Annotated in this window: 46 protein-coding genes and 2 riboswitches (1 of these 48 running past the window's edge); of the genes, 14 read left to right on the top strand and 32 right to left on the bottom strand. The window is 71.2% G+C overall.

Features of this window, described 5'->3' with window-relative positions; all coding sequences use genetic code 11:
- Positions 1–182: the beginning of an amino-acid N-acetyltransferase gene (locus ACZ6QO_RS34570; protein WP_465857160.1), read on the bottom strand. It extends 364 nt beyond the left edge of the window; only the first 182 of its 546 coding nucleotides appear in the window; its start codon is at positions 180–182; the stop codon falls past the left edge of the window.
- 385 nt (positions 183–567) lie between these two features.
- Positions 568–765, top strand: a riboswitch (cyclic di-AMP (ydaO/yuaA leader).
- 146 nt (positions 766–911) lie between these two features.
- On the opposite strand from ACZ6QO_RS34570, the gene ACZ6QO_RS34565 reads away from it, so the two are divergent.
- Positions 912–1,850: a C40 family peptidase gene (locus ACZ6QO_RS34565; protein ID WP_465857158.1), complete on the top strand. Its 939-nt coding sequence runs from the start codon at positions 912–914 to the stop codon at positions 1,848–1,850.
- 70 nt (positions 1,851–1,920) lie between these two features.
- Here the strand turns inward: ACZ6QO_RS34565 and ACZ6QO_RS34560 are convergent, their stop codons facing one another.
- Positions 1,921–2,169 (bottom strand): helix-turn-helix domain-containing protein, encoded by a 249-nt coding sequence (locus ACZ6QO_RS34560; RefSeq protein WP_465857156.1) that lies wholly within the window; start codon positions 2,167–2,169, stop codon positions 1,921–1,923.
- A 420-nt stretch (positions 2,170–2,589) separates the two neighbouring features.
- Positions 2,590–2,988 carry a winged helix-turn-helix transcriptional regulator gene (locus tag ACZ6QO_RS34555; RefSeq protein ID WP_465857154.1) on the bottom strand — a complete coding sequence of 133 codons (399 nt, stop codon included), beginning with the start codon at positions 2,986–2,988 and terminating at the stop codon, positions 2,590–2,592.
- A 127-nt stretch (positions 2,989–3,115) separates the two neighbouring features.
- On the opposite strand from ACZ6QO_RS34555, the gene ACZ6QO_RS34550 reads away from it, so the two are divergent.
- A complete protein-coding gene (locus ACZ6QO_RS34550; protein ID WP_465857152.1) occupies positions 3,116–4,051 on the top strand; it encodes an NADP-dependent oxidoreductase in 936 nt (311 codons plus the stop codon).
- A gap of 47 nt (positions 4,052–4,098) precedes the next feature.
- On the opposite strand, the gene ACZ6QO_RS34545 is transcribed toward ACZ6QO_RS34550, so the two are convergent.
- From ACZ6QO_RS34545 to ACZ6QO_RS34530, 4 genes are all read right to left on the bottom strand, one after another.
- The gene (locus tag ACZ6QO_RS34545; RefSeq protein ID WP_465857150.1) at positions 4,099–4,881 is read right to left on the bottom strand and encodes a type III pantothenate kinase; all 783 of its coding nucleotides are present in this window, start codon (positions 4,879–4,881) and stop codon (positions 4,099–4,101) included.
- Complete coding sequence (locus tag ACZ6QO_RS34540) at positions 4,881–7,433, bottom strand: L-aspartate oxidase (protein WP_465857148.1); 2,553 nt, start codon at positions 7,431–7,433, stop codon at positions 4,881–4,883. The genes ACZ6QO_RS34545 and ACZ6QO_RS34540 overlap by 1 nt, the downstream gene beginning before the upstream one ends.
- Before the next feature lie 99 nt (positions 7,434–7,532).
- Positions 7,533–8,432 (bottom strand): pantoate--beta-alanine ligase, encoded by a 900-nt coding sequence (panC, locus tag ACZ6QO_RS34535; RefSeq protein ID WP_465857146.1) that lies wholly within the window; start codon positions 8,430–8,432, stop codon positions 7,533–7,535.
- Positions 8,423–9,313, bottom strand: coding sequence for a Rossmann-like and DUF2520 domain-containing protein (locus ACZ6QO_RS34530; protein ID WP_465857144.1), 891 nt, complete (start codon positions 9,311–9,313; stop codon positions 8,423–8,425). Before ACZ6QO_RS34530 ends, panC begins: the two co-directional genes overlap by 10 nt.
- Before the next feature lie 150 nt (positions 9,314–9,463).
- Between ACZ6QO_RS34530 and ACZ6QO_RS34525 the strand changes: the two genes are divergently transcribed.
- A complete protein-coding gene (locus tag ACZ6QO_RS34525) occupies positions 9,464–10,429 on the top strand; it encodes an SAM-dependent methyltransferase (protein ID WP_465857142.1) in 966 nt (321 codons plus the stop codon).
- A 126-nt stretch (positions 10,430–10,555) separates the two neighbouring features.
- On the opposite strand, the gene ACZ6QO_RS34520 is transcribed toward ACZ6QO_RS34525, so the two are convergent.
- Both ACZ6QO_RS34520 and ACZ6QO_RS34515 read right to left on the bottom strand, forming a co-directional pair.
- Complete coding sequence (locus ACZ6QO_RS34520; RefSeq protein ID WP_465857140.1) at positions 10,556–11,758, bottom strand: cytochrome P450; 1,203 nt, start codon at positions 11,756–11,758, stop codon at positions 10,556–10,558.
- Between the two features lie 175 nt (positions 11,759–11,933).
- Positions 11,934–12,746, bottom strand: coding sequence for a TerC family protein (locus ACZ6QO_RS34515; RefSeq protein WP_465857138.1), 813 nt, complete (start codon positions 12,744–12,746; stop codon positions 11,934–11,936).
- Positions 12,747–12,911: 165 nt separating this feature from the next.
- Positions 12,912–13,027: riboswitch (SAM riboswitch) on the top strand.
- A gap of 245 nt (positions 13,028–13,272) precedes the next feature.
- On the opposite strand from ACZ6QO_RS34515, the gene ACZ6QO_RS34510 reads away from it, so the two are divergent.
- Positions 13,273–14,523 (top strand): aminotransferase class V-fold PLP-dependent enzyme, encoded by a 1,251-nt coding sequence (locus tag ACZ6QO_RS34510; protein WP_465857244.1) that lies wholly within the window; start codon positions 13,273–13,275, stop codon positions 14,521–14,523.
- A gap of 147 nt (positions 14,524–14,670) precedes the next feature.
- Positions 14,671–15,759 carry an NADH-quinone oxidoreductase subunit D gene (locus tag ACZ6QO_RS34505; RefSeq protein ID WP_465857242.1) on the top strand — a complete coding sequence of 363 codons (1,089 nt, stop codon included), beginning with the start codon at positions 14,671–14,673 and terminating at the stop codon, positions 15,757–15,759.
- Between the two features lie 218 nt (positions 15,760–15,977).
- Here the strand turns inward: ACZ6QO_RS34505 and ACZ6QO_RS34500 are convergent, their stop codons facing one another.
- From ACZ6QO_RS34500 to dacB, 11 genes are all read right to left on the bottom strand, one after another.
- Entirely contained in the window at positions 15,978–16,433 is a 456-nt protein-coding gene (locus ACZ6QO_RS34500) for a DUF3180 domain-containing protein (RefSeq protein WP_465857136.1), read from the bottom strand.
- 615 nt (positions 16,434–17,048) lie between these two features.
- Positions 17,049–17,555 (bottom strand): 2-amino-4-hydroxy-6-hydroxymethyldihydropteridine diphosphokinase, encoded by a 507-nt coding sequence (gene folK, locus ACZ6QO_RS34495; protein ID WP_465857134.1) that lies wholly within the window; start codon positions 17,553–17,555, stop codon positions 17,049–17,051.
- Positions 17,552–17,920 (bottom strand): dihydroneopterin aldolase, encoded by a 369-nt coding sequence (gene folB / locus ACZ6QO_RS34490; RefSeq protein WP_465857132.1) that lies wholly within the window; start codon positions 17,918–17,920, stop codon positions 17,552–17,554. The genes folK and folB overlap by 4 nt, the downstream gene beginning before the upstream one ends.
- 42 nt (positions 17,921–17,962) lie before the next feature.
- Positions 17,963–18,400 carry a nuclear transport factor 2 family protein gene (locus ACZ6QO_RS34485; RefSeq protein ID WP_465857130.1) on the bottom strand — a complete coding sequence of 146 codons (438 nt, stop codon included), beginning with the start codon at positions 18,398–18,400 and terminating at the stop codon, positions 17,963–17,965.
- Positions 18,397–19,254 (bottom strand): dihydropteroate synthase, encoded by an 858-nt coding sequence (folP, locus tag ACZ6QO_RS34480; protein WP_465857128.1) that lies wholly within the window; start codon positions 19,252–19,254, stop codon positions 18,397–18,399. The genes ACZ6QO_RS34485 and folP overlap by 4 nt, the downstream gene beginning before the upstream one ends.
- Positions 19,255–19,891: 637 nt before the next feature.
- The gene (gene folE / locus ACZ6QO_RS34475; protein ID WP_465857127.1) at positions 19,892–20,479 is read right to left on the bottom strand and encodes a GTP cyclohydrolase I FolE; all 588 of its coding nucleotides are present in this window, start codon (positions 20,477–20,479) and stop codon (positions 19,892–19,894) included.
- Between the two features lie 3 nt (positions 20,480–20,482).
- Positions 20,483–22,501: an ATP-dependent zinc metalloprotease FtsH gene (ftsH, locus tag ACZ6QO_RS34470; RefSeq protein WP_465857125.1), complete on the bottom strand. Its 2,019-nt coding sequence runs from the start codon at positions 22,499–22,501 to the stop codon at positions 20,483–20,485.
- 282 nt (positions 22,502–22,783) lie between these two features.
- The gene (gene hpt / locus ACZ6QO_RS34465; protein WP_465857123.1) at positions 22,784–23,341 is read right to left on the bottom strand and encodes a hypoxanthine phosphoribosyltransferase; all 558 of its coding nucleotides are present in this window, start codon (positions 23,339–23,341) and stop codon (positions 22,784–22,786) included.
- Positions 23,342–23,354: 13 nt separating this feature from the next.
- Positions 23,355–24,338: a tRNA lysidine(34) synthetase TilS gene (tilS, locus tag ACZ6QO_RS34460; protein WP_465857121.1), complete on the bottom strand. Its 984-nt coding sequence runs from the start codon at positions 24,336–24,338 to the stop codon at positions 23,355–23,357.
- Positions 24,339–24,392: 54 nt separating this feature from the next.
- Positions 24,393–25,490 carry a zinc-dependent metalloprotease gene (locus ACZ6QO_RS34455; RefSeq protein ID WP_465857119.1) on the bottom strand — a complete coding sequence of 366 codons (1,098 nt, stop codon included), beginning with the start codon at positions 25,488–25,490 and terminating at the stop codon, positions 24,393–24,395.
- 28 nt (positions 25,491–25,518) lie between these two features.
- Positions 25,519–26,922: a D-alanyl-D-alanine carboxypeptidase/D-alanyl-D-alanine endopeptidase gene (gene dacB / locus ACZ6QO_RS34450; protein ID WP_465857117.1), complete on the bottom strand. Its 1,404-nt coding sequence runs from the start codon at positions 26,920–26,922 to the stop codon at positions 25,519–25,521.
- Between the two features lie 100 nt (positions 26,923–27,022).
- On the opposite strand from dacB, the gene ACZ6QO_RS34445 reads away from it, so the two are divergent.
- Complete coding sequence (locus ACZ6QO_RS34445; protein WP_465857115.1) at positions 27,023–27,565, top strand: inorganic diphosphatase; 543 nt, start codon at positions 27,023–27,025, stop codon at positions 27,563–27,565.
- A 301-nt stretch (positions 27,566–27,866) separates the two neighbouring features.
- On the opposite strand, the gene ACZ6QO_RS34440 is transcribed toward ACZ6QO_RS34445, so the two are convergent.
- From ACZ6QO_RS34440 to ACZ6QO_RS34415, 6 genes are all read right to left on the bottom strand, one after another.
- Entirely contained in the window at positions 27,867–28,529 is a 663-nt protein-coding gene (locus ACZ6QO_RS34440) for a hypothetical protein (RefSeq protein ID WP_465857113.1), read from the bottom strand.
- Positions 28,513–30,279, bottom strand: coding sequence for an RNA polymerase sigma factor (locus ACZ6QO_RS34435; protein ID WP_465857111.1), 1,767 nt, complete (start codon positions 30,277–30,279; stop codon positions 28,513–28,515). Before ACZ6QO_RS34435 ends, ACZ6QO_RS34440 begins: the two co-directional genes overlap by 17 nt.
- 287 nt (positions 30,280–30,566) lie before the next feature.
- A complete protein-coding gene (locus ACZ6QO_RS34430; RefSeq protein WP_465857109.1) occupies positions 30,567–31,667 on the bottom strand; it encodes a saccharopine dehydrogenase family protein in 1,101 nt (366 codons plus the stop codon).
- Between the two features lie 86 nt (positions 31,668–31,753).
- A complete protein-coding gene (locus ACZ6QO_RS34425) occupies positions 31,754–32,578 on the bottom strand; it encodes an FxLYD domain-containing protein (RefSeq protein ID WP_465857107.1) in 825 nt (274 codons plus the stop codon).
- Positions 32,579–32,660: 82 nt separating this feature from the next.
- Entirely contained in the window at positions 32,661–34,271 is a 1,611-nt protein-coding gene (locus ACZ6QO_RS34420) for an ABC-F family ATP-binding cassette domain-containing protein (protein WP_465857106.1), read from the bottom strand.
- A gap of 149 nt (positions 34,272–34,420) precedes the next feature.
- Positions 34,421–35,839: a multicopper oxidase family protein gene (locus ACZ6QO_RS34415; protein WP_465857104.1), complete on the bottom strand. Its 1,419-nt coding sequence runs from the start codon at positions 35,837–35,839 to the stop codon at positions 34,421–34,423.
- Between the two features lie 313 nt (positions 35,840–36,152).
- Here ACZ6QO_RS34415 and ACZ6QO_RS34410 point away from each other — a divergent pair, with 313 nt between their 5' ends.
- The 4 genes from ACZ6QO_RS34410 to ACZ6QO_RS34395 all read left to right on the top strand — a co-directional run bounded on the left by ACZ6QO_RS34410 (position 36,153) and on the right by ACZ6QO_RS34395 (position 41,579).
- Positions 36,153–36,638, top strand: a complete 486-nt coding sequence (locus tag ACZ6QO_RS34410; RefSeq protein WP_465857102.1) for an MSMEG_6728 family protein — start codon at positions 36,153–36,155, stop codon at positions 36,636–36,638.
- A 208-nt stretch (positions 36,639–36,846) separates the two neighbouring features.
- Positions 36,847–38,235: a glycoside hydrolase family 6 protein gene (locus tag ACZ6QO_RS34405; RefSeq protein WP_465857100.1), complete on the top strand. Its 1,389-nt coding sequence runs from the start codon at positions 36,847–36,849 to the stop codon at positions 38,233–38,235.
- Positions 38,236–38,660: 425 nt separating this feature from the next.
- Entirely contained in the window at positions 38,661–40,655 is a 1,995-nt protein-coding gene (locus tag ACZ6QO_RS34400; RefSeq protein ID WP_465857098.1) for an FHA domain-containing protein, read from the top strand.
- Positions 40,656–40,811: 156 nt separating this feature from the next.
- A complete protein-coding gene (locus ACZ6QO_RS34395) occupies positions 40,812–41,579 on the top strand; it encodes a hypothetical protein (protein WP_465857096.1) in 768 nt (255 codons plus the stop codon).
- A gap of 107 nt (positions 41,580–41,686) precedes the next feature.
- On the opposite strand, the gene ACZ6QO_RS34390 is transcribed toward ACZ6QO_RS34395, so the two are convergent.
- Both ACZ6QO_RS34390 and ACZ6QO_RS34385 read right to left on the bottom strand, forming a co-directional pair.
- Positions 41,687–43,012, bottom strand: a complete 1,326-nt coding sequence (locus tag ACZ6QO_RS34390; protein WP_465857094.1) for an aKG-HExxH-type peptide beta-hydroxylase — start codon at positions 43,010–43,012, stop codon at positions 41,687–41,689.
- A gap of 29 nt (positions 43,013–43,041) precedes the next feature.
- Positions 43,042–44,280, bottom strand: a complete 1,239-nt coding sequence (locus ACZ6QO_RS34385; RefSeq protein WP_465857093.1) for an FxsB family cyclophane-forming radical SAM/SPASM peptide maturase — start codon at positions 44,278–44,280, stop codon at positions 43,042–43,044.
- 205 nt (positions 44,281–44,485) lie between these two features.
- Here ACZ6QO_RS34385 and ACZ6QO_RS34380 point away from each other — a divergent pair, with 205 nt between their 5' ends.
- From ACZ6QO_RS34380 to ACZ6QO_RS34365, 4 genes are all read left to right on the top strand, one after another.
- The gene (locus ACZ6QO_RS34380) at positions 44,486–44,665 is read left to right on the top strand and encodes a hypothetical protein (RefSeq protein ID WP_465857091.1); all 180 of its coding nucleotides are present in this window, start codon (positions 44,486–44,488) and stop codon (positions 44,663–44,665) included.
- Positions 44,666–44,859: 194 nt separating this feature from the next.
- A complete protein-coding gene (gene fxsT, locus ACZ6QO_RS34375; RefSeq protein ID WP_465857089.1) occupies positions 44,860–48,492 on the top strand; it encodes an FxSxx-COOH system tetratricopeptide repeat protein in 3,633 nt (1,210 codons plus the stop codon).
- A gap of 23 nt (positions 48,493–48,515) precedes the next feature.
- Complete coding sequence (locus ACZ6QO_RS34370) at positions 48,516–49,550, top strand: hypothetical protein (protein WP_465857087.1); 1,035 nt, start codon at positions 48,516–48,518, stop codon at positions 49,548–49,550.
- A 179-nt stretch (positions 49,551–49,729) separates the two neighbouring features.
- Complete coding sequence (locus tag ACZ6QO_RS34365; protein WP_465857085.1) at positions 49,730–50,971, top strand: hypothetical protein; 1,242 nt, start codon at positions 49,730–49,732, stop codon at positions 50,969–50,971.
- A 40-nt stretch (positions 50,972–51,011) separates the two neighbouring features.
- Here ACZ6QO_RS34365 and ACZ6QO_RS34360 read toward each other — a convergent pair whose 3' ends face one another.
- From ACZ6QO_RS34360 to ACZ6QO_RS34345, 4 genes are all read right to left on the bottom strand, one after another.
- The gene (locus tag ACZ6QO_RS34360) at positions 51,012–53,255 is read right to left on the bottom strand and encodes a hypothetical protein (protein ID WP_465857083.1); all 2,244 of its coding nucleotides are present in this window, start codon (positions 53,253–53,255) and stop codon (positions 51,012–51,014) included.
- On the bottom strand, positions 53,255–54,265 hold the full coding sequence (locus ACZ6QO_RS34355; protein WP_465857081.1) for a hypothetical protein: 1,011 nt from the start codon (positions 54,263–54,265) through the stop codon (positions 53,255–53,257). Before ACZ6QO_RS34355 ends, ACZ6QO_RS34360 begins: the two co-directional genes overlap by 1 nt.
- Positions 54,262–55,269 (bottom strand): hypothetical protein, encoded by a 1,008-nt coding sequence (locus tag ACZ6QO_RS34350; protein WP_465857079.1) that lies wholly within the window; start codon positions 55,267–55,269, stop codon positions 54,262–54,264. The genes ACZ6QO_RS34355 and ACZ6QO_RS34350 overlap by 4 nt, the downstream gene beginning before the upstream one ends.
- A gap of 411 nt (positions 55,270–55,680) precedes the next feature.
- Positions 55,681–57,240, bottom strand: a complete 1,560-nt coding sequence (locus ACZ6QO_RS34345) for a M28 family peptidase (protein ID WP_465857077.1) — start codon at positions 57,238–57,240, stop codon at positions 55,681–55,683.
- Between the last annotated feature and the right edge of the window lie 431 nt (positions 57,241–57,671).

Genomic DNA, 57,671 nt, shown 5'->3' with positions numbered 1-57,671 from the left:
CGCTCGGCCACCCAGAATTCCTGGACGTCCTCGTAAAGGGTCACCGTCGCCTTGCGCAGCAGACGGGGCCCGTCGCCGGAGTAGGTGTCGACCAATCTCCTGATCGCCCGGACGTCGGAGGTGCGGGCCCGCCTGACGACGGGCGCGCCTGCGGCTGGTCCGGGCTGCGCGGCCTGCTCCATGAGGGGCCAGCGTATCCGCCCCGCCGGCGGGCGGCCTTCGCCGCCTTCGCCGCCGCCGGTCGCCTATAACGGGCCGTCCGAAACAACTGCCAACTGCCCACCGAGATCGCACAGCGTCACCTTCCGGGTGCAGCCGGTACGCGCGGCCCGGCGGCGGGGGACGGCGGGGGCCACATGGTGCCGGACCTGCGGATTTCCGCGACGCCGGCACTCGGAGAGAAGGTAACCGCAGCTCGGCACGGGTGCGCGGCGGTCAAAGGCGTGATCTCTCCGTGATGCGCCGGTTGTGCAACCTCAACAGAATTCGCAGTTCTGGTTGAGCAGGAACCTGGACTGCACTAGTGTCCAGCGTCAATGTCGGTCATCGCGACGCGGTGACCGCACCGCCTAATTCCCGCTTCGTCCGAACGGCGGGAAACCGGGGACCCAAAGGTGGGAGACGGGGGAAACCCCGGCGACCCCCACCGCCCCCTGGGGTGAATCCGAGAGGGAGGCATCGCGATCCTCCATGGTCATGTTCTCGGTAGGGCTGCTCCGGCCCGAACCCGTCAGCTAACCCGGTAAGCGGCCGAGGAGAGGAGCTTGTTGGTGCAGCCCAGGCGCACACCCGGAAAAAGCGCGGGCGGACATGCCCGTGGACGAGAGCACGGCGTCCGTGCCCGGTTCGGGGGCGCCTCGAAGACGTCCTGGCGTCTTCCCCGCCGCATAGCGCTGGTCACCGCGGCCCTGATGGCCGTGACGTTCGGCTCGCCGCTCGTCTCCGCGACCGCCGAGCCCAAGCCCAGCCTCAACGAGCTCAAGAAGCAGGTCGAGCACCTCTACAACGAGATCGAGTCGCTCACCGAGCAGTACAACGGCCAGAAGGAAAAGCTCAAGCAGGCGCAGCGCTCGGCGGAGCTGGCCAAGAAGACCCTCGCCAAGAGCGAGGCCGACCTGGAGGCCAAGCGCGCCAAGGCCGGCCTGTACGCCCAGGACGCCTACATGACGGGCGGCTTCGGCTCGCCGTTGAGCCTCGCCATGTCCGACAACCCGGACGCCTACCTCGACCGCGTGGCCACGACCTACGCCCTGCAGTTGCAGCAGGGCGAGGAGGTCGCCCAGATCGGCAAGGCGATGGCGATCGCCGAGCGCGCGAAGGCCGGCGCCAAGGCCCGCGAGGCCGAGGTGAAGAAGCTCGTCTCCAACCTGTCGTCGCAGCGCGACAAGATCCGCGGCCTGGTCGCCAAGACCGAGAGCCGCCTGTTCAAGCGGGCGCTGTCCCAGGCCGGCCAGTCGTTCGGCAGGGCCACCCGCATCGACATTCCGATCCCCGGCGACGGCAAGGCCGCCCAGGCCGCCAAGTGGGCGCTGACGCAGCAGCTCAAGCCGTACGTCTGGGGCGCGGCCGGGCCGAGCACCTACGACTGCTCCGGCCTGGTCATGTGGGCCTACCAGAAGGTCGGCATCAGCCTGCCGCACTACACCGGCGACCAGTGGACCGCGGGCACGCAGGTGTCCCGCGATGACCTGCGCCCGGGCGATCTGGTCTTCTTCTACAGCGACCTGCACCACGTCGGCATCTACATCGGCGGCGGCATGATGGTGCACGCGCCGCGCACCGGTGACGTCGTCCGGGTGGTCCCCCTCGGCAACCGCCCGTTCGCGGGCGGGGTTCGCATCGCCGACTAGCGCGTGCCACCGGAGGCCGCCCGCCGGCGGCCCCGCGTGTCAGGCCGACGGCGCCGCACCGCCCGAGCCGTCAGATGAGGCGGCGCCGCGCCGCCCAGGCCACGGCCTCGATGGCGGTGGCCACGCCTATGCGGTCGCAGATGCCGCGCAGGCGGCGCCGCACCGTGCGACCGCTCACGTCGAGCCGCCGCCCCACCCTGTCGACGGTCACGCCCTTGGCCAGTTCGGCGAGCAGCAGAAGATCGTCATCGCTCAGTCCTACACCGTCTGATCCCGAAGGAATGCCATTCCCTCGGGAAACCAGATCCGGATACGCCATCGGGTGTCCTCCCCCACGACGAACTCGGCAACATACTGAATGCTTCGGCCCGCCCGTCAGGAACGTTAAACGCCGCGTTGAAAGGTCGTCAAGCACTGACCTCGATACCCATGACGTTTGTGATTGACATACCAGTGCATATGTGAACTACTCATGACACGTCCCCGCACCCACCGGTTCGGGATGAGGACGGCGCTGATCATGGACGCCGGCCGCACCGACCGCGATGAGGCGCCACCGCGGCGCTGGTGGAGGCCGGGTACGGCGGGGCCGCCCACCGGGACACCTCGGCTCGGGGATATAAGAACGGCAGCCTATACGTCGAATTCGACCCGCGAAACCCTCGGGACTTTCTGACCATTTCTCGCCCGCCACGGCCGCGGGCGTAACACGGCCGGTACACGAGATTTGCCGCGTGGATCACCGCGCCGCGTCGTATTCGGCGCGCGCCGCCTCCACGTCCTCGATATGGATCTCCGCCCACTGCTTGATCGCCAGCATCACCGGCTGAAGGCTGCGGCCCAGCGGTGTGAGCTCGTAGTCGACGCGCACCGGCACGGAAGGCGTGACCGTCCGGCTGACGATGCCATCGCGCTCCAGGGTGCGCAGGGTCTGCGTGAGCATCTTCTGGCTGACCCCGGCGATGACCCGGGCCAGGTCGCGGTACCGCAGCGGGCCGTCGCCGAGCGCGGCGAGCACCAGGCCGATCCACTTGTCGCTGAGGGTGTCCAGCAGCTTCCGCGTCGGGCACTCCGCGATGAACGCGTTGTAGGCGATCTTGGCTTCTTCGCGCCGCTCCGCCGCCGTGCGGGTTCCCATGCGTTTCCTTCACGTTCCTTCTCGTCGGTTAGGCACTTGCGGGTGCCTACTTCCCATCGGAGAGTAACTCTTCTTGAGTATGTGCCAGGAATGTCGCCCACGATGGACCTTCACGAAGGGATCGATCATGCGCATGCTCGTAGTAGAGGAGTTCGGCGGCCCGGAGGCGCTCCGCGTCGCCGACGCGCCCGTCCCCGAGGCGGTCGGCGGGCAGATCCGCGTCAAGGTCGCCGCCGCGGCCGTCAATCCGGTGGACCTGGCGACCAGGTCGGGAGTGCTGGTGGCGGCCGGCCTGATGGAACCGCACGGGGTCAAGGGCCTCGGATGGGATGTGGCAGGAACGGTGGACCAGGTCGGCGAGGGGGTCACCGGCTTCCGGCCGGGCGACCCGGTGATCGGCATGTCCGCCGGGGTGGAGCCGTCGTCCGCCGCCCAGGCCGAGTACATCGTCCTGGACGCGGAGACGGTCGCGCCGGCGCCGCACGGCGTGCCGGCCATCGAGGCGGCCACGCTGCCCCTCAACGGCCTGACGGCCGCCCAGGCGCTGGACCTCCTCGGCCTGCGCGCCGGCGGCACGCTGCTCGTCACCGGCGCGGCCGGCGGGGTCGGCGGGTACGCCGTGCAGCTCGCCGCCTCCGCGGGCATCGACGTGGTGGCGGTCGCCGGCGAGAAGGACGAGGACCTGGTGCGCGGGCTCGGCGCCCGGTGGTTCGTCCCCAGGGACGCCGACCTGTCCTCGGCGGTGCGCGAACTGGTGCCCGGCGGCGTCGACGGCGCCCTGGACGCCGCCGTGGTGAAGCTCGGCGCCCTGGAGGCGGTGCGCGACGGCGGCGCCTTCGTCGCCGTGGTCGGCAACGGCGAGCCGCCCTCACTGCGCGACGTGCGCGTCACCACCGTATGGGTGCGCCCCGACGGCGCACGGCTGCGTCAGCTGGCTCAGCTCGCCGAGGAGGGCCGCCTCACCCTGCGGGTGGCCCAGACCTTCCCGCTGGAGGAGGCGGCGGAGGCGCACAGAAGGCTCGAAGCGGGCGGCGTCCGGGGCCGCCTCGTCCTCATCCCCTGACCATCCCCTGACCGTCCCGCGTCGGCCGCGCGGCGGCCGGGGCGGTCTCAGGCGGTGTTGCGGTCGTAGATCAGCCGGAGCCCGATGAGCGTCAGCCAGGGCTCGTGCACGTCGATGGAGCGGGCCTCGTTGACCACCAGAGGTGCCATCGACCCGGTGGCCACGACGGTCACGTCGTCCGGGTCGGCCGCGAGCTCGGGCGCCATGCGCTCGACGATGCCGTCCACCTGGCCGGCGAAGCCGTAGATGATGCCCGCCTGCAGCGCTTCGACGGTGTTCTTGGCGATCACCGAACGGGGACGCACCAGCTCGACCTTGTGGAGCTGGGCCCCGGCCGCCGCCAGGGCGTCCACCGAGATCTCGATGCCCGGGGCGGTGACCGCCCCGACGTACTCGCCCTTCGCCGACACCGCGTCGAACGACGTCGCGGTGCCGAAGTCGACGATGATGCACGGCCCCCCGTACAGCGTGAGGGCGGCGAGCGCGTTGACGATGCGGTCGCTGCCGACCTCCTTGGGGTTGTCCATGCGCACCGGCACCCCGGTGCGCACGCCCGGCTCCACGATGACGGCGGTCACGTCGCCGTAGTAGCGCCGGCACATCTCGCGCATCTCGTTCAGGACGGACGGGACGGTCGAGCAGATGGCGATGCCGCCGATGTCGGCGTCCTTCAGCAGCGGGCTCTGGCCGAGCAGCCCCTGGAGGACGACCGCGATCTCGTCGGCGGTGCGCCGCGCGTCGGTGGCGAGGCGCCAGTGCTCGATGACCTCCTCGCCCTCGAACAGGCCGAGCACCGTATGTGTGTTGCCGACGTCGATCGTGAGCAGCATCAAGCCCCCCGAAGGTCCAAAGCGATGTCTAGTGCGGGCGCCGAGTGGGTCAGCGACCCCACAGCAAGGTAGTCAACACCGGTTTCGGCCACCTCACGGGCCGATTCCAGGTGGAGCCCACCGCTGGACTCCAGGCGTGCCCTGCCGCCCACCAGGGCCACCGCGCGGGCCAGTTCCTCGACGGTGAAGTTGTCCAGCAGGATCTCCTCCGCCCCCTCCGCGAGCACCGGCTCGATCTGGTCGAGGCGGTCGACCTCCACCTCGATCGGCAACTGCGGGTAGGACTGTCGTACCGCCCGGAACGCCTCGGCGACCCCACCGGCCGCCACCACGTGATTGTCCTTGATCAGGGCCGCGTCCGACAGGGACATCCGATGGTTGACGCCCCCGCCGCACCGCACCGCGTACTTCTCCAGCGCCCGGAGGCCGGGGAGCGTCTTGCGGCTGTCGCGGACGCGCGCACCGGTGCCGCTCACCGCCTCGACCCAGCGGTGGGTCAGCGTGGCGATGCCGGACAGATGCGTGAGCAGGTTGAGCACGGTGCGCTCGGCGGTGAGCACCTCGCGCACAGGTCCGACGACCGTCATCAGCACGTCGCCACGGGAGACGCGCTCGCCGTCCTTGGCATGGCGCTCCACGGTCAGGCGACCGCCTGAGGAACCGTGGAACACCGCCTGGGCGACGGCCAGCCCGGCGACCACGCCGTCGGCCCGCGCCACCAGGTCGGCCACCGCCGTCTGGTCGGCGGGCACGGTGGCGATCGTCGTGACGTCGCCCTGCTCGTCGATGTCTTCGGCGAGGGCGGCGCCGACCAGCGTCATGACCGCCGCCGGGTCCAGGCCGGCCTCCGCCAGTTCGGTCTCCAGGTGGTGCGGCAGACCGGCCGCCCGGTCGTCGTCGTGCTGGGCGTAGGTCATGGTCAGTCCCTCCTCGGCCAGGGTCATGTCGATGTGCCCCAGCCACCAGGCGTCCTTGCGTTCCGGGAAGTCCTCGCGCCAGTGGGACCCGCGCGTCTCCTCACGGGCCCGCGCCGCCGTCACCAGGGCGCTCGCCACGGTGAGCAGGTTGGTGGCCTCCCACGCCTCCGTGCAGGGCGCGACGGCCACCGGGGTCCACCGGGCGTCCAGCAGGCCGTGGCTCACCTCGGCGAGGCTCCGGCCGCTGCGCAGCACGCCCGCGCCGGTGCTCATGCGAGCCTGGACGCGCGGCCGCACCCGGGGGTCCACCAGCCCGGCGGCGCGGTCGTCGCCGACCGGCTCACCCGGCGCGGTCCGGCGCGGGGAGGCCAGGTCGGCCGCGATGCGCTCGGCGAAGACCAGCCCTTCCAGCAGGGAGTTGGAGGCGAGCCGGTTGGCCCCGTGCACCCCCGTGCAGGCCGCCTCGCCGCAGGCGTACAGGCCCGGGACGCTCGTGCGCCCGTGCAGGTCGGTGCGGACGCCGCCGCTGGCATAGTGCGCGGCGGGCGCGACGGGGATGGGTTCGCGCACCGGGTCGATGCCGTGTTCCCGGCAGACCGCGTAGATCGTGGGGAAGCGGGCGCGCCACTTCTCCTCGCCGAAGTGGCGGGCGTCCAGCAACACGTGGCTCGCGCCGCTCTCCAGCATCCGGCGCATGATCGCCTTGGCGACCACGTCGCGGGGCGCCAGCTCGGCGAGCTCGTGCACGTTCACCATGAACCGCTCGCCGGCCTGGTCGAGCAGGACGGCGCCCTCGCCGCGCACCGCCTCCGAGATGAGCGGCTGCTGGCCGGTCGATCCCTCGCCGAGCCAAAGGACGGTCGGGTGGAACTGGACGAACTCCAGGTCGCGCACCACCGCTCCGGCGCGCAACGCCAGGGCCACCCCGTCGCCGGTGGAGACCAGCGGATTGGTCGTGGCGGCGTACACCTGGCCCATGCCTCCGGTCGCCAGCACGACGGCGCCCGCGCGCACCGCGCCCACGCCGTCCCTGGCCCCCTCGCCCATGACGTGCAGCGTGACCCCGCACGTGGCGCCGGAGGCGTCCTTGAGCAGGTCGAGCACCAGCGCGTGCTCGATGATCTCGATGCGGCCGCCCGCCGCCGCGCCGCCGCGGACCGCCTCGACCAGCGCGCGCTGGACCTCGGCTCCGGTGGCGTCCCCGCCGGCGTGGACGATGCGGTCGCGGCGGTGGCCGCCCTCTCTGGTGAGCTGGAGGCCGCCGTCGGGCTGCCGGTCGAAACGGGCCCCATGCGCCATCAGCCGCCGAAGCGCGGCCGGCCCCTCGGTCACCAGCGCCTGCACGGCCCGGACGTCGCACAGCCCCACGCCCGCGATGAGCGTGTCGCTGAGGTGCTCGGGCCAGGAGTCGGCCGGATCCAGGACCGCGGCGATGCCGCCCTGCGCCCACCGGGTCGACCCGGCCGACAGCACGTCCTTGGTGACGACGAGCACGCGGGCGTCGGGCGCCAGCTCGGCGTACCGAAGCGCCACGGTGAGGCCGGCGATGCCCGAGCCGACGACGACGACATCGGCGGTGACGGTCCAGCCGGGCTCGGGCGCGGCCAACCGGCGAGGTATAGGCGGATGGGTCATGGGGGCTCCCTTATTTCGTCAATATGACGATAAAGCATCCCCGCTTATTCCCGCCACGCGGGCCTCGCCCACCACCGTCCCGCCCGCCACCGCCCCGGCTCAGGGCGACAGGGTCAGGACGGTGTTGTCGATGAGCCGGGTGGTGCCGACCTTGGCGGCGACCGCGAGGACGGCCTCGCCGCGGTGGTCCTCGGCCACGGCGGTGAACGTGGCGGGGTCGACCAGGCTCAGGTAGTCCAGCAGCAGCGGCGGGTCGGCGCGGGCGGCCTCGTCCAGCACGGTGTGCGCGGCGTGCAGGATGTCCTTCGGCCGGGTGTGGCGGGCGCCCTCGCGAAGCGCCGCCGACAGCGCCAGGGCCGTGGCCCGGTCGGCCGGCGACAGGTAGCGGTTGCGGCTGGACAGCGCCAGCCCGTCCGGCTCGCGCACCGTGGGAGCCCCCACGACCGTGACCGGCACGTTGAGGTCGGCGACCATCCGGCGGATCAGCGCCAGTTGCTGGGCGTCCTTCTGCCCGAAGACGGCGACGTCCGGCCGGACCAGGTTGAAGAGCTTGAGCACGATGGTGAGCACGCCGTCGAAGTGGCCCGGCCTGAAGGCGCCCTCGACGATCGCGCCCATCTGCCCGGAGGAGACGCCGACCTGACGGTCGGGCAGGTACATCTCGCCGGGCGCCGGGGCGAACACCAGGCCGACCCCCTCGGCGGCGCAGACCGCGAGGTCGTCGTCGAACGTGCGCGGGTAACGCGAGAAGTCCTCGTTCGGGCCGAACTGCAGCGGGTTGACGAACACGCTGACCGCCACGTGGTCGGCGCGCTCGCGGGCCAGCCGGATCAGCGAGCGGTGCCCCTCGTGCAGCGCCCCCATGGTGGGGACCAGCGCCAGCGTGCCGCCGCCCTCGCCATCCTCGCCGTCCGCTCGCCGGCCGCCCGCCCCGCCCACGCCCAGCGCGGCGCGCGCCGCGATCAGCTCGGAGTGGTCCGCGGCGACGATCACGTCCATGTGTTGCCTCCCAGGGCGTCGAGCAGGCGTTCGGCCGTCTCGGGCTTGAGCAGTCCGGCGGCCAGCGCCCGGTCGGCGGTGAGCCGGGCGAGGGCCACGTACGCGTCGGCCGCCTCGGGCGCGGCCAGGATGAGCGCGTCCACGTGCTTGCGGACGGTGCCGGCGTCGCCGCGCACGACCGGCCCGGTCAGGCCGGTCAGCCCGAGGCGGAGCGCGTTGTCCAGGGCGGCGCCGAGCAGCGGGCCCAGCATGCGGCCCGGATGCTCGACGCCGATCTTCTTCAGCAGCTCCTGCGACTCGACGATCAGGGTGACCATGTGGTTGGCCGCTCCGGCCAGGGCGGCGTGGTAGAGCGCGCGGTCCTCCTCGGCGACCCAGACCGGCTCGCCGCCCATCTCGATCACCAGGGCCTCGGCCACCGGCCGGAGCTGGTCGGGGGCCGTGACGCCGAACGAGCAGCCGGCGAGGCGCCGCATGTCGTCGTCCCTGCCGGTGAAGGTCATCACCGGGTGCAGCGCGAACGGCAGCGCGCCGGCGGCGGTCGCGGCGTTGAGCACGCCGAGGCCGAACGCGCCGCTGGTGTGCACGAGCATCTTGCCGCGCAGGTCGGCCCCCGTGGCGGCCAGACCCGAGACCAGGCCGGGCAGGGCGTCGTCGGGCACGGTGAGCAGCACCAGGTCGGCGGCGCGGACGACCTCGTCCGGCTCGGAGATGTGCACGCCGAGGCGGTCGAGCGCCCTGCGGCGCGAGGCGTCGGAGACCCCGGCGGCCGCGACGATGTGGTGCCCCGCCTGCGCGAGCGCCGCGCCGAGGACCGAACCCACTCGCCCGGCGCCGAGCACGCCGACGGCGAGACGCCCGGGGCGGTCGCTTGTCTCCATCACTTTCCCGTTCAGCTTCGACGGATCAGGCCAGGTGCCAGCGTAACGGTCGCCTCGCGCCGGGGGCCCGACCGGCTCGACGGGCGGTCGTCCACAGGCTGTCAGCGTGATCGTCATGAACCGGGACCGGAATTGGTAACGTCCGATGTCGTGTGGGTCACGTGGCGGCAGGCCATGCAGCAGGCGCTCTACGGCGACGGCGGCTTCTACATCCGCGAGCGCCCGTCAGGTCATTTCCGCACGTCGGTCGCCGCCTCGCCCGCGTTCGCGCTGGCGGTGCTGCGCCTGCTGTGCACCGTCGACGAGTTCGTCGGCCGCCCCGCCGAGCTCGACCTGGTCGACGTCGGCTCCGGTGACGGCGCGCTGGTGGCCCAGGTGCTCGACGCCGCGGGGCCGGCCCTCGCCGAACGCCTGCGGGCCACGGCCGTCGACCTGTCCCCGCCGCCCGACGACCTCGACAAGCGCATCACCTGGACGCACACCCTTCCCGACCGGGTCACCGGCCTGGTCATCGCGAACGAATGGCTCGACAACATCCCGCTGGACGTCGCCGAGCAGACGCCCGAGGGGCCCCGCCTCGTGCTCGTCGACCCCGCGACCGGGCGAGAGCGGCTCGGAGGGCCGCCGTGCGAGGCCGACGGCCGGTGGCTGGAGCGCTGGTGGCCGCTGCCCCGCACCGGGCTGCGGGCCGAGATCGGCCGCCCCCGTGACGAGGCGTGGGCGTCGGTCGTCGGGCGGCTGGTCCGGGGGCTGGCGGTGGCAGTCGATTATGCACACCCTGTGGATAACCGGCCGCCCTACGGCACCCTGACCGGGTACCGAGATGGGGCGTGCGTGCCCGCCATACCCGATGGGTCCTGCGATATCACCGCACACGTGGCGTTGGACGCCTGTGCGGCCGCCGGCGAGCGGGCCGGTGCGATATCCACAGCCTTGACCACGCAACGACAGGCTTTACGCGACCTCGGGGTCAGCGGCGCCCGCCCTCCGCTGGCCCTGGCGACCACCGACCCGGGCGGCTACCTCCGCGCCCTCGCCCGCGCCTCACAGGAGGCCGAGCTGATCGCCCGCGACGGCCTCGGCGGCTTCGGCTGGCTGACCCAGCGCAAACCCTGATCTCCCACGCCGGCGCGAGTTGAACGTCCCGCCCGGTCGCCCGTCCACGAACCCACTCGCGTCACGCGGGCACCGCACACCCGTTCCGGGCACTGCCCCGTACCGGGGCGGGGTGGGCTGGGTGGGTCAGGCGGTGGAGATCTTCAGGGTTTCGAGGCCGCGGATGACGTAGTTGGGCTTCCAGACCGGTTCCTCGACGAGCTCGATCTTGGGAGCGGCCCTGAGCAGCGCCGAGAACGACTCCATCAGCTCCACGCGCGCCAGCGGAGCACCCAGGCAGAAGTGGATGCCCGCCCCGAACGAGATGTGCGGATTGTCCTTGCGGCCGACGTCCAGCCGGTCGGGGTCCTCGAACACCTCCTGGTCCCGGTTGGCCGAGCCGAACAGCAGGGCCACCTCGGCGCCCTTGGGGATGTCCACCCCGCCGATGGTGACGTCCTCCAGCACCCAGCGTTCGAACATCTGCAGCGGGGTGTCCCAGCGCAGCAGTTCCTCGACGGCGGTGGGCAGCAGCGACAGATCGCCGCGGAGCCGCTCCAGCTCACCGGGGTTGCGCAACAGCGACCACCAGCCGTTGCCGGTGACGTTGACGGTGGCCTCGTGGCCGGCGTTGAGCAACAGCACACACGTGCCGACCAGTTCGTCCTCGGTGAGCCGGTCGCCCTCGTCCACGACCTGCGCCAGAGCGCTGATCAGGTCGTTCCCCGGGCGGGCGCGCCGCTCGGCCGCCAGCGCGCGCAGGTAGTCGCCGAACTCCGCCGCGGCGCGCACCGCCGTGTGCTGCGCCTCGATCGACGGCGCGAGTTCGTACATGCCGCAGATGTCGGCCGACCAGGGGCGCAGCAGGTGCCGGTCCGCCTCGGGGACGCCGAGCATCTCCGCGATCACCGTCACCGGCAGCGGCTCGGCCACCTCGGCGAGCAGGTCGCCGCCGCCGCGCTCGACGAACCCGTCCACCAGCTCGCCGGCGATGCTCCGCACCCGCGGGCGCAGCTCCTCGACCATGCGCGGCGTGAACGCCCTGGAGACCAGCCGCCGCAGCCGGGTGTGCACGGGCGGCTCCACGTCGAGCATCCCGGCCCGGATCACCCGCCAGAACGGGTCCTGGAAGGCCGGCTCCGGTTCCCGGCCGAAGGCCTCGTGCGTGGCCACGTGGAGGTAGGAGCGGCCGAGCCTGCGGTCGCGCAGCGCCGCGTTGACGTCCCGGTGCCGGGCCACGAGCCACTGGCCGGTCGGCTCGAAGAAACCGACCGGCTCGTTGTCGCGGAGCCACCGGTAGACGTCGTAGGGCTGAGCGACGAAATCCGGATTCCAGGGGTCGAAGCGCACGAAGTCATGGTAGGCCGGGATCCCACCAGCTTTCACCTGGGCATCCGACGCGCCCCGGCGCCGGCGCCCCCGGCGGTGGGCCGTGGCGCCGCCGCTTCGGTGTGGGACGTGGCGACGACGCTTCGGCGCGGGGTCATGGCCGCGGGGTCATGGCCGCGGGGTCATGGCCGCGGGGTCATGGCCGCGGGGTGTCACCCGCTTCGGAGGAGGCCACGGACGACGGCGCCGGAGACGGCTCCTCCGCGGTCTCGTAGCGATCGCGCAGTTCGACCGGCCGCTGGGCGCCCGCCCTCCTGCGCGCCCGGATGTTGAGCAGCTCCACGACCAGCGAGAAGGCCATCGCGAAGTAGATGTAGCCCTTGGAGATGTGCTGCTCGAAGCCCTCGGCGATCAGCACGACGCCGATGAGCAGCAGGAACGACAGCGCCAGCATCTTGATGCTCGGGTGCTTGTCGACGAACGCGCTGATCGGCCCGGACGCGAACAGCATGATCACCACGGACACGACCACCGCGGCGATCATGACGCCGATCTCGTCGACCATGCCCACGGCCGTGATGACCGAGTCCAGCGAGAACACCACGTCCAGCAGCATGATCTGCACGATCACCGCCGTGAACGAGGCCGCCACCCGCCCGCCGGAGTGGCCGGAGGCGCCCTCCAGGCTGTCGCCGATCTCGAAGGCGCTCTTGCCCAGCAGGAACAACCCGCCCAGGATCAGGATCAAATCGCGTCCGGAGATCTCGTGCCCCCACACCGCGAACAGCGGCTCGGTCAGCCGCACCACCCACGACAGCGCGAGCAGCAACGCCAGGCGGCTGATCATCGCCAGCGCGAGCCCCAGCTTGCGCGCCATGTCACGGCGCTCCGGCGACAGCTTCCCCGCCAGGATCGAGATGAAGATGATGTTGTCGATGCCCAGGACGATCTCGAGCGCGACCAGGGTCAAGAACCCGATCCATATTTCTGGGTTGAGCAGCCAGTCCATCGCGCCTCCTCGGGCCGGGGGTCGGTCACCTCACGGCCCCTTCGCCGAGGAGTCCGTCCCAAGTCAACGCGCGAGGGCCCGGCAAAGTTCGCGATTCGTGGGACGCGTCACCCCGCGCGCCGCGAGGTTGCGGAGACGCGGGGGATTCGGGTTATAGTCCCGGTAGGTCATGAGTGCCAGCGTCAAGCCCCGGCTTGCTGGCCGGCAACCCTCGCGCTCGCGGCGGGGTGCCCCGGGTGAGGACCGGGTCCGGCACGAGGTGTGCCGGGCAAGCGCGGGCTCCGTCATTCCAACGCCGTGACCGGGGTCCCATGACCTTAGGAGGCCGGCGTTGTCTGCTCTCACCATCCTGAAGAGCTCCTCCACCACCGACGCGGACGCGTCCCCGCTGCTCACCGCCACGTCCCCCGCCCTCCCGGACGCGCCCCAAGCCGCCACCGGCCTCACGCACGCGACCCCCGGCGCCACCGGCCTTCCGCACGTCCCGCACGCGGTCGCCGGCCAGTCCTCGGCCGTCGATCCGGCCATCCCCGCGGTAATCGGGGCCGACCTCGAGGTTCCCGTCAAGGGCGGCCGGCTCCTTGGGTACGCGAACCTGGACTACGCCGCCAGCGCGCCGTGTCTGGCGCCGGTGAGCGCCGCCGTCGCCGCCGCGCTCCCGGCCTACTCCAGCGTGCACCGGGGCGCCGGGTACGCCTCCCAGCTCACCACGGCCCGCTACGAGCAGGCCCGGCACACCGTGCGCGCCTTCGTCGGCGCCCGTCCGGGGGACGCCGTCGTGTTCGCCAGAAACACCACCGACGCCGCCAACCTGCTGGCCCGCTGCCTGCCCGACGGCACCACCGTCGTGGTCTTCGAAAGCGAGCACCACGCCTCCCTGCTCCCCTGGCCCAAGGCCGTACGGCTCGCGCCGCCCGCGTTCCCCGGCGAGGCGGTGCGCGCGGCCGACGAGGCCCTCGCCGCCATCGACGGGCCCGCGCTCCTGGTCGTCACCGCGGCCTCCAACGTCACCGGCGAGCTGTGGCCGATCGCGGCCCTGGCGCACATCGCCCACCGGCACGGCGCGCGCATCCTTGTGGACGCCGCGCAGCTCGTCCCGCACCGCCGGCTCAACCTGACCGCCCTCGACCTGGACTACGTGGCCTTCTCCGGGCACAAGCTGTACGCGCCGTTCGGCGCCGGCGCCCTGGTGGGCCGGTCCGACTGGCTCGCCGACGCCGAGCCGTACCTGCGCGGCGGCGGCGCCTCCAAGGCCGTCACCGGAGGCGCCGGCCAGGACGAGCCGCTCTCGACCGAGTGGAGCGCCGACCCCGAGCAGCGTCACGAGGCCGGCACGCCGAACGTCCTCGGCGCCATCGCCCTCGCCGCCGCCTGCGACGCCCTGTCGGCCACCGGCTGGACGCCGCTGGTCAAGGAGGAGGAGCGCCTGCTCACACTGCTGCGCGACGGCCTGGCCGGCATCGAAGGCGTGCACGAGCTGTCGCTGTGGGGGCCGGGGCACCCGCGCGTCGGGATCGTCTCCTTCGTCGTCGACGGCTGGACGGCCCGGGAGGTCGCCGAGGCGCTGTCGTCGGAGTACGGCATCGGCGTGCGGGACGGCAAGTTCTGCGCCCACCCCTTCGTCCGGCACCTGCTTGAGGGCGTGGGCAGGTCCGCCGACGGCGACTGCGCGGACGGCACCACCGGCGCCGTCCGGGCCTCCATCGGCATCGGCACGACCGAAGAGCACGTGCGCCGCCTGGTCACCGCCCTCTCAGATCTTGTCTCCCGGCGCTGACGTGACAGCATGGGCCTTATGACCGAACCTCGCGAAGGTCACCGAGATCGCGAACCTCGCGGCGCCCGCGGCGCTCGCACCGGAGCCGCGGGCACCGAGCGGGTCGTCGCGATCGGGGCCGGCGCCAAGGAGCTCGCCACCGAGGACATGATCCTCAACATCGGGCCCCAGCACCCTTCGACCCACGGTGTCCTGCGCCTGCGGCTGACCGTGGACGGCGAACGCATCGCCACCGCCGAGCCGATCATCGGGTACATGCACCGGGGCGCCGAGAAGCTCTTCGAGGTCCGCGACTACCGGCAGATCATCGTGCTGGCCAACCGGCACGACTGGCTCTCGGCGTTCGCCAACGAGATCGGCGTGGTGCTCGCGGTCGAGCGCATGCTCGGCATGGAGGTCCCCGTGCGGGCGGTGTGGGCTCGCACGCTGCTCGCCGAGCTGAACCGCGTGCTGAGCCACCTGATGTTCCTCGGGTCCTATCCGCTGGAGCTCGGCGCGATCACGCCGGTGTTCTACGCCTTCCGCGAGCGCGAGACGCTGCAGGCCGTCATGGAGGAGATCTCCGGCGGGCGCATGCACTACATGTTCAACCGGGTGGGCGGGCTGAAGGAGGACCTGCCGTACGGCTGGCTCGACCGCGTGTCGCACGCGGTCGCCGACGTGCGCAAACGCCTGCCCGACATCGAAGGCCTCATCTACGGCAACGAGATCTTCCTCGCCCGCACGCGCGGCGTCGGGGTGCTCGACCGCGAGACGATCCTGCAGTACGGCGTCAGCGGCCCGATCGCCCGCGCCTCGGGCGTCGACCTCGACCTGCGCCGCGACGAGCCGTATCTGGCCTACGGCGAGCTGCCGGTCAAGGTCGTCACCCGCTCGGCCGGCGACTGCCACGCCCGGTTCGAGGTGCTGCTCGACCAGGTGAAGGTGTCGCTCGACCTGGCCGACGCGTGCGTCGAACGGCTGCGCTCGCTGCCGCCGGGACCGGTCAACCAGCGGCTGCCCAAGGTGCTCAAGGTCCCCGAGGGCCACACCTACGCCTGGACCGAGAACCCCCTCGGCCTCAACGGCTACTACCTGGTGTCCAAGGGCGAGAAGACCCCGTGGCGGCTCAAGCTGCGCAGCGCGTCGTACAACAACGTCCAGGTGCTCAGAGAGATGCTCCCCGGGCATCTGATCGCCGACATGGTGGCCATCCTCGGCTCGATGTTCTTCGTCGTCGGCGACGTCGACAAGTGATCACACCCTCTGACCTGCGATTTCGGCGGCAATTCCGGCGAAGCGGTTTAACCGCCCGCGTCTGGCGCAGAAGGGGAGTGCGATAAGGGACAGGGATTCAGGGTGGCTCCGCGCGCGGCGGGGCCCGGCGCCGGCCGGGCCCCGCCTCGTGCGTCCGGGGTGAGGCGCCGTCCGGGGTGAGACACAAGGAGCCGGCGGACGGGGACGGCGGCGGCCGGTCAGGGGCGGACGTCGTCGTCCGGCTTCCCCGGCACCCTGCAGCAGTGCTCCAGGTACAGGGCGGCGCAGACGAGGATCACGCAGGCGACCAGAGAGCCTCCGGCCAGGAAGAAGTCGCGCCGCGGTGTGTCCTGGTCCAGAAGCTGCACGACGTGGAAGACGAAGCCGGCGAAAACCCCGGCGAAGACCGCGCCGGCGTAGGCCGACGCCTTGGCCAGCGCCGCAAGCCTGGCCACCGCCAGCGGCTCCACCGGCTTGGTGTCCGGCCTGCGCTCGATGCGGGCGCGGGTCATCCACCCGCTGTACGCCTCACCGACCGCCAGCAGGAGCACGGTAGGGATGGCCGTCCAAGGGACGGTCGGCAGGTCGGAGTAGACCTTCTGCAACAAGCCCCACGTCACGACCGCGAAAGCGACCAGCAACAGGACGAGCACGCCGGGACGGCTCGGTTTCACGCGATCCTCCTCGTTCCCCATGGGCGGCCCGGCCTTCGTCCCGCCGGAGGGTCCACTATCATCGCGGGCCGGACGGTGATCAGGTCACGACCCCGCCCACGAACCAGGTCACGACCCTGCCCACAACAACCCCGCACCATGCGGAGAACGTCCCGCCCGCCCTTAGAGTGCCCCACCGCCCCGAAACGAACGGCCGACGCCTCCCCATCCCCCGGCGCGGCCGCTCGACGCCCCTCATACCGCACCGACTCCGGCAGCGCCGACCCGCCAGCCGGAACCCGGTCGAACACGGACAGAGCGGTCAGCCAGCCGGACGACGACCAGCCAGACGCAGACAGCCCGCCCAGCCAAGCCCGGACCCCGTCCAATTCGGCCAGACGCAGACGGTCCGGCAGGCCAAGCAAATATCGTCCAACCAACCAAGCCCAGACAGGGAGCCAGCCAAGCCCAGACGGTCCGACCGACCAAGCGCAAGCGGTCCGACCGACCAAGCGCAAGCGGTTCGACCGACCAAGCCCAGGCGGTTCGACCAGCCAGCCGCAGACGGTTCGGCCCGCTGAGCGCAGGCGGTTTTGCCCGCTGAGCGCAGGCGGGGGCTACCGAACGGCTGGCCGGTCAGCCCGGTGGCTGCAGCGCCAGGTCCGAACGGAGCCGCACGCCCTTCTGGTCGAGGTCGGCGAGCAGACCGGCCACCGACCCCCGTCCGGGGAGGACCGCCCCGGGATCGGCCTGCGACCAGGGGACCAGCACGAACGCGCGTTCGTGCGCCAGCGGATGCGGAAGCGTGAGCTCGGGATCGCTCGACAGCAGCTCACCCACCATGATCAGATCGACGTCGAGGGTGCGCGGCCCCCACGGCTCGGTGCGCACCCGCCCGAACGCGGTCTCGACGCCGAGTGCGCGTTCGAGAATGGCTCGCGGCCCGAGCGTCATGGTGTTCCCGATCACAACGGCGTTCAGATATGGACGCTGGTCGGGCGGGCCGCCGACAGGATCGGTCTCGTAGACCGGGGACACCGCCACGAATTCGAGCCCCGGCGCGTCGAACAGCGCGTCCACGGCACCTTGCAGCGTCTCGAAGCGGCGTCCCACGTTGCTGCCGAGCGCCAGAACGACCTTCATCCCCGCCTCCTCCTGACAGTCACCACCACGTCGTCGAACGGAAGCGGGATGGGCGCGGCGGGCTTGTGCACCTTCACCTCGGCCTCCTCGACCAGCTCACCGGCGAGGCAGGCGTCGGCCAGGCGCTGTGCCAGCGTCTCGATGAGGTTCACCGGCTCACCCTCGACGATCGCGGCCAGCCGGAGCGCCAGCGCGCCGTAGTCGACCGTCTTGGCGAGATCGTCGCCGGCGGCCGCCGGGGCCGTGTCGAGATGGAGGGTGACGTCCACCACGAACTCCTGGCCAAGCTCGCGTTCGGCCGGCAGGCACCCATGCCTGCCCCATGCTCGCAGGCCGACCAGGCTCACGCTGTCCACGGCGATCATCCCCCTAACTCGTCACCGGCCGTCGCGCCACCCGAGGGGTGGTCACTCGTCGTCCTCCTCGTCGTCGCTCTCACCTTGGAGGACGGGAGAGCCGTGGTGGAACCAGAGCCGCCACCCGTCGGCGGTGCGGACGAAGGTGTTGGTCGCGACCACCCGGCCCGCCGCGAAGGTGGCATCGTCGGTGTCGGCGGCGGTCAGGATGTTCTCTGCGCAGGTGAGCACCGCGACATCGCCGATCACGGTGGTGCGCACGTCGGTCAGCACGAACTGGATGTACGGGGTGTTGGCCATGATCAGCGCCCATGAGCGCAGCACTTCGGCACGCCCGGTCAACATGGGCCAGCCGGGGTGGACGCACATCGTGACCCGGCCCTCGTCGTCCTCCGCCCAGATATCGGTCATCCGGTCGAGGTCGCCGCCCTCGATGGCGGTGTAGAACGCCTCGTTGAGCTTCTCGATCTCAGCGTTGATCGTGCTCATCGAACCCCCTCCCCGGCCTGCCAGGCGGCCGCGACACGAACGGCGTCGGCGTTGGGCCGCACCTGGTGGACCCGCACGCACCAGGCGCCGGCGTGAGCCGCCAGCGCGGTGACGGCGAGCGTGGCGTCGTCCGACCGGGCGAACGACCTCGGCGTGCCGTCGGGGTCGGCCAGCAGGCGGCCGAGGAAACGCTTGCGCGACGCTCCGATGATCACTGGATAGCCCAGCTCGTTGAGCCTGCCGATGGCGGCGAGCAACGGCCAGTTGTGCTCGGCCCGCTTGGCGAAGCCCAGGCCGGGATCGATGATGATCTGCTGCTCTGCGACGCCCTCGGCAAGGACGGAGTCGACCCTCTTGCGGAGCTCTTCGACCACCTCGGTCACCACGTCGGAGTAGACGGCCCTGCCGTCCATCTCGTGACTGTGGCCGCGCCAGTGCATCACCACGTACGGCACGCCGGCCGCGGCCACCACCCGGCGCATCGCCGGATCGGCCAGACCGCCGCTGACGTCGTTGACCAGCGCGGCGCCGGCCTTGACGGCCGCCTCTGCCACCTCCGCCCGCATGGTGTCGACGCTGACGGTGACCCCCTGCTGGGCGAGGGCGCGGATGACCGGCTCGACCCGGCGCAGCTCCTCGTCGAGGGGCACCCGTGCGGCGCCCGGACGGGTGGACTCGCCGCCCACGTCGACGATGTCGGCCCCCTGCTCGACGAGGTGGAGCCCATGGCGCACCGCGACGTCGGGGTCGAACCACTCGCCGCCGTCGGAGAAGGAGTCAGGGGTGACGTTGACCACGCCCATGACCAGACAGCGCCCCGCGTGGGGCAACCCCGGCACCCTCCATGTGGTCATGGCGTCAAGCCTAGGTGCTCCCCGGTAACGATCTGTGCCATGGGTCCGGCTTGTGGATAACGAATCGACCCGACACAGACACGCCCGCGATATCCCTCACTCCCTCAACCATCCCCAACCCCACCCCTCACCCCACCGCCGGCCGCACCCCACAAAAACCCCACAACCCCAGCAGCACACCCGTCACACCAGCCACAACCCCGCACCCCACCGAACCCCACACCAGACCGACCCCAACAACCGGGGTCCAGGCCCAACAACCGGGGTCCCCGTCGGTGATCACGTGCCTTCACCGGGCGCCACTCTCCACCCGGTCTGTGCTGGATGCACTCGGCGCCGGGTCGGCGAGCCGTGGTACGGCGATACCGGCGCCGCCGTACGGCGCCCAACCCGCCGAACGCTTTGGAGAGCACACCGGACAAACCATCAGACAGACCCCGAAAATGGCACGGTGAAGCCCAGCGCGATGACCGGAACGGCTCGCCGGGTCCCCGCCGTAGGAACGGCGCCGACATTCACCGCCCACCGTCCCGCCGGCCCGGGGCCGATGGGGAGAGCCCCATCGGGCGGACGGGAGGAAGCGAAGCCGGAGAGGGTAGACGGGAGGAAGGGCAGCCGACGGAAGCCTGGGGATGGGTCAGTGGTGGCCGAGGATCAGGGCCATGGCTTCGGCTCGGGTTTTGTCGCTGTCGCGGAAGTCGCCGCGCACCGCCGAGGTGATGGTCTTGGCGCCCGGCTTGCGTACGCCCCGCATCGTCATGCACAGGTGCTCGGCCTCGATCACCACGATGACGCCGCGCGGCGCGAGCACGGCCATCAGCGCGTCGGCGATCTGCGACGTCATGCGCTCTTGGACCTGGGGGCGCCGGGCGTAGACGTCGACGAGCCTGGCGAGCTTGGACAGGCCGGTGATCTGGCCCTTCTCGTTCGGTATGTAGCCCACGTGGGCGACGCCGTGGAAGGGGACCAGGTGGTGCTCGCAGGTGGAGAACACCTCGATGTCCTTGACCAGCACCATCTCGTCGTGGTCGGCGTCGAAGACGGTGGTGAGGACCTCTTCGGGGCTCTGCCCCAGCCCGGCGAACTGCTCGGCGTAGGCGCGGGCGACCCGGGCGGGGGTGTCGAGCAGGCCGTCTCGGTCCGGATCTTCACCGATCGCGAGCAGGATCTCGCGAACGGCCTTCTCGATCCGGGCCGAGTCGACCTTGAGCGGTTTTACGGACACCCGTCAGGCCTCGTCCTGGGGTGCCGGATGGTGGTCGTTGGTCAGCGAGGACCCCTGGGATGCCTGGGTGCCCGCCGGGAGCGCCGCTCCGTTGCCGTTGCCGGCGATCTCCTTGGGGGTCAGGATGGGCGGGCGGTCGGAGGGGAGCCGCTTGCCGTACCCGGAGTAGGAAGGCCGCTTCTCGCGCACGACCACCGGCGCGAAGATCTGCAGGACCTGCTCGCGGGACAGGGTCTCCTTCTCCATGAGCTCCAGCACGAGGTTGTCGAGCACGTCGCGGTACTGGACGAGGATCTCCCAGGCCTGGTCGTGCCCGGCCTCGATGAGGCGGCGGACCTCCTCGTCGATCGTGGAGGCGATCTTCTCGGAGTAGTCGCGCTCGTGGCCCATGTCGCGGCCGAGGAAGACCTCGCTGTTGCCGGTGCCGAACTTGCGGGCGCCGAGGTGCTCGCTCATGCCGTACTCGGTGACCATGCGGCGGGCGATCGAGGTGGCCTTCTCGATGTCGTTGGCCGCGCCCGTGGTGGGCTCGTGGAACACGAGCTCTTCGGCGGTGCGCCCGCCGAGCAGCATGGCCAGCTGGTCGAGCATCTCGGATCGCGTGGCGAGGAACTTGTCCTCCATGGGGAGGGTCATCGTGTAGCCCAGCGCCCGGCCGCGGGACAAGATGGTGATCTTGTGCACCGGGTCGGAGTTCGGCAGGGCGTGCGCCACCAGGGCGTGGCCGCCCTCGTGGTAGGCGATGATCTTCTTCTCCTGGTCGGACATGACCCGGCTCTTGCGCTCAGGGCCCGCCATCACGCGGTCGATGGACTCCTCGAGGGTGCCCATCGTGATGAGCTTCTGGTCCTGGCGGGCGGTCAGCAGCGCCGCCTCGTTGATCACGTTGGCCAGGTCGGCGCCGGTGAACCCGGGGGTGCGCCGCGCGATGACGTCGAGGTCGACGTCCTGCGCGAACGGCTTGCCGCGCCCGTGGACGCGCAGGATGCCCTTGCGGCCCTCAAGGTCGGGACGGTCGATGACGACCTGGCGGTCGAAGCGGCCGGGACGCAGCAGGGCGGGGTCGAGGATGTCGGGCCGGTTGGTGGCCGCGATCAGGATCACGCCGCCCTTGACGTCGAAGCCGTCCATCTCGACGAGCAGCTGGTTCAGCGTCTGCTCACGCTCGTCGTGGCCGCCGCCGAGGCCCGCGCCGCGGTGCCGGCCGACGGCGTCGATCTCGTCGATGAAGATGATCGCCGGGGCGTTGGCCTTGGCCTGCTCGAACAGGTCGCGGACCCGGGAGGCGCCGACGCCGACGAACATCTCGACGAAGTCGGACCCGGAGATCGAGTAGAACGGCACGCCGGCCTCACCGGCGACCGCGCGGGCGAGCAGGGTCTTGCCGGTGCCGGGCGGGCCGTAGAGCAGGACGCCCTTGGGGATCTTGGCGCCGATCGCCTGGAACTTGGCCGGGGCCTGAAGGAACTCCTTGATCTCCTGGAGCTCCTCGATGGCCTCGTCGGCGCCCGCGACGTCGGCGAAGGTGGTCTTGGGAGTGTCCTTGGTGATCAGCTTGGCCCGGGACTTCCCGAAGTTCATCACCCGGGAGCCGCCGCCCTGCATCTGGTTCATGATGAACAGGAAGATCAGGACGATGATGACGATCGGCAGGAAGCTCACCAGCAGGCCGACGAGGAAGTTCTCGGTCGGCACGGTGACCTTGTAGCCGTGCGGCAGCTTCTTGGCGTCGACCTGGGCCTGGAGCTGCTTCTGCAACTCGACGCCCTGCCCCTGGACCCAGTACGCGTAGAAGCGGTCCTCTCCGTCGACCTTCTGGAGAGTCTTGATCTCTATGCGCTGGTCCTTGTCGACGATCACCGCGTTGTCGACGTTGCCAGACTGGATCTGGCTGATGACGAACGAGGTGTCCTTCTGGGCATAGTTGCTGTTGCCGCTCCAGAAAGTGGAGGCGAGCAGGAGCAGCACGACGATGCCCAGGATCCACAGCAGTGGCCCACGTGTAAATCGCTTGAGATCCATCCGATGCGGAACCCCTGCGGGCCCGTCCCTTCCTGAACACGGCCTGACGCCCCGGGCGAACCCGGGGTTAGCGGCATCCCGAACCGCTCCTGCAAATGACCACCCGAAGGCGATCACACCTTCGGAGACCTCCGAAGGTACACCGGGCCGCCGCGCAGGGTCACTGCTCCGGCGACACCGGCTTTGTCCTACCAACGTACGTCAGGCGGCGCCGTGTTCCCCACGGCGAGACCGATTGACGGTGTATTACGGCACTTGGCGAGTTGGAACTTCGCTCAGGGCTTACTCGGCACCGTAGACGTGGCGCGCCAGGGTGCCGATGAAGGGCAGATTGCGGAAGCGCTCGGCGTAGTCGAGCCCGTACCCGATCACGAATTCGTTGGGGATGTCGAAACCGACATATTTCACATCGATCGGCACCTTCACCGCCTCAGGCTTGCGAAGCAGGGTGCAGATCTCCACGGAGGCGGGGTTGCGCGACTGGAGGTTGTGCACCAGCCACGACAGGGTCAGCCCCGAGTCGATGATGTCCTCCACCACCAGCACGTGCCGGCCGGCGATGTCGGTGTCGAGGTCCTTGAGGGTCCTGACCACGCCCGACGACTTGGTGCCCGCCCCGTACGACGAGACGGCCATCCAGTCCATCTGCACCTCTACGTGCAGCGCGCGCGCCAGATCGGCCATGATCATGACCGCACCCTTGAGCACCCCCACGATCAGGAGGCTCTTGCCCGCGTAGTCGGCGTCGATCTGCCCGGCGAGCTCCTTGATCTTCGCCTGAAGTTCTTCCTCGGGAATGAGGACCTTTTCCAGGTCCTTGCCCATGTCGGCTGCGTCCACCTGGGGTTTTCCTTCATGTGAGGGTGCTGGCGAATATCAGGGTGCCATACCGCCGGACCACCCCCACCCCCCCGGGTAGCTCCACCATCCGCTGTCCCCGCCACGCCGTGACCAGGCGGTCCACCTGCTCGATGTGCACGGCCGCCAGCGCGGAGCCCGCCGCGCCGGCCGCCAGCGCCGCCCGCTGGATCACCCGGCGCCGCACGGCGGCCGGCAGCGCGGCCAGTTCCGCGACCGCCAGCCCGGCGCCGTCGCCGGCGTCCCGCAGCCGCGAGTGGACCTCGTCCGCCCACTCGTCAAGCGCGTCGGCGTCGTCCCTGCACATCCCGGCGGTGCGGGCCAGCGCCTCGGTGACGCCGGGCCCCAGCGCCCGTTCGAGCACGGGTAGCACGTCGTGGCGGACCCGGACCCGGGTGTAGGCGGGATCGACGTTGTGCGGGTCCTCCCAGGGGACCAGGCCGAGCGCCTCGCACGCGGCCCGGGTGGTCCGCCGGGCGACGCCGAGCAGGGGGCGCCGGTAGAGGCCCGTGCTCGCCGGCATCCCTGCCAGGGACCGGGTGCCGCTGCCCCGCGCGAGCCGCAGCAGCACGGTCTCGGCCTGGTCTTCGCGCGTGTGCCCCAGCAGGACGGCCGCAGCGCCGAGCCGCCCGGCCGCCGCCGTGAGCGCCTGGTACCTCGCCTCCCGCGCCGCGGCCTCGGGTCCGCCCGCCGTGCCGACCGTGACCGTGAGAGCCTCGGCCGGCTCCAGCCCGAGCCCGTCCGCCAGGCGGACGACCTCCTCGGCGCGCTCGCGCGAACCCTGTTGGAGCCCGTGGTCGACGGTCAGCAGCCCGGCGCGCAGCCCCAGGCGGGGCGCGGCGAAGCCCAGGCAGGCCGCCAGCGCCAGCGAGTCGCCGCCGCCGCTGCACGCGACCAGCGCCAGAGCGCCCTGCGGCAGCTCGGCCAGCGACAGGCGCACGGCGCGCCGGATCTCGGCGACGGCGGGATGCGGTCCCATGCCCCTAGTGTGGTGGCCCCGGCCGGGGCCGCCGACCACCGGCCGGGGTTCGCGTCAGGACGAGGCGTGCCCGTTGGCCGAGGGCAGCTCGGGGGCGCGCACCACGCGGGCGATCCACGCCTCGGGGTTGCGGATCTCGCTGTGGTCGGGCAGCGTCGTGGGCGAGCCCCAGACGCGGTTGAACCCGTCGACGCCGACCTCGTCGACGACCTTGCGCACGAAGGCCGACCCCTCGGCGTACTGCTTGAGCTTGAGATCGACGCCGAGCAGGCGCCTGACCGTCTTGTCGAACCGCGAGCCGCCGTGCCTGCGGTGCTGGAACTTGGACCGGATGTCGGCCACCGAAGGCACCACCGACGGCCCGACGGCGTCCATCACGTAGTCGCCGTGGCCCTCGACCAGGGTCATCACGGCCGTCAGGCGGTCGAGGATCTCTTTCTGCTCGGGGGTCTGGATGGCGTCGATGAGGTTGCCCTCGCCGCCCTTGATCGCGTCGGCGACGGCGTCGGAGGCCGCGCGCAGGCGTTCGAGCATGGTGCCGAGGTCGATGTCGGAGGCGAGCAGGAACTGGGTCATCTGGCCGCGCACGTACTCGCGGAGCCAGGACACGCCGGTGAACTGCACGCGGTGGGTCTCTTCGTGCAGGCAGACCCACAGCCTGAAGTCACGGGGGTTCACGCCGAGCTCGCGCTCGGTGTGCACGATGTTGGGCGCGACCAGGGTGAGCCGGCCCGTCGGCGCCCGCCCGCTGGGGTCGGGCGGCAGGAACAGCTCGTACTGCCCGAGCACGCGCGTGGCCAGGAACGCCAGCACCGCGCCCACCTCGACGCCGGTGACCCGCGACCCGACCGCGCCCACGAGGGCGGGGATCTGCGTGCGCCGGGCGTTCATGCGCTCGGTCAGCGGTTCGAGGACGACCCGGAACCCTTCGACGTTCGCGCGGATCCAGCCCGGCCGGTCGACGACCGTGGCCTCCTCGGGTTCGGCCGCGCCGTTGATGCGGGCGAACTCCTGAACGTGGCCCTCGGCCTCGCGCGAGAGCCGCCTGAGCTCGGTGACGGCATGCCGGGCCTCCTCTCGGCTCACTTGCGGCCCGGGCCGTACAAGGCGCACACCGGTCGAAACGGCCAGATCCCAGTCGATCACCTGCATGTTCACCACCGTACGTCGTGCGACGCGGTTATGGGCAACCGCATCCGCTGACGAGCGCGGCCAGCCGGTCGAGCGCCGCCACGGCCCCGTCGGGATCCGTCACCTTGTCGGCCATGAACGCGAAGGCCAGCAGCCGGCCATCGGCGGTCCTGGAGAGTCCGGTCAGGGTGTTCACCCCGTTCAACGTGCCCGTTTTGGCCCGTACCACTCCCGCTGCAGACCTACTGTCCTTTTTGTCGTATCGGTGGCCGAGCGTGCCGGTGAACCCGGCGACGGGCAGCCCGCTGATCACGGCGTGCAGACGCGGGTTCGCCGGGGAGGCCGCCAGGGCGATCAGGCGGGCGAGCGCGGCCGGGGTGATGCGGTTGCGGATGGACAGCCCGCTGCCGTCGTACACCGTCACGCCCTGGGCGACGCCGAGCCGCTTCAGCGTCCCCTGGACGGCCTGCGCGACGCCGGAGAACGTGCCCGGCCTGCCCTCCTTGACCGCCACCAGGTGGGCGAGCGCCTCGGCCAGGTCGTTGTCGCTCTCGGTCAGCATGTGCTCGACCAGCTCGTACACCGGCGGCGACTCGACCCTGGCGACCTCGCGGGCGGTGGCCGCGGCATCGGCCCGCCTGATCGACTTGCCGACCTTGACGCCGTCGCGGCGCAGCAGGGACGCGAACGCCTCGGCCGCGGAGCGCGGCGGATCGGCGTACCGCGCCGAGCGCCGTGGATCCTCGCGGCCCTCGTCGATCGTCAGCGCGGTCACCGGCGCCACGCTGCCCTCCGGCACGTACCCCGGCTTCCAGCCGGGCGCGGTGCGCGACCCGCCGAACAGCGAGTCGTCGTAGGACAGGGCGACGGAGGAGACGCCCGCGGCCTTCAGCGCCCGGGCGGTGCGGGAGGCGAGGGCGGCCAGCGAGGCGAAACGCGGGGAGGACGCCGACGCGGACGCCTTGGGCCCGGCGAGCGTCGGGTCGCCGCCGCCGACGAGCGTGATCGCGCCGGCCCGCGGCTGGACGACGCGGGTGGCCAGGCGGGTGTCCGGCCCGAGGGAGGTCAGCACCGCCACGGCGGTCGCCACCTTGGTGGTCGAGGCGGGGGTGAGGCCGGTGTCGGCCTTGCTGCCGTACAGCGTGGCGCCCCCGGCGACGTCGACGACGACCGCGCCGACGCTGCCCCCGAGCGCGGAGTCGCCGATGGCGCGGGAGAGCCGGGCGGCCAAAGTACCCTTTGCGGGAAGAGGTCCGTCCGGGGCGGGCCGCAGCACCGGGCCCGCCGTCACGATGGCGACGGAGGGGCGCGCCGGCGTGGGGCTCGCGTCCGGGCCCTGCGCCCCAGGAGCGCCCTGCCCGCCGCGCGCGAGGTAGTACGCGCCGACGGCGCAGACGAAGAGCTGGAGCAGGGCGAGGGTCGTCACCGCGACCAAGCGCTCGCGACGCACCACCTCACCGACCTCTTTCCCGAATGCGTCATCCTGGATATACGCCTACGAGACATTAACGCCCGCCCCGGAGTGCCCGGGAGGCTTGAGCGGAGGAACCGCAGTGGAGTTCGACGTTGTCGTTGAGATCCCCAAGGGACAACGCAACAAGTACGAGGTCGATCACAAGACGGGCCGCATCCGGCTGGACCGCCTTCTTTTCACCTCCACGCAGTACCCCGCCGACTACGGCTTCATCGAGAACACCCTCGGCGAGGACGGCGACCCGCTCGACGCGCTCGTCCTGCTGCAGGAGCCGACGTTCCCCGGCTGCCTGATCAGCTGCCGCGCCGTCGGCATGTTCCGGATGACCGACGAGAAGGGCGGCGACGACAAGGTGCTGTGCGTGCCCGCCACCGACCCCCGCATGGAGCACATCCGCGACATTCACCACGTGCCGGAGTTCGACCGGCTGGAGATCCAGCACTTCTTCGAGGTCTACAAGGACCTGGAGCCCGGCAAGTCCGTCGAGGGCGCCAACTGGGTCGGCCGCACGGAGGCCGAGATCGAGATCCACCGGTCGATCAAGCGCCATCTCGACCACGAGGAGACCGCCGAGGCCGAGCATCCGGCCGCCGACGAGCACCCGGACATCGCCGAGCACTGACCTCTCTCGCATCCGCCGAGGCCGTCGCGCCGGACCCACGCGTCCGCGCGGCGGCCTTCGCGCGTCCGCGCGGCGCCCCGGCGTTCCCGGCCGGTCGCGGCGGCCCGCCCGGAGCCCCGCCGGCCGTCCGCACGGCCCGTCCGCACGGCATCGCACATCGTGTGGCATGCCCACCCCCTTGAAACGCCACGCGGAGAACGACCCCGGGCACCGGCGGCCGCCGCGCCCGCGAACGAGCCGGGAGCGGTCGCCCCCACAACCGACAGGCTTCCCTGCGGCGATGCCGCGCACACGCCTTCGGCTACTCTGAGTGATCGTCCAGGCGCAGCAGGCGGGAGATCCACGGGCGCACCCCGGCCGCCGGGGGGAGCGGGCCGCGCGGGTAGGTGAACACCGGGGCCTCGCGCCCGTACGCGGCCCCCAGCTCGGCGGCCTTGCACCAGTCGGCGACCGTGCGGCACACGGCCCAGGCGGCGCCCAGCGCCGGCCTGGCCTCGGCGTGCCGCTCCCAGATGCGCATCAGCGTCACGGTGGCCTGGGCGGCGGTGTACCCGTCGTCGGGATAGGCGGTGCCGGCGAGGTACGGCGCGGTGACCTGGCCGGCGAACCGGGTGTCGAGCACCCACGTCCAGTTGGCGACCACCAGGCCGAGCACGGGGCCGGGGACCCCGGAGGCGGCGCCGTACATGAGCTGCTGGCGGGGACCGGTGAGCCTGCGCCCCGGCCACAGCCAGCTCACGTCGGCGGGAGACTCGCCGTCCGCCAGCCAGCAGAGCACCGCGAGACCCCGGGCGGTCTGCAACCGGCACAGTTCGAGCACGTCGCGCAGCATGCGCGGCCCCGGGTCGAGCCAGACCGGCCAGTCGACGCGGTGGACCCGGGGCACCAGGACTGCCAGCTCGGGAGCGACCGGACGCGGGAAGACACGGCAGCCCAGAGCAGAATCGTCACCTACGGTGAACACGGCCCGCGGCCTGGGGCGCGGCCACCGGGGCGGCCGGGGCGTCGGCCGAGCCCGTGGGCGCCGCGGACGACGCGCCACCCGTGCCGCTGGGCGCGGGTGAGGGGGTGGCGGTCGGCGCCGGCGTCGTCCTGCGCGGGCAGGGGGTGCGCCGGGGATGACGCTGGTGGGTGACGGTCGGCGCCGGAACGGGAGGCCGCTCGCGTGGCGGGCGGGGAGGGGTCGGAGGCGGCGGGGGCGGAGGCGTGACGACGGGCGGCGGGCCGGAGGGCTGCCCGCCGGTCGGCCTGGGGGTCGGCGCGGGCGAGGACGGCCGGGACGGCGTGGGAACGCGCGTGGACGGGGACGGCACGGGCGCGCGCGGCAGGGCGTGGGCCGCGGCGGTGGGACCGACGGCCGCGACGGGCGCGATCGTCCGGCCCGTGGAGGGGTCGCGCACGGCGGGCGTGCCGCCGACCACCGGTGTGAGCGACTCGGGAGACCCGGTGGGCGGACGGGGGCTCGAAGGCGCCGGAGCGGCGGAGGGCGGCGAAGCGGGCAGGGCGGCGTATCGGCCGCTCGCGGCGGGGTCTTCGGCGTCGCGGACCGCGCCGACCAGCACGATCGCGGCTAGGACGATCGCCAGCGCCGCCACAGCGCCCGCGATGATCGTAGGCGCCCGACGAGCGCTTTTGGTCTCGCGGAGGGGAAACCCGTCGGGGTCGAGCAGGCCGGTGCGGCGGGCGACGAAGCGGCGGTAGGGCACGAGCTCGGGGTCGATGAAGCAGCTCATCACGCGCACGCGCAGCGTCTCGGGCAGCTTGGCGACCGGCAGCAGGTTGAAGACCTTGGCGGCCGAGACCTGGCGCTCACGGTGGGGGGCGCAGACGACGCAGTGCTCGACGTGCTCCAGCAGCCGCTCGCGCGTCTCGGCGTCGAGCGGGCGTGCGGGCGTCCCCGCGCCGGCCCCGCCGGGCAGATCTTCGCCGCCGGCTCCGGCGAAGCGCCCGGCGCCGGGCACGCCGATGAACGTGTCAGTGTCGGAGGTGTCGGAGGTGTCGGAGAAGGGCTCATGGCGCGCGCCCGAGAAGGGCTCATGGCGCGCGCCCGAGAAGGGCTCATGGCGCGCGCCCGAGAAGGGCTCGGACGCCTCGGAGGACGGCTCGTCAGGCGTGCCCGGAAAGGGATCGGTCTCGGGTTCGTCGGACAGACCGGCCAGGACGCGCGCCCGGACCGGGCACTCGGGAGAGGCGTTGCGCGCGAGGATCTCGGCGGTGACGAGATCTTGCAGGCGGTCGCAGGCGGCATGGTGGAGCCGCTCGGCCTGCGCGGGGGTGGCGCCGAGCACGGCGGCGAGTTCGTGCTCGGGAATGGCGTGCCGGGTGAGCAGGTCGAGAACCTCCCGCTCGTCCTCGTGCAGTGCCGCGACGGCGTTCACGGCCACCTGCCGGAGGTCTCCGTCAGGGGCGTCGCCGGCCACCGCGCCGTCCTCGGCGTCTCCGGGGCTCGTCGGCTGGAGGGCCGAGCGCCTGCGCACGCACTCGCCTCGCGCCAGCGCGTAGAGCCAGACGCGCAGCCTGTCGGGGTCGGCCAGGGCGTGGACGTGGGCCTCTGCCGCGATCAGCGTGTCGCGGAGCGCGACCTGGGCGCTGTCGGGGCTTTCGAGCAGTGTCCGGGCGTATCTGTAGATGCTCTCGGCGTAGGTGTCGTAGAGGGCAGCGAGGGCCCCCGGATCGCGGGCGCGGAGTGCCTCGACCAGGACGCTGTCATTCATGTCACCGACAGTAAAGGCTCGGTAACTCCTCGCTCCACCGTTTCCCAGACAATGACCGGCCTTGTATTAATACCGTAATGAACACCGGCAAGATTGTTCGGCGCAACCCGCTGGCGATATGTCCATCAAATTCGACAAATCACCATTCAGTAGGCAGCAAGGCGAGGAGCTGGGACAAGACGCCGAGCGAGACGTGCCACCGCGCCCACGCCTCCGCCTTTTCGTTCCCTTATGGCGGAAATTCTCACTGTCCGAAAAGGTGTGCGGACAACCTTTGGCGCGGCCGTTCAGGCCACCGCGCGCAGCCCCGCCTGCTCGCATCCGCGCACGAGGGCGTCCAGGCCGAAGGCCTCCACCGGTCCCACCGCGCCACAAGCGCTCACGCCCTCGGTGGCGGCGGTGACGGCCGCCCACGCCAGCACGCGCGCGGTGAAGTCGTAGGGGTCGCCGCCGTGCAACTCGACCGAGGAGATCTTCTCGCCGCGCCGGTCGTACGCCTCGGCGACGATCTGCGAGGTGATCTCGGCGCCGTCTGAGAGCGCTCCCTGGCCGCCCGACTTGATGACCCGGTCGGCGACGGCCTCGGTGACCCGCTTGGCCCCCGGGATCGCCGCGATGAACGGCGTCGCCTTGGCCAGCACGCCCGCGGCCCTGGTGAGAGCGCCGAGCCACCCGAGATAGACGTTCACCTCTCGCAGCCCTGAATGCGTGCGCGGCAGGGCGAAGTGCTCGGAGGCGCCCACGGACAGCCCGTGCCTGCCCCGGCCCTCCACGGTGAAGACGCGCGTGCGACCCTGTTCGCGCAGAATGCGGCCGTCACGGAAGCCGTACATCGGCTCCAGCGCCATGCCCAGGGCCGAGGCCCGCGTTCCCCCGCTCGCCCGCCGCGCCACGTTGCCCCGGACGAAATACCCGATGTCCACGCGTACCGCTTCTGCTCCCGCCTTGCTCAGGGCGAGCGACGCCGCCAGGTTTCCCGGCACGTAGTCGTATCCGAAAGCGGTGAGCAACGTGGCGCCCGACGCGGCCGCGGCCGGCCCGTACCGCTGGAAGATCCGCCTGATGAACGTCGGCTCCCCCGTGGAGTCCAGGTACACGCCCCCGGCCTCGATCGCGGCCTCGACGGCGGGCTCCCCCCACCGGGCGAACGGGCCCACGGTGGAGATCAGCACGGTCCCCGGCTCGATGATCCGCCGCAGGGTGGCGGGCCTGTTCACGTCGGCGACGGCGGTCGGCAGCTCGACCGGCAACGAGGAGACCAGCGCCTCCAGCCGCCGCGGGTCGCGTCCGGCCAGCACCGGGTGAGCCCCGCAGGCCAGAAGCGCGTCGACGGTGAGCCTGCCGGTGAACCCGGTCGCTCCGAACAGGACTATCCGGGGGGATGTCATGTAAGTACCGTAACCCGCCGGTGATTTCAAGATCCATAGTGAGGTCGGCCGGCCGCCGCCGGAGAAGGGAATCGTCAGTCCGGCGCTCACGGCCGTCGGTCGACCGGCATCGCCTGATCTCCGCGATCCCTGGCGAACGGCACGGTGCGCGGCCGGGCGGTGTCCGCGGGAAGCGCGCCGCTGATGGCGAGCTCCTCGTACGGCCTGCCGCTCGACCCCCACGTGCGGGCGGTGATGTCGGTGCGCGCGACCGGGCCCGCGCCGTTGAGGCTGTCCACGGTGAGGACGAACCTGCGGGGCACGCCGGCGTGCACGTCGTCCACGTACGTGCTCGCGCCGCCCACGAGCCTGCCGGCCTTGTCCCGCAGCAGCGCCGTGACCACCAGGCTGGTCGCCGCCTTCTGATAGGGATTGCCGACCGCGCCGGTCACCAGGTAGGAGCCGTTGCCGAGCTTCTCGGTGTTGGCCGAGGAGATCGGGAACGGCACGTACGCCGACGGGATGCGCGACGCCCGCCGCCAGACGGCCGGCTTGTAGGTGAGCTTCACGTCGACCGGCCTGGCCGACGCCGTCGCCTGGCCGGTGAACTTCAGCGCGCCCGACGGCGGAACGGCGTCCAGAGGCTGCTCCATGCGCACGACCTCCTTGCCGGCGGCGTCCTTGCCCACCACCGTCGCGGCGACGTTCTCGCCGAAGTACCAGCGGTTCGGGTTGCTGATGACGCCCGCCCACGTCACCACGTAGCCACCCGTCCCCTGGGTGACCGACGACGTCTGCTCCTTGATGACGAGCGGCTTGAGCCGCGGCCGCTTCGGCCCCTCCTCGCCGCCGCCGCACCCGCCGAGCGGCGCCGCCGCCGCCAGAGCGAGTGCCAGTGCGAGTGCTGTCGTGTGTCGACTACGCTGGGTCACAAGGCCGTCATAGCCCGGCCAGTCGGGCGTGATTCCTCCGACACGCGCAAGCCGCACCAAATCTTTACGGCTCGGCCACCGATCAGCGGTCGCGGATCACCCGCGCCTCGTCCCACACCGGCTCCGGCGCCTCGTACACCCGGCCGTCGGAGCCGAACACCAGAAAACGGTCGAAGTCGGCGGCGAACCACCGGTCGTGCGTGACCGCCATCACCGTGCCGTCGAACTGCTCCAGCCCTTCCTGCAGCGCCTCGGCGCTCGCCAGGTCGAGGTTGTCGGTCGGCTCGTCCAGCAGCAGCAGCGTCGCGCCCGACAGCTCGAGCAGCAGGATCTGCAGCCTCGCCTGCTGGCCGCCCGACAGCGTCTCGAAGCGCTGCTCGGCGATGCTCCCCGCCAGCTCGTAGCGGGCCAGCGCCTTCATCGCCTCGTTCTTCAGCCTGGCGTGCTCGGTCATGACGATCTCGCAGGGGGTGCGCCCCCGCAGCTCGGGACGGGCGTGGGTCTGCGCGAAGTGCCCCGGGACGACCCGCGCGCCGAGCCGGGCGACGCCGGTGTGCCCGACCTCCTCGCCGCCGAGCAGGCGCAGGAAGTGCGACTTGCCCGACCCGTTGGAGCCGAGCACCGCCACCCGCTCGCCGTACCAGACCTCCAGGTCGAACGGCCGCATCAGGCCGGTCAGCTCAAGGCTCTCGCAGATCACGGCGCGCTTGCCGGTGCGACCGCCGCGCAGGCGCATGCTGATGAGCTGGTCCTTGGGCGCGACCTCCGGCGGCCCGGCCTCCTCGAACCGCCGCAGCCTCGTCTGGGCGGCGTGGTAGGCCGGTGCCATGCCGTCGTTGTACGTGGCCTTCTGCTTCAGCATCGTGACCAGGCGCTTGATCTTGGCGTGCTCCTCGTCCCAGCGGCGGCGCAGCTCGTCCAGGCGCTCGTTGCGCTCTTTGCGGGCGGCGGCGTAGGTGGCGAAGCCGCCGCCGTGGATCCACACGCCGCCCGACTCGACGGTGACGATGCGGTCGGCCGCGTTGGCCAGGAGCTGGCGGTCGTGCGAGACGAGCAGTACGGTCTTGGGCGTCTCGCCGAGCGCCTGTTCGAGCCACAGCTTCCCCGGCACGTCGAGGTAGTTGTCCGGCTCGTCCAGCAGCAGCACCTGGTCGGGGCCCCGCAGCAGGGCCTCCAGCACGAGGCGTTTCTGCTCACCGCCGGACAGCGTGTTGACCTCGCGGTACTTGACGTTGTCGTACGATGCGCCGAGCGCCGCCATCGTGCAGGTGTCCCACAGGACCTCGATGTCGTAGCCGCCGGCGTCGGTGAAGTCGGTGATGGCCTGGGCGTAGCGCATCTGCGTCTTCTCGTCGTCGCGCTCCATCATGGCCAGCTCGGTCTCGTTGAGCCGTTCGGCCGCCTCGCGCACCCGTTCGGGCGCCACCGACAGCAGCAGGTCCTGCACCGTGCGGCCGTCGCGGATGCCGCCGATGAACTGGCGCATGACGCCGAGGCCGCCGGAGGAGGCGACGCTGCCCTCGACCGGCCGCACATCTCCGGCAATGAGCCGCATCAGCGTCGTCTTGCCCGCCCCGTTGGGCCCGACCAGGGCCGCCTTGACGCCTTCCCCGACGCGGAAGGAGACCTCGTTCAGCAACGGTCGTCCATCCGGCAGTACGTACGTCAGACGGCCGACCTCTACATGCGCCACGACGACCTCCCCAGCCTTCCCGCGGAGGGTATCCAGCGCGGGCCCCCGCGCGCACCCCGATTTCACCGCCCGGAGATCGTCGCACGCCGCGTCCGCCCTGGGGATCACGCCGCGTCCGCCCTGGGGATGTGGCGGGGCGGCCCGCGCCGCTAGGGGACGATCTCCATCTGGGCCATCATCCCGATCGAGGAGTGCTCCAGGTAGTGGCAGTGGTACACGTACCGCCCGACGTAGTCGGTGAAGGTGGCCTGGACGCGCACCGACCCGTTCGCCGGGAGGTGCACCGTGTCCTTCAGCCCCGCGTCCTGTGGCAGCGGCGGCGCCCCGTTGCGGTCGAGCACCCGGAACTGCACCAGGTGCATGTGGAAGGTGTGGTCGACGCCGATGGTGTCGGCGTTGGTGACCCGCCAGATCTCGGTGGCGCCGCGCTTGACCTGGAAGTCGACCCGGTTCGGGTCGAAAGGCCGGTTGTTGACCATGCCGATGGGCTCGGTCCCGGTCAGGTCGAAGCTCATCGCCACGTCCCGCACGACCGTCGCCGCCGGCAGGGCGGGCAGCGGGCGCAGCGCGTCGGGCAGCCGGCTGTCGTCGGACGCCGTGCGGGTGACGTCGAAGCGCAGCACCGGGGTGCCGCCGTTGGACAGCACCAGCTGCGAGCCGACCGGGTAGCGCGCGAAGTCCACCACGATCTCGGCGCGCTCGGCCGAGGCGAGCACCAGTTCGGTCACCGGCACCGGCGCGGGCAGCAGGCCGCCGTCCGAGGCGATCTTCATCATCTCGCGGCCGCCCAGGTTGAGCTGGAAGACGTGCTCGTTGGAGGCGTTGAGCAGCCGGAACCGGTACTTGCGGGCGGCGACGGGGAAGTACGGCTGGATCGCGCCGTTGGCGATGATCGTGGTGCGGTTGGCCGGGTCGTCGAAGAAGATCAGCTCGCCGTTCTGGTCGAACTCGATGTCGCGCAGCATGATCGGCACGTCGTACGCGCCGGAGGGCAGGCGCAGCGAACGCTCGGCCTCGTCCTCGATCAGGTAGAACCCGTGCAGGCCGCGGTAGACGTGCTCGGCCTCCATGTGGTGGCTGTGGTCGTGGTACCACAGGGTCGCGCCCTGCTGGGTGTTCGGGTAGTCGTACAGCCGCGCCTCGCCGGGCTGGATGACGTCCATCGGGTGCCCGTCGCTGGACGGGGGCACGTGCCCGCCGTGCAGGTGCACGTTCGACGGCATGTCCAGCCGGTTGCCGTACACGATCTTCACCGGGCGTCCCGCCTTGGCGCGGATGGTGGGGCCGACGAACTGGCCGCCGTAGGTGAGCACGGGGGTGCGCACGCCGGGGATGATCTCGGCCTCCGCGGGCTTGATGACCATCTTGTAGATGTCGGCGGCGCTGGTCTTCTGCGACGGCTGCAGCACCTGCGGCACCGGCATCCGCACCGAGAAGGGGCTGACGGCCGGCCGCACGCCGGTGGCGCCGCCCCGTGCGCCGAAGCGGCGCGGCTTCTGGGCGGGCGGCTTGACGTCCTTGACGTCCTTGGCGCCCACCGGGGTCAGGCCGGTGAACGGGAGCAGCATCACGCCACCCACGCCGGCACCGGCCGCGAGTAAGCGTCGTCGGTTGAGCATCGGATCCCCAATCGCCGCGCGTCAGGGGCGCGGCCCCCGTGGGCCGCCGCTTCACTCCCCCAGGCGAGACTTTCGCCACCTTGAACGTCCCATCAGCGCGTCCTGCGGTGCTTCCTCCAAATTGCTCGTCCCTGCGGTCGGACAGAAGGTCAACCCCGGCAGTGAAGCCCACCGGCACCGGCATGGCCCGCGACCTGGGCATTCATAGGATGGAGAGCCGGCGTGGAGAGCCGGCTTCGGCGAGGCGCCTCGGAGAGCGGCGATGCAGACCTTCCTTCCCTACGCGGACTTCACCGCCACGGCGCGGGTGCTGGACCCGCGCAGGCTCGGCAAGCAGCGGGTCGAGGCCCTCCAGGTGCTGCGCGCGCTCACCGTGCGGGGGTACGGCTGGCGCCACCACCCCGTCGTGCGCATGTGGGCCGGGTACGAGGAGGCCCTGGTCGCCTACGGCCTCGCGGTGTGCCGCGAGTGGTGCTCCCTCGGCCGGGCCGACACCTGCTCGGCGACGATGACCCGCGAGCTGGCCGAGCACTGCGCCGTCGCCGCGCCCCGTTCGCAGGCGCTGCTGGACGGGGCCGACGAGCTGCCGCCGTGGCTCGGCGACCACGCCCTGCATCTGAGCCACCGGTCGGCCCTGCTGCGCAAGGCCCCCGAGTTCTACCGGCCGATCTTCGGCGACGAACCGGACGACCTCCCCTACGTCTGGCCCGTCTCCGACCGGCCGCCCTCCTGCCTGCCCCGCGAGTGAGGCGCGCGGCGTCGCCGCTCACAGCGAGAAAAGGGCATTTGTGCTGAAAGTTTCAGGTAAGGCACCGGTCGTGGAAGCGCTCTTCCTGCGGCTATGGGGACGCGGGGCCGCACCCGCCGGACCGGGCCTTATGGGAGCGGCGCGCGGAAACCTACCATCCGTAAACAGCGGTGGGAGCGCTCCCACCTAATCGGACGGGAGTTATCGCATGGCTCGCAAAAGGCCCCTGTGGGGAGCCGTCATCGCCACGGCCACCACGGCCTTGGCCGGGGCGGTCGTCTTCGCCTCACCCCCCGCCCAGGCCGCGGACTCGGCGTTCTACGTCGATCCGACCACCAATGCCGCCAAGTGGGTGGCCGCCAACCCGAACGACAGCAAGACAGCGGTGATCAGAGACCGCATCGCGGCCGTGCCGCAGGGCCGCTGGTACGCCAGCTACAACCCTTCGGCCGTGCGCAGCCAGGTCGACTCCTACGTCGGCGCCGCCGCGTCCGCGGGCAAGATCCCGATCGTGGTCGTGTACGAGATGCCGAACCGCGACTGCGGCGGCGCCAGCGCGGGCGGCGCGCCCGACCACTCCTCCTACCGGGCCTGGATCGACCAGGTCGCGGCCGGCCTCGGCGGCCGCCCGGCGACGATCATCCTGGAGCCCGACGCCCTGGCGATCATGCCGAACTGCATGAACTCCTCGCAGCAGGCCGAGGTCCAGGCCTCCATGGCCTACGCCGGCAAGAAGTTCCGGGCCACCTCCTCGCAGGTCAAGGTGTACTTCGACATCGGCCACGACGCGTGGCTGTCGCCTTCAGAGGCCGCGAACCGGCTGAGAGGCGCCGACATCGCCAACAGCGCGAACGGCATCGCCGTCAACACCTCCAACTACCGGTCCACCTCCGGTCTGGTGTCGTACGCCAAGAACATCCTGTCCGCGGTCGGCGTCTCTGGGCTGAAGGCCGTCATCGACACCAGCCGCAACGGCAACGGCCCGGCGGGCAGCGAGTGGTGCGATCCGGGCGGGCGCGCCACCGGCAACTGGAGCACCACGAACACCGGTGACTCCGCGATCGACGCGTTCCTTTGGGTGAAGCCGCCGGGCGAGTCGGACGGCTGCATCGCCCCCGCGGGGCAGTTCGTGCCGCAGCGGGCCTACGACCTGGCCATCGCCGCGCCGCCGCCCACCCGCGACCCGACCCCGACCCCGACGCCCACCCCCACGCCGACCCCGACGCCGACGCCGACTCCCACGCCGACTCCCACTCCCACGCCTACGCCGACTCCCACACCCACCCCGCAGCCGGGTGGATGCTCGGCCAGCTACAAGCTGATCAACCCGTGGGGCGGCGGCTTCCAGGCCGAGGTCACGGTGCGGGCCGGCAACTCCGCCATCAGGGGCTGGCGGGTCCAGTGGAGCTTCCCCGGCGGCCAGTCGATCTCACAGCTGTGGAACGGCAACCTCTCTGCCAGCGGCGCGAACATCTCGGTGACGAACGTGGACTGGAACGGCAACCTCTCCGCGAACGGGACCACCGCCTTCGGCTTCGTGGCCAACGGCGACGGCAACAGCAGCACGCCGTCGAGCGTGACCTGCACCGCGTCCTGAACCCTGGCTTTCCGCGAGCCACCTCCTGAACCGGAGCCCGCCACGACCGCCTCCTGAAGGCGTTCGGACGGCCACGAGAGCCGGTCTCCGCGGCCGGCGCCATCAGGAGCCGAGCCGTCGAAGGCCCACACCGCCGAGCCTCTGCGCACCGCCCGCCGCGCAGAGGCTCGGTCACGTCCTGGGCCGGGCGCGAACTTCGGGGAGCGGGCCCACGTGGGGGTTCTAGCCGAGTTCGGACAGGTATAGACCGTTTCCTACAGGGGCCGAGCGTGGCACGATAGGGGATCGCCCGACGTTTCCGGCAGGCGGACGAAACCTCGTGGTGTATCCGGTCGACCGGCACACGGAATAGTGCACAGCGCTTCTGCGACCGATGAGCGCATCGATCGCATCAGTTCTCTGAGCTATGGAAAGTGGTGCGGCCAATGCCAGCTGCGATCGTCGGTCATGAAGGCCCTTTGGCCGGTCAGCGGTTTCCGCTCGATGAGGCCCCGATCACCTTCGGGCGCAGGGGCGACAACAACGTGGTGATCGCCAGTGGCCGGGCCTCGCGCTATCACGCCCAGGTGCTCAGGGAGAACGGCGAATACGTCCTGCACGACCGGGGAAGCCGCAACGGCACCCTGGTCAACGGGGACCGCGTCACCTCCCACGTGCTCCGGCCGGGCGACGTGATCACCATCGGCGACGAGACCTTCCATTTCGAGGCGTCCGGAGACATGGAAACGGTCATGGACGCCCCGCTATTGCAGTCGTTCATCAAATCGGCGGCGGCCGACCCCGGGCCGGTGCTGAAGGTCACGGTCTCGGGCGGCGGCCCGGTGGGGCTGAGTTTCGCCCTGCTGCTGGAACACCTCATGGGCCGGCGCGTGTCCGTGACCATTTATGACGGCCGCTGGACACAGGACGGCCCGCGCGTCGTGTGGAAGAACGAGAAACAGGGCAACATCCGGCGGCAGCAGGTCGTGACGATCCAGAGCCGCCAATATCTGAACCTCCCGGAGGAGGTCCAGAACCGGCTGTTCACCGAGGGCTCGTACACCGAGATGTGGCCGACCGGCCCGGACTCCATCCGCGGCTACGGGCCGCGCAACATCCGCATCGCCTACATCGAGGACACCCTGCTCGACATGGCGAACGACAAACCCGACCGCATCCGGCTGGTCCCCGCCGGCTTCTACCCGACGGAGCACCACGAGACCGTGGTCCAGGACCATGTGCTCGCCATCTGCGAGGGAGGACGCTCGGGAACGCGGGACTACTTCACCCACAAGTTCGGCAACGCCGACAAGTCCATCTACTCGCTGGACGGCCGGCACATCCAGGACGTCGTACTGGGCTTACGGGTGAAGTCCGAACTGTCGGACCCGATGACCGTCCTGCTGACCGTGGCGCAGAACCGTTTCCTGCTGAACGCCCTGCGCGGCGAGGGCTTCCTCAACATGCGCCTCACCGACGAGGAGGCCAAGGAGGTCGTCGGCATCGACCCGATCCGGCAGGTGTTCACCGAGTGCATCGCCTCCCGCCCCTGCGTGATGGGCCGGACCGACCAGGGCGAGTTCCTCTGCTCGACGCACAGCACGCTGTTCCTGCCCGCCCTGATCAGAAGCTCGGCGCTGTGGAAGCGGGTGCTGGAAGGGCTGGTGCTCTTCGGCGTCAGGGAGGAGAACCTCAGCGCCGTCACCGCCTTCCGCCTGGACATGGTGCAGCGGCCCCGGTTCACCGCCCAGTTGTACTCCCCGACGGCGACCACCCCGGGAACCTATGGCTTCCTGCTCGGGGACGCCGCGAACGCCATCCACTTCTGGCCGGGACGCGGACTCAACAGCGGCCTGGCGTCGGCCATATCGCTGGCCAGGTCGCTCAACCGCGCCTGGCGCGGGCGCCCCTTCCGCGACGCCGACTTCCTGCGCCACGAGGCGGCGATGTCGATGCTGCAGTACCGGCACAAGAGCCGCGCGTGGAAGGCCATGGTGAGCACCGACGAGGACGGGGTCACCTCCGCGATCAAGGACAAGATCGTGCAGAGCATCGACGAGGACGTCCCGGACTCCGGCAAGGAAGCCGACATCGAGGCGCTCATGGAACGGCTGCGCCAGATCAGGAGCCGCCTCGCGCCGCGCATCCCCGGCATGCCCGACGACGACACCCTGCGCGAGCACCTGCACAAACTCAAGGGCGAGACGCTGCACACCCTGCTGGTGAGCGGAGCCTGGGAGACGCTGATCGTCGGAGGCGAAGAGGTCGACATCGACATCTTCGACCGGGACCCGCCCACCACCCCGCAACCCGATCCGGCCCCGGTCACGGCGCCGGCATCGACCCCGGCTTCGGCATCGGCATCGGCGCGCGCCGACGAGCATCACGAGCACACGAAGCTGATCTCCCGGGGATCGACCGGCTCGATCTCTGCGGGCTGACGCCGCCGCCGGGCCGGGCATCCCGTCGTCCAGGGTGTCCGGCCTGCGGCCCGGTGCGCGCACGGCGGATGCGACGGTCTCGGCGCCAACATAATCCGCTTTCTTGGCATCTAACCCAACATGGAGAAGACCACCCCCCTACGGACTCTCATCTCGATGAGCGCGGTCGTAGCCGCCGCGATGGTCCTGGCCTCGCCGTCCTCGTCCGCCGCCGCCGCGCCGCTCGCGGCGTCCGGCGACGCGCCCACCGCCTCCGCCTCCGCCGGCGTGCGCACCACCGCGGCGCCGGCCACCGCACGCGAGGCGAAGGTCGAATGCGTCCGCGTCAGGGGCGCGACGGCGTGCGTGGGACCGGACGAGAGCGACCGGCCGGGGGTGTCGATCGAGGACACGCAGCCCGACCGGCTCCACGCCACGGTCGAGTACTACATGAACGGCTACCTCGGCACGAAGTACGTGATCCACAACTTGGCCGGTGAGGGCGCCGTCCGCGCCAGCCGCGAGATCGGCAGAACCATGACCTTCAGGGCCGCGCTGTACAAGGGAAACCACCGGATCAAGGTCAGCCGCTGGAAGACCGTCCGGGATCTCACCAAGTACCCCGTCAAAAAGGAGACCCGCGTGACCCCGTCCACCGCGCGGGCGCGATCGAAGGTCTGCACCTGGACGAAGGGCGCCGCCGGCATGTGCTTCGCCGAGAAGCACACCTTCGTCTTCGCGTGCGACACCGGCGCCGACCGGCACCAGGCCCGTGCGGAGTACTTCCTGGCGGGCGACCCGACGGCGCGTTTCGAGATCCACCAGCTGGCCGGCGCCGGCACCTGCGGAAAGGCGGAGCACGGCGACCTGGCCGTCAGCAAGTACCGCGCCTCGGTCTTCGACCACAACCACCGGTTCGCCACCAGGCTGTACAAGTACAACTAGCCCCGTCGGATCATCCGCGTGAAGACGGTCGAGGGCGACATGCCGTGCTCCCCCGCTCGGCACCTCCGCCGCTGACCTCCAGTCGACGCTCGTCGCGGTACGCCGCGTCACCCATGACGCGCGGCGTACTGCGCGCGGTGCCGGCGGGCCTCCCCGCGCGCCCGCTCCTGCGCGTCCGCCGGCACCCGCTCGTGCCGCCAGCCCTCCAGCACCTCGAGCATGCCTTCGGCGAACGACCGCCCGAGAGAGGTGAACCTGTCGGCGCCGAGCAACCGGCGCACGGCATCGAGCGTCACATCCCGCCATCGGGCATAGCAGGCCGCGGCCTGCAAGCCACCGACGCCGTGCCGCCACTCCTCACGCCAGAAGGCCGTGACGCCGAGGTGGGCGTAGGCGCCGTGGAACAGGCCGATGAACGGTCGCGGGTCGCTCCGCCAGGGCGCGTAGTACAGATCGGACCGGCCGGCGGGGAGGGGGCGAACGAGGTCGAACATGGTCATGAGCGCGTTCAGCTTCTGGTGCTGGGTCTCGTGCACGAGGGTCAGCGCCGCGTGCACGCCCGTGGCCGGCAGCGACGGCAAAAACGGCGGAGACGGCGGGGACATGGCCACGGCGCCGAACGCGGCCTGTGTGCTGGCACTCGCGTGGCCTCGCCCCCCGGCGGCGATCGGCGTGAGCACCCGCACGGTGCCGCGTACCTCCTCGGCGGCGCCCGGGTGCCGTTCGCCCAGCACTTCCACCGCCTCCTCGAGCGCGCGGCGCCAGCGCTCCAGGTCATGACGCCCCACGACGAGCCGGCGGTGGCTTCGATCGGGGAAGCAGTGGACGTCGATGTCGTCGACGCGCACCTCCCACACCCCGCCCGGCATGGGGAAACGCAGCAGGCGCACCTGCCGCCAACCCGGATGGGCCGGGCTCAGAGGCACCCAGCGGCCGTCGTGGACCTCCACCTGCCGGTCCCGCACGCGCATCCGGCGCCGCGACCGGTCACCGCAGCCCGGCAGGCGCAGTCCCCCGAGGGAAGGAAGGGTGAGGGTGTCGTGTTCGGTGAGCACATCGGCGTCGAGGGCGACCCCCGCCCGGGCGGCGACCGTGAGGGCGAGCGCCGCCAGACGCTCCGGCCGGGCACGGTCGCGGTCACCGGCCGGCATGGCGCGGAGCGTGGTGAGCGCCCACAACCCGACCGAGGGATAGCGGAGCACCTCCTCGGCCGTCGCCGGGACCGTGCCGCACAGCTCGGCGAGCAGGGCATATCCTTCGCGCGCCTGCCGGGCGCCGGGCTCGTCGCCGCGGCCGGCTTGACCGGCTTGATCGGGTTGAACGACCTGTTCGGCGACGCTCTTGACGAGCAGTACGTGCTTGCTGCGCTCCGCCGCCGCCAGCGCGCGCACGCCCTCGGCGCCGCCGTTGCCGCGCGCCAGGGCGGCGAACATGGGGAAGGGCAGAGTATGCGATCGGGGGCTCATCCGACCGCTTTTCCGAGCGCTGACAGGTCGTCCCGCAACCGCTTCCTGACATGGGAGATCAGCCGGTACAGGTCGGCACAGTACACCGAGGGATTGGCGAACCCGGCGCCGTCTCGGTAGCGGTGCGCGTACTGGCCGCCGCCGCAGGTCCGTCGCAGGTCACAGGAGCGGCAGCGGGACGCCAGCGCCCGCGTTCCCAGTTGCTGTGCGACGATCGGCGGGCTGAGCAGGGCGCGGTCGAAGGGGACGGCCGCCACGTTGAGCGGGCTGCGCCGGGTTCCCGGGCGGGAGGTCTTCAGCACGTCGCCCTGTTCGATCGTCCCGTCGGTCTCCACCACCACCGTCTGGCTGGGGGCGAGTCCGATGCCCTGGACGGCCGGGTCACCGCCGAGAAGGGTGGCGACGATGCCCTCCAGCAGCCGCACCGGGGTGGGCGGCGCCGTCGAGCCGTACCACTGGTCGAAGACGGTGACCAGCCAGTCGCCGTACGGAGTGGTGGTGGCGCCGGCGTCCTTACCGGGGGGCGGGCTCGACCAGTGCCCGTGCGGCAGGAGGAAGTCGATCAGAGGCGGGTCGAAGTCCGTCAGGCTCCGATAGACGTCCACGGGGTCCGTCCACGGGTCGATCACGCACAGGAGACCGCCGAACAGGTGGCGGAAGCGGGGGGAGGCCAGAAGGCGGACGGCGGCGGCCACCTCCGCGTGGCTTCCCCCGCCGCGCGGGGTGCGGCGGTGGCGGTCGTGATCCGCCGCGCCGCCGTCGACGCTGACCCCGACCCGGACGCCGGCCTGGTCGAAGGCGCGCAGGTAGTCCTCCGTCAGGCGCATGCCGTTGGTCTGGACGCTCGTCTCCACCTCGGCCGTGCCGCCGATGGCCTCGCGCACCAGCGTGACGATGCGGACCAGGTCCCGCGATGTCCGCAGGAGCGGCTCGCCGCCGTGCAGGATCACGCGGACGCGGTCGAGCCCGTGATCGCGCACGTGCTCGGCGATGCGGGCGGCGGTGAGGGCGGCGACGCGGGGCGTCATGACGCGGGGTTGGCTCCGCCACCGCTGGTCGGCGAAACGGTACACGTAGCAGTAGTCGCAGGCGAGGTCGCACCGGCTGTGCACTTTGAGGACGAATTCCCGGAAGGGCACGGGCCGCCAGCCAGAGGCCAGCAGCGCGTCGACGCGGAGCTCGTCCGGCCCGGCATCGGCGCCGGACGGGCCGCCGCGATCATCGGCGTCGCCCACCGGCACCCCCGAGGCTACGGTCCGACATATGCCACAATCCATCCTGTAGATGCTGGCAATAATATTAATCACCGGAAACCGGGATGGCATATGTATCATCAGTGCCCTACCGGGAGCAACGCGCGCCGTCAAGGGACGACCCGCGCCCCGGAATAACCTTCTCCGATACGCGTCCGATATGCCGGGTTCGAGTTGACACAAGCGGATGGACCTGATGGAGGAAGATCGCGACGATCTCGTCGCCGACCTGGTGGACCTCACTGTCGCCGACCTGGACGATCTGGAGCCGCGCGCCACGCCGGGGCTGGCCAGGGCGCTGCGCCGGCTCGTCGAGGGAAACGGCGAAACGGACCCCTTATGGGTGGGGTATCAGGACACTACCTAATTCGATCTCGTGGGATATCGGTATTCCGTCCCACCCAATAGCTCTTTTTGTGGCTGCTCGCCGCCTCTATACTTCACATCCTGGAGGCGACGGCACGAGGCGTTTCCCTCGCGGCCCGAGCCGCGGCAAGGGGCGTGGCGACAGTGAAACGGAGCGCGATGGGCGAGGTTCCTCCCACAATTCCATCGAGCACCGTGATCGCTTTCTATGGCCGCCGCGCCGGCATCGGCAAGTCGACGGCGCTGTGCAATGTCGCGCTCATCCTCGCCGCGGCCGGCCGGCGGGTGCTGGTCGCCGACACCGCGACCGAGTGGTCCGGCCCCTCGTCCTACCTCCACGATCTGCTGCCCGACGGCCGGCTCGAAGCCGGCGAGGCGAGCGCCGCCCCGGTGCCCCTGCGCCTCGCCGCCTCCGGCGCGGTCGAGCTGCTGTGGCGGCCGGCGGCGCAGTGGACGGCCGAGGAGGCCGGACAGAGGCGCGCGGAGCTCCTGCGGTCGCCGTACGACTTCGTGCTGCTGGACGCGCCGGCCGACACCTCCGGCGCCAGGGAGTTCATCGCGGCCGTCGCCGACACGCTGGTCCTGTGCTTCCCGATGACCCCACGGGCCGTCGAGGAGGCCGCGCAGGACAAGGCCTGGTTCGAGACGGCGCGCGGCACGACGCGACGGCTCGTACCGCTGGCGATGCGCGTCGACCCCGCCGCGGGCGCGCCGCTGTCGGAGGCCAGACGGGCCGCGCGGTCCTCAGGGCTGGCGAGCCCCGATCTGGAGATCCCCTACCGCGCCGAGTACTCCCACTCCGATGAGCTGGCCGCCCTGCTCGAACGGCCGGGCTCCGAAGGGCTGCGCGGGTCGTACGAGCGGCTGGTCACCGAGGTGACCGGGGGCGAGGTGATCCCCGTCCGGCGGGTCTCCATCGTCTACCCGCCGCGCTGGCGCGCCTGGGCCGAGTGGCTCGCAGACAGGGGCTCGCGCTACGGCATGCGTGCCGACCTGGTGCCGGAGGACGGGCTGCAGGGCGCGCCGCCGCCTCCCGGGCACCGGTGGGTGGTGCTCCAGCCCGGCGAGCTCAAGGAGGCCGCCCGGCGGCGCGTCCGGGTGCTGGGCGCGGTGCTGGTCCGCATGGACTCCGACCCCGTCCCGGACGAGCTGGCCGAGCTCGAGGTGATCGACCTGGGCGAGCTGCCGGAGGAACAGGCCCTGGCGAGGGTCCCCGCCATCCTCGGGGCCGGGTCCACCCTGCTGGAGGAGCCGGGCGACCGTCGTTTCCCAGGTGGCGCACCCGAAGTGGACGGGCTGCCCCTGGACGACGGTACGTTCATCGGCCGTGACGCGTTCTTGGAGGGCGTGCGCGACCTGCTGGAACCGAGCGCGAGCGGTCACGTCGCCCTCACCGGTCCGGGCGGCGTCGGCAAGACGCAGATCGCGGTGGAGTACGGCAGGCGCTTCCGCGGCGCCTACGACCTGGTGTGGTGGCTGGACGCCGGGCACCAGGACACCATCAGGGCGGGGCTCGTCGGCCTGGCCGAACGACTCCACCTGCCGGCGAAGGACGACCCGGTCGACGCGGTACGGGCGCACCTGGCCTCCGGACGGGTGCCCCGCTGGCTCCTGATCTTCGACGACGCCAGGGACGCCTCGGAGGTGGCCGCGGCCGTGGACCTGCCCGTCCCCGGTTCGGGCGGCGTCGGCCACGTCCTGGTCACCGGGCGCGAGCGCGACTGGCCACCGCCGTTCCAGGCCGTCGAGGTCGGGGCGATGAGCAGGGACGAAGCCATCGCCCTGCTGCGCGCGTGGGTGCCCAGGGCCGGGGAGCAGGCGGCCGAGAAGGTCGTGCAGGCCGTCACGCGAGTGCCCCTCTCGGTGCAGCTGGCCGGCGCCTGGATCCGCCGCGAACTGCTGGGGAGGGGCGCGGGACGCGCGCGCGAGCCGGGCGCCGGCGCGACGGCCGGCGTGTGGCACGGCGGCGAGGCCGAGCACGAGGTCGCCGAGCAGTTCGTGGCCGACTTCGACCAGGAGTCCAGCAGGCTGCTGCGCCGGTTCGGCGAACGGCCGAGCGTCTACCACGTGCTGGTCGAACTGGCCATGCAGAGGCTGAAGGCGGGCGTGGCCGGCCGGGCCGGCGAATGGCTGGTGGAGGCGTGCGCTTTCCTGTCCCCCCAGGGCATCGGCCCGGCCCTGCTCCGCTCCCCCCACATGCTCGTGGAGCTTGAGAGCGTCGACCACAGGCTGTCCACGCCGACGCTGATCGACGCCGTACTGCGGGAGACCGACCGCTATGCGCTGATCCGCGCCGAGCTCGGCCGTCCTGCCGATCCGGTTCGCATGCACCGCGTGGTGCAGGAGACGGTACGAGAGCGGCTGCGCCGGTCCGGCGCCGACCAGGCCCGGCGGCTGCAGATCTCGCGGGTCCTCGCCCGATACGCTCCGCGGTACGTGGAGGGCATCGACGCGAGCGCCACGTCCGTCCTGGCCGAACTCGACCGGCACCTGACCCCCCACTCCGGGGCACTGGACGCCGCCGCTCCCGCCGAGGTCCGCCAGTGGGTTCTCAACCAGCTTCGTTTCCTGCTGACCGTCGGGCACCTGAGCGCGGTCGAGCGGGCTCGCCGGCTGGCCGAGGAACTGACCCGTGTCTGGCGGCGTCCCGGGACGCCCGCCCAGGGCCCGGACCAGGACCTCGTGGCCGGGGCGCACGACGCGGCCACAGAACGGCCGGCGGAGGGCACCGTCTACGAGGAACTGCTGGTGATCCTGGCGCGCGTGCACCTGCGTCTGAGCGAAGGCGCCCGCGTCGTCCAGCTCACCGAGGACGCCCTGCCCGGTCTGACCCGCGTGCACGGCACCTTGCACCCACAGGTGCTGGAGACGACCGGAGTGCTCGCCGCGGGGCTGCGCCTGACCGGCGACTTCCCGAGGGCCTACGACCAGGCGGCCGCGGCGCTGGAGGGCCTGCGCGAGCTCTTCGGCGCCAACCATCCCGCGGTCGGCAGGGCGATGAACAACTACGCCGTCGCGGCCGGGCTGATGGGCCACTTCGAGCAGGCGCGGCAGGTGGCGGTGGACCGCTTCGAACGCCGCAAGCGGCTGTACGGGGAGGACGACCGCTTCGCCTGGCACACCGCCTGTAACATCGCCTACTTCCTGCGCGAGTTAGGCCACCTGCGGGACGCGCGCGACCTGCTGCGCCAGGCGGTCCAGCGGCTGAGCTGGCTCGACCAGCCCGCCGAGCTCGAACGGCTGACCGCGCATCTCGGGCTGGCCATCACCGAGCGCCGGCTGGGCCTGCGGGCCGGCCTGCTGCAGCGAGATGAGCAGACCCTCGCCCGGCTGCGCGCGGACTTCGGCCCTTCCCACTACGTCACGATGGGCTGTGAGGTCAGCGTGAACGCCGACCGTTACGCGCTCGGGCTGTGGGAGGAGGCCGCCAAGGGCGCGGCCGACACGCTGAAGCATTTCCACAAGGAGATGGGGGACGAGCATCCCTTCACCCAGATCTGCCGTGGCAATCTCGCGGTCTACCTGACGGCCGTCAACGAGCTGCGGGACGCCGAGCGGCAGAGTGCGCGGGCCGTGGAAGGGCTGCGGGACCGGCTGGACGACCTGCATCCCCTCCATCTCGCCGCCGCGGCGAACCATGCCGGGATCCTGGCCGCGCTGGGACGACGGGAGGACGCGATGCGGCTGGAGCGAGCGACCCTTTCGGGCCTCATCACGATCCACGGCCGCGACCACCCCACCACCAGGCTGGTCGCCGCCAACCTGAGCCGCACCGAGGCGGGCCTGACGGGCGACCGCGGCACCGTGGACATCGAGATTCCGAGTTAGCACCAGGAAGGCACAGCCGTCAGATGACCCTCCCCCAGGGATCGGCCCAGGCGTGGGAGCACTCGCCCGAGGCGAAAGCGCATCCCCTCGCCGCCCGCCTGTCCGTCAAGCGGGCCGACCACGCCGTCCCGCCCCGCTTCGACATGATCATCAAGCTCTGCGCCAAGGCGATGCCGGACATGGCAGGCCCGCACTCGGTGGTCCACTTCAGCCGGGGTTTCCACGACTTCACCATCGACCTGCTCAGCGAGCCCGAGGCCGGGCCCGAGGCCGAGGCAGGGGTCGAGGCCGTCCGCGCTGCCCGGCGGCACGCCTTCCGCCAGTTCGTGCTGGGCACCGAGCGACTGGACCAGTTGCTCGCCGAGATGGAGACCGGTTCGCTGATGCGCACCGTTCTGGAGACCCAGGACGGCTTCGTACACTGCGGCCGGATACGCCCCGGGGAGTACGTGGTGGGCGCCGCCACTGGAGCGCACGATCCGGGCCAGACGGACCGCCGGCTCAGTCTGCTGGTCACCGAGATCAGGGAACAGGTGTACGGCCTCGCCAACGAGGACCCGGGCGGCTACCTGAACCCGCTCATCGGCGAGGTGCGAGCGGCTCCGATCACGCGGCGCGCCGGTGACGACCCCGGGCAGGTTCTTCCCGGCCCGGCCCGTGAGCTGATGGACACCCACCTCAGCGTCGACGACCTGCATTATCTGGCGCTTTACAAAGACTGGCGGCTGGCCTACTCCTGCGACCTGCTCGACGCCGACGAACTGGCGCCCGCTTTCTATACGATGACGCAGGACCGGCGCCGAGACCTGTACGAGAATTTCGTGCACAAAGGACGCCGAGACATCAACCAGCTGAGTCGTGTCGTGCGCGAGGTGATCGGCGGGCGGCCGAGCAGAGTGGTGCTCGACGTCGAGGCCGGGGCCGTGTACTCACACGTGCTCGATCTGACCGGCGACTTCCTGCTGGGGATGACCCTGCGGCAGGCGGCCGTCTTCCGGGCCGAGGAGCGCATGAGCCGCGTGACCCGCGACATCACCACGTTATTGCCAGACGGCTGAGCCGATTTCATCGGGGCCAAAAATCGATAAGACGGACATATGCCGCAATAATTCGGGCTGCCATGCGTTTACTGTTCACCGTCGTACCAATATGCTGTTTCCAATGGGTGCGGTAGGGCGGTGAGGCGCTGCGGAACACGTGATCGAAAGACGCGGTTCCGCGTGAGAGAGGCGGCCGCATGACGAGTGCCACGAGTAGCGTGTCGCTGTTGTGGCCGTCCATGCGAAGGCTCCTGCTCGCCATCTCGTGCGTCGGCGCGGGTCTGCTGATCGCCCGTCTCTTCGAACTGTCGGACCTCACCCTTTCGCCCGCCTACGTCACCGGGGTCAGCGCGTTGCTCGCCCTCGGCCTGTACGGCAGCGCCTCCGGCATTCCCCGCGAGGCGGTCACCGACGTGCGGCGGGTGGTGCTGGCCGTCACGGTCGGGGTGCTGCTCAAGGCGCTGCTCATCGGCGGCCTGATGTACGCGTTCTACCCGCACCCGGCGTCCCTGGTGCTCGGTGTCGCCGTGGCCCAGATCGACCCGCTTTCGGTCGCCGCGCTGCTCACCCACTCGCAGATGTCGCGCAGGGCCAAGGGCCTCCTGCTCGCTTGGGCGTCCTTCGACGATCCCATCACCGCCCTGCTGACCATCTACCTGTCGGTCTTCGCGTTCGGCTCGGCGACCGGCGTCCTCCGCCTGGAGTCCGGCCTCGGTCCCTACCTGCTCGCGATCGGTGGCAACCTCCTGCTCGCCGCCGCGGGGTGGCTGCTCTGGCACCTCCTCAGGCGGCTCCCGCTCGGCGAGCGGGCCTTCCGCGCGCTGGCCGTCGCCGGCCTGATCGTGCTCGGCTCGGTGGCCGTATGGCAGTTCCTGATGCTGGGCATGGCGCTGCTCGGACTGTTCTACCGCCCCGCCCTCGGTGCGCTGCTGGACAGGTCGATCACGGTCACCTTCTACCTGGCGTCCGTCGCGCTGGGCCTGCTCCTGGTGAACGGGGTGTACATCGCGGCCGGGGTCGTCCTCGGCCTGGCGGCGTTCGCCGCGCAGATCCTCGTGGGCGGCCTGCTGGTCGCGCCCCGGGGCATCGGGGTGACCGACCGGGTCTACCTCGCGCTCGGACAGCAGAACGGCGTCACGGCGATTCTGCTCGCGCTCGCACTGGCCCCGGTCCACCCCCCGGCCATCCAGATCATCGCCCCCGCCATCCTGGTGATCAACGTACTGCACATCCTCGCCAACGCCGTGTGGGACCGGCGCGAGGGCATCCCCGTCTGGCTCAGCGGCATCCGGGACGGCGGCACCACCGGGGTGACCGCGCGGACGGTGCGGGTGCTCGGGGCGGGAGGCATCAGCGAGCGCGCCGGGCGGCGACTGTACGCGGCCCTGCGGCAGGAGGAGGCGGCGGCATCGGCCGCCAATGATCACCGGGTCTGCTGAACCCCCGCGATCAGCGCGGGCGCATCACCGCATCAGTGCATCAGTGCATCAGCGGGGAGCCCACCGGGCCGAGCAACTCCTCCTGCACCCGGACGGCGAGATGGGCCAGGGCATCCTCGGCGTCACGCCGCACCGAAGTGTCGATCACCTGCTCCGCCAGCCCGAGGACCTCGATCTTCTGAGCGCGCTCGGTCACCCGGAAGAGCGGGATGATCTCGGCGGTGGCGTCGTACCGCTGGCAGATGAGCCGCAACTCCTCCCGCAGGTCGTCGGAGAGCCCATCGCGGAGCGCCTGCGCCTCGGCGCGGGTCAACCACCGGGCCACCGCGTCCGAGAACTGTTCCACCAGGCGCTGGAAGAAGACGACGATGCCGAACGCCTCGAAGAACTCGCGTGAGGAAGCGGGACGGAGCGGGTAGGGCCGGGCCTGCGTGGCGTCGAAATGATCGCGAAGGAGCGCCTCGGCCCCGACCAGCCCTTGCAGGGCCGTCAGAGCGCGGGTGAAGTGGCGATGCACCCGTTCAGGGAGCCGGCGCCCGGCGTCCGTGATCGGCCCCTCCTGCGTCTGGGCCAGCGCCTGAACTCGCTCCACCTGCGCGGTCAGCCGCTCCACCATCGTCTGGGTGTGGTTGTTCTGCGCGCCGACGCGCAGAACCTCCTCGCGAATGGTCGCCAGGACCGTCTCCCTGTCAGCCTCCTCCAGCCGGCCGTAGGCCTCGGTCAGTTGCTCTCTGAGCATTTCGCGGAAGCGGTAGTGGTCGTAGACGAGCGGCTGCCGGGAGAGCGTGCCGGCGAGCGCCCGCCGCTCGGAGGGCCGCAGGTACCCGTTGACCACCACGATCACCTCCTGGCCGGGCTGGTCGAGAACGCCACGAAGCCGTTTTCGGAACGCGGCGCTCTCTTCGTCGCTCAGGATCGAGCCGGTGAGCATGACGGTGACCGCCGCACCGTCGGCGCGCCGGGAGCTGCGGAAGTCACGCTCTCCCATCTGCGTGTACGGCCAGCCGCCGGTCTGCAGCACCTGCGCGACCTCTCGGGAGACGGTCTGGAGCAGGTGCCTCTCATAGAGGTCGCGGACCCCCTCACGCACCGCGGTGGGGGTCACCTCGACGACGTCGCCCGGACGGTGGACCCGCTCCCAGATCGCCCGGCACACGTTGAGCATGAACCGCGGGTTGCCCTCCGCCAGCGCGTTGACCTCGGTCGTCGCGTCGGCGGGGAACCGGACCGGGGAATCGGGAGGAAGGTGTCGGCCGATCAGCCGTGCCGTCTCCTCCACCTGGAACGGTTCCACGGTGACGGTTCGCATGCGTTCGTGGAACCCGCCGGAGAACTTGCTCAGGTTGCCGGGCAGCGCGGAGAACACCGCCATTCCGCCGCTGGCCACCAGCACATTGGCCAGGCGTTCGAAACCCTGCAGGATCTCCACGCTCCAGGCCGGCGAGCGGTCGCTCTCTTGCATCATGCGCTCGATCTCGTCCATCACGAAGACGAACGGTTCACCGGCCTTGCCGTACAGGAAGGCCAGCATGGCGAACGCGCCGAACGCCTTGACGTCGGTGTCGATGGGCTCGGTGATGCCCCGCTCGATCAGGGTCTGGTCGGGGAACTTGCAGTTGAGCCACTCCCAGACGGCGGCCGGACGCTGGGGGGAGTACAGCAGTTCGCCGAGGTCCAGCAGCGCGAGCTGGCTCGCCAGCGCCTCCCTGTCGGTGACGCTCAGCAGGTTCTCGCCCATGATGGCTCGGATGTCGTACTCCGACAGCCGGAACCGGCGCACCACCTTGTCGGCGCGGATGGCCATGGAACGAACGTCGCTCACCTGCGCCTCTGGAGCGCCCATGCGGGCGAGCAGGTCGGCCGTCGCGTCCGCGTAGTGGTGGGCGAGGACCCTGGTGAAACCACTCTCGTCGAGGTCCGCCATCAGGTGGTCGCGATAGAGCGTGAGGAACCTGCCGGAGGCGCCGCCCGCGGAGAAGAGCTGGGGCGCGAAGTACGGGCCGAGCGGGCTGCCCTCACGGCGGGGGACGGCGGCTCGGAGGTCCTTCAGCACCACGCGGAGCAGATGGGTCTTGCCGGCGCCCAACTCGCCGGCGAAGGCGAAGCAGGCGCCGCCGCCCGGCGCCCGGGCGCTCTCACGCGTCCGCAGGCGCGCCCGGCCGAGATAGGACTCGATCTCTTGGCGCGCCAGCTTGATGGAGGCGGTCTCCACCGTCACCGGTTCCTGCGCGCCGTCCAGAAGCGCGGCGGCGGTCTCGGGGAACGGGTTGGGCGTCCGGTTCATCACACTTGCCCCTCCGGCTCCTCAAGCTGCTGCCACACCTCGGGGTTCTTCAGATCGAAGTCCGCGAAGTGCCGGTGGCGCACTTCCTCCAGACCGGCTTCCTCGAAGATCCGGCGCAGGATGCCGCGCCACTGGCCGATGCTGACGACGTCCGGCCGGCTCTTCCGGAACTCCCGCACCACGTCGCAACTTATCCGCACGGTGGATTTCGTCCGGCGCAGCCGGTTGCTGACGTACCGCCAATAATCGTCGTCCCGCAGGGAACCGATATGCATGTGGTAGAAATACCGGTCCGGGGGATTGCGCAGATTCCGGTAGAGATATGGGCCGAAAAGCTCGGGCCGCCACGCCGTCTGCTGCTCCAGCGTGTCCAGCAGGCTGCGGGAGCTCTCGGCGAGGAAGACGACCCGGTCGCGGGCCAGCCGGAGATACGTTCGCACCTGCCGCAGGGTGTCGACCGGGGGCAGCAGCACGACGAGATACTTGGCGCCGCTCCTCAGAACTTCACTGAGAGCCATGTATCCCTTGCCCGGGTCGGCCGCCGAGTGACAGGAAGCGGACAGCCTCATTTCACGCTTCCCGAGGTACAAGACTACCTCGTCGAATAAGAACTTGTCGATGTCGGCGCCAGGTATGTCGTCCGACCGAAACGACAATCCCGATAGATCCACTACTTTCACCGACGAATGCCACCAGATATTACTTATCGCGTCTTCACCAGTGATATTCGCGTTTACCGGCAGGCCACGCTTCTGCAGGTAGGCGGCGCAGGCGCCCAGAAGCGACGTCTTCCCGTCATCTCCCCTGCCGGTGGCCAGGATGAAGTAGCCGGCGTCATCGAGTTCGCGCAGATGCCTGAACCGCTCGCAGAAACCCCGGTAGACCGCGGCCAGGTCGTCCACCAGGACGTATGAGTGCAGATCATCCCGAGATGAGTGCCGGTCCGACCAAGGCCGCAACGGGTCGTCGGGGCGCTCCCGGCGCGCGCTCGCGTGCGTGAACGGGTTCACGTCCTGTTCCTCCTCAGCGCCCGGGCGGCACGGACGCGCACCCCCGCCCTCGGCTCGCTGGTGCCCCCACCACGGCCGACCGGCCACCGGGGGAGCACCCGCTCCGCCGCGGCGGCCACGGCCATCACTTCTTTCACCTCGGCGTCGAGCTCGGCGGCGCACTGTTTCGAGAACGCCTCCCTGGACTGCCGGCTCCGCTTCTCGCCCCACTCGGCGGAGGTGCCCCACGGCGGCCGCCGCCGCTCACGGAGGCGACCCAGCAGGGCCCGGCAGCCGGTCGCACCGCGAAGGCGGAGGCCGGCCAGGACGGACAGCTGTCCCTCCAGGGTGAGCTGGGCGGCGCGTACCTCCTGGTCGGAGGGAGCGGGACCATCGGCCACCCACTTGTCGATGTGCTCGGCCACCGCTCTGCGGTAGGCGACCACCACCGTCCGCAGATCCATCGCGGCCTTCGACGCCCGATCACGCCGTCCATGCCAGGCCGTCGCCACCAGCGTGAGCAGCGCACCCACCGCGACCGGCACCATGCCGCCGATCAGGCCGGGCCAGATCGAGGCATCGTCGCGCAGGCGTTGCGGGTCGGCGCCGATGAGCGTCTCGCAGGTCCGGTCGAAGGCGGCCTGGTGACTCCGCCGCCACTCGAGCGGGGTCAACCGGCGCCCGTCGACCCACACGTAGGCGGCGCGGGATGCCGGGGACGGGGTGGCCGCGGGCGAGGACGGCGTAGAAGGGCCCGGGGACGAGCTCATCGGAGGCGAAGACGGGGACGGCGACGGGGACGGCGACGGGGACGGCGACGGCGACGGCGACGGCGACGGCGACGGCGACGGCGACGGCGACGGGGACGGGGAGGCGAGCCCGAGGGCGACCGCCGCCTCCGCGAGCTCGGCCCGGTGCGCGGGAAGCAGGCAGTACACCGTGCGGGCGTCCTTCAGTTCCCGGTCATCGCCTGCGGCGGCGGTGGGCGAAGTGGCCAGGCAGGCACTGAAGGTGAACGCACCCACGAGCAACCACCTGACATTCGGACGGACCATGCCACCTTCCCGAGCTCGGTGGAGGGGACACTAGCCCAATTAGACATCAAGCGATGGGATATCAGATCAGATCACAATGGCGAAACCGTATCGATGTGACGATCGCGATGAATCGCCCCCTGTGGCCACTCCGAAAATGCTTATTCGGATTTCCGAGCCGCCGGTTGGGCCGGGAAGAGCGCCGTCGAGCGGACAAAAGGGATTTACCACCGACCGCATGATCAGGTCACGGCATCGGGAGCAGCGGCGCGAAGCGTTCCGTGGTGCTTTTCGCCGCCTCCGCGACCCTCGGAGAGAATCCCGCCCCGGCCAGGCGGGGCGCCCCGGCCGGTCAGGTCACCGGACCGTGAGTGGCCGGATACGACCGGCCGGGGCGCGGGGTCAGCGCGCGGCGTCCGAGTTGACGGCGTGGACGTGGGCCGGCGGCGCCGCCGAGCGGGCGGCGACCGCGGCGGCGCGGGCGGGGATCGAGCGCAGGTCGAAGGCGTACCTGGCCGTGGAGTCGGCGATCGCGTCGGAGTCGACGTCCAGCGCCGTCATGTTGACGTTGGCGATGGAGTCGCACGCCGCGTGGTAGCACGGGTCGTACGCCACCCCCGCCGTGCCGCCGAACAGGGCGGCCTCCTCGGCCGTCTTGATGCCCTCGGCGCCGGTGAAGATGCCCCCGGACGGAATGCCCGCGGCGATGAACGGCCCGTAGTCGGAGCGGCCGTCGAAGTCGGTGCCGACGGTGGCCAGGCCGCGTCCGGCGAAGAACTTGGCCAGGCGCCTCTCGATCGCGTCGGACCCGGCCGGGCCGGCGGGCGAGCCGGTCGCGTCGGAGTCGTCGCCGTCGTACAGCTTGTAGGCGTAGTTCGGCGAGGCGACCATGTCGAAGTTCAGGTAGAGCCGGATGCGGTCGCGCTCGGCCTGCGTCAGCTTCTCGACGTACTGGTCGGAGCCGAGCAGCCCGAGCTCCTCGGCGGCCCAGAAGGCGAACCGCACCTTGTGCCGCACCGGGTAGAGGCTCATCTGCAGGGCGGTCTCCAGGATGGCCGCGCTGCCGGAGCCGTTGTCGTTGACGCCCGGGCCTTCGGGCACGCTGTCCAGGTGCGCGCCGACCATGACGACCTCGCGCGGGTCGCCGAGGCGCGACTCGGCGATGACGTTGTCGGCCGTCCCGAGCCCGAGCTTGGCGTCGACCTTCAGGTGGACGGTCGCGCCCGGCGTGCTCGCGAGTTCGTTGCCCACGGCGAAGTCGGCGAACACCATCGGGATGCCGCCCCGCCACTCGCCGAGGTCGACCGAGTACGCGTCGGTGCGGCCGGGCTGGCCCTCGTTGAAGACGATGACGCCCACGGCGCCCGCTCCCGCCGCGTTCAGGATCTTCTGGACGAACGCGCAGGTGCCGCGCTGGATGAGCGCGATGCGGCCGGGCACGAACCCGGCGAAGTCCTCCGGCTCGCACCCGCTGGTCGAGCTGGGCGCCGGGGCGGGCGGCAACGTCACGTCGACCGCCTGCACCTGCGCCGTGACGTCACCGGAGGGTGACGGCGGGAAGGTGTAGAAGTCCTCGCCCGGGGTGTAGGCCTTGGCGTTCGGCGCGGTCTGGGCGAGCACCGGCGCGCTGTTCTCGCTCCAGCTCTCCACGTAGTTGATGGGCTGGAGCGTGACCTTGTACCCCGCCCTGCGGAGCTTTCCTGCGACGTAGTCGCGGGAGGCCGTGTAGCCCGAGGTGCCTACGGCGCGGTTGCCGCCGTTCGCGTCCGCGATCGCCTGGAAGGCGTCCAGATGCTTCTTGACGTTCTTGCCCTTCACCTGCTTGACCAGCAGCTTGGCGAACACGTCGTCGAGTGACGTCGCCGAGGCGGGCAGGGAGGGGACCAGGAACAGGGTGAGCACCGTGACCACGGTGAGGAGTCGGACGACGCGCTTGGCGCGGCGCTGAAGTGGTGAATGCATGCTTCTCCAAAGCGGGCAGATGCGTGCAAGATCGCCCAGTTGGCGTTTCAAAGAAACGTAACCCTGAGAGCGTCCGGCGTACAGGAAGTTTCATCGTCCTGCGTATACCGGCCCGCCTGCCGGCCGCCATCCGGCGCGCCCGAATCACCCGCGCGAAAGGCTCGCGCACTGGGGCGAGATGCGCGGGAACAAGGGTTCCGTCCCTCGATGACACTGATGTCGATCTTCGTGCCACCACTGCGGACCCGGCGGACCACCGCCGTTGCCCGGTAATCGAGAAGAACCTCCGGAGGGAGAAAAGCGAGCCGTCACCTTACGAGTCGCCGACCCCCGCCCCGGGGGGGGGGGGGGGGGAGAGAGGGGGGGGGGGGGGGGGGGGGGGGGGGGGGCGGGGGGGGGGGGAGGGGGGGGGTGGGGGGGGGGGAGGGGGG

The organism is Sphaerisporangium sp. NPDC049457 (assembly GCF_055586705.1).
Note: the sequence above shows the minus strand (reverse complement) of the source record. Positions and strands in the feature narration are given on the sequence as shown.

Excerpts from the sequence above, each read along its gene's own strand:
- ACZ6QO_RS34360 (WP_465857083.1), bottom strand. The coding sequence starts at position 53,255 with ATGAACCGGACGCCCAACCCGTTCCCCGAGACCGCCGCCGCGCTTCTG.
- ACZ6QO_RS34365 (WP_465857085.1), top strand. The coding sequence starts at position 49,730 with ATGACGAGTGCCACGAGTAGCGTGTCGCTGTTGTGGCCGTCCATGCGA.
- ACZ6QO_RS34530 (WP_465857144.1), bottom strand. The coding sequence starts at position 9,313 with ATGGAGACAAGCGACCGCCCCGGGCGTCTCGCCGTCGGCGTGCTCGGC.
- ACZ6QO_RS34380 (WP_465857091.1), top strand. The coding sequence starts at position 44,486 with ATGGACCTGATGGAGGAAGATCGCGACGATCTCGTCGCCGACCTGGTG.
- folK (WP_465857134.1), bottom strand. The coding sequence starts at position 17,555 with ATGAAGGTCGTTCTGGCGCTCGGCAGCAACGTGGGACGCCGCTTCGAG.
- ACZ6QO_RS34550 (WP_465857152.1), top strand. The coding sequence starts at position 3,116 with ATGCGCATGCTCGTAGTAGAGGAGTTCGGCGGCCCGGAGGCGCTCCGC.
- ACZ6QO_RS34505 (WP_465857242.1), top strand. The coding sequence starts at position 14,671 with ATGATCCTCAACATCGGGCCCCAGCACCCTTCGACCCACGGTGTCCTG.
- folP (WP_465857128.1), bottom strand. The coding sequence starts at position 19,254 with ATGACCACATGGAGGGTGCCGGGGTTGCCCCACGCGGGGCGCTGTCTG.
- tilS (WP_465857121.1), bottom strand. The coding sequence starts at position 24,338 with ATGGGACCGCATCCCGCCGTCGCCGAGATCCGGCGCGCCGTGCGCCTG.
- ACZ6QO_RS34345 (WP_465857077.1), bottom strand. The coding sequence starts at position 57,240 with ATGCATTCACCACTTCAGCGCCGCGCCAAGCGCGTCGTCCGACTCCTC.
- ACZ6QO_RS34430 (WP_465857109.1), bottom strand. The coding sequence starts at position 31,667 with ATGACATCCCCCCGGATAGTCCTGTTCGGAGCGACCGGGTTCACCGGC.
- ACZ6QO_RS34370 (WP_465857087.1), top strand. The coding sequence starts at position 48,516 with ATGACCCTCCCCCAGGGATCGGCCCAGGCGTGGGAGCACTCGCCCGAG.
- ACZ6QO_RS34410 (WP_465857102.1), top strand. The coding sequence starts at position 36,153 with ATGCAGACCTTCCTTCCCTACGCGGACTTCACCGCCACGGCGCGGGTG.
- ACZ6QO_RS34515 (WP_465857138.1), bottom strand. The coding sequence starts at position 12,746 with ATGGACTGGCTGCTCAACCCAGAAATATGGATCGGGTTCTTGACCCTG.
- ACZ6QO_RS34555 (WP_465857154.1), bottom strand. The coding sequence starts at position 2,988 with ATGGGAACCCGCACGGCGGCGGAGCGGCGCGAAGAAGCCAAGATCGCC.
- panC (WP_465857146.1), bottom strand. The coding sequence starts at position 8,432 with ATGGACGTGATCGTCGCCGCGGACCACTCCGAGCTGATCGCGGCGCGC.
- ACZ6QO_RS34540 (WP_465857148.1), bottom strand. The coding sequence starts at position 7,433 with ATGACCCATCCGCCTATACCTCGCCGGTTGGCCGCGCCCGAGCCCGGC.
- ACZ6QO_RS34455 (WP_465857119.1), bottom strand. The coding sequence starts at position 25,490 with ATGCAGGTGATCGACTGGGATCTGGCCGTTTCGACCGGTGTGCGCCTT.
- ACZ6QO_RS34485 (WP_465857130.1), bottom strand. The coding sequence starts at position 18,400 with ATGAGCACGATCAACGCTGAGATCGAGAAGCTCAACGAGGCGTTCTAC.
- ACZ6QO_RS34400 (WP_465857098.1), top strand. The coding sequence starts at position 38,661 with ATGCCAGCTGCGATCGTCGGTCATGAAGGCCCTTTGGCCGGTCAGCGG.
- ACZ6QO_RS34565 (WP_465857158.1), top strand. The coding sequence starts at position 912 with ATGGCCGTGACGTTCGGCTCGCCGCTCGTCTCCGCGACCGCCGAGCCC.
- ftsH (WP_465857125.1), bottom strand. The coding sequence starts at position 22,501 with ATGGATCTCAAGCGATTTACACGTGGGCCACTGCTGTGGATCCTGGGC.
- ACZ6QO_RS34390 (WP_465857094.1), bottom strand. The coding sequence starts at position 43,012 with ATGTTCGCCGCCCTGGCGCGCGGCAACGGCGGCGCCGAGGGCGTGCGC.
- ACZ6QO_RS34435 (WP_465857111.1), bottom strand. The coding sequence starts at position 30,279 with ATGAATGACAGCGTCCTGGTCGAGGCACTCCGCGCCCGCGATCCGGGG.
- ACZ6QO_RS34545 (WP_465857150.1), bottom strand. The coding sequence starts at position 4,881 with ATGCTGCTCACGATCGACGTCGGCAACACACATACGGTGCTCGGCCTG.
- folB (WP_465857132.1), bottom strand. The coding sequence starts at position 17,920 with ATGATCGCCGTGGACAGCGTGAGCCTGGTCGGCCTGCGAGCATGGGGC.
- ACZ6QO_RS34395 (WP_465857096.1), top strand. The coding sequence starts at position 40,812 with ATGAGCGCGGTCGTAGCCGCCGCGATGGTCCTGGCCTCGCCGTCCTCG.
- ACZ6QO_RS34405 (WP_465857100.1), top strand. The coding sequence starts at position 36,847 with ATGGCTCGCAAAAGGCCCCTGTGGGGAGCCGTCATCGCCACGGCCACC.
- ACZ6QO_RS34560 (WP_465857156.1), bottom strand. The coding sequence starts at position 2,169 with ATGGCGTATCCGGATCTGGTTTCCCGAGGGAATGGCATTCCTTCGGGA.
- ACZ6QO_RS34415 (WP_465857104.1), bottom strand. The coding sequence starts at position 35,839 with ATGCTGCTCCCGTTCACCGGCCTGACCCCGGTGGGCGCCAAGGACGTC.